General features: G+C 62.1%; 56 protein-coding genes and 1 pseudogene (2 of these 57 cut by a window edge). 31 read left to right on the top strand and 26 right to left on the bottom strand.

Annotation, left to right across the window (positions count from 1 at the left end; all coding sequences use genetic code 11):
• The 4 genes in view from ACTAQJ_RS20775 to ACTAQJ_RS20760 are tightly spaced (at most 16 nt apart) and all read left to right on the top strand, a layout consistent with a single transcriptional unit that may run on beyond the window.
• Positions 1-1,400, top strand: partial view of an NAD-dependent malic enzyme gene (locus ACTAQJ_RS20775; RefSeq protein WP_498699037.1) — the 3' portion only. 1 nt of this gene lie to the left of the window's left edge; 1,400 of the gene's 1,401 nt are visible here — the last part of the coding sequence; its start codon straddles the left edge of the window (only 2 of its three bases are visible, at positions 1-2); the stop codon is at positions 1,398-1,400.
• 16 nt (positions 1,401-1,416) lie between these two features.
• A complete protein-coding gene (gene aceB / locus ACTAQJ_RS20770) occupies positions 1,417-3,030 on the top strand; it encodes a malate synthase A (protein ID WP_498699035.1) in 1,614 nt (537 codons plus the stop codon).
• A gap of 1 nt (position 3,031) precedes the next feature.
• The gene (locus ACTAQJ_RS20765; RefSeq protein WP_498699034.1) at positions 3,032-4,294 is read left to right on the top strand and encodes a DUF6986 family protein; all 1,263 of its coding nucleotides are present in this window, start codon (positions 3,032-3,034) and stop codon (positions 4,292-4,294) included.
• Positions 4,295-4,308: 14 nt separating this feature from the next.
• Positions 4,309-5,121: a bifunctional allantoicase/(S)-ureidoglycine aminohydrolase gene (locus tag ACTAQJ_RS20760; RefSeq protein ID WP_431116625.1), complete on the top strand. Its 813-nt coding sequence runs from the start codon at positions 4,309-4,311 to the stop codon at positions 5,119-5,121.
• Between the two features lie 73 nt (positions 5,122-5,194).
• Here the strand turns inward: ACTAQJ_RS20760 and ACTAQJ_RS20755 are convergent, their stop codons facing one another.
• Positions 5,195-5,491 carry a hypothetical protein gene (locus ACTAQJ_RS20755; protein WP_498699031.1) on the bottom strand — a complete coding sequence of 99 codons (297 nt, stop codon included), beginning with the start codon at positions 5,489-5,491 and terminating at the stop codon, positions 5,195-5,197.
• An 85-nt stretch (positions 5,492-5,576) separates the two neighbouring features.
• Positions 5,577-5,897, bottom strand: a complete 321-nt coding sequence (locus ACTAQJ_RS20750) for an MmcQ/YjbR family DNA-binding protein (RefSeq protein WP_498699029.1) — start codon at positions 5,895-5,897, stop codon at positions 5,577-5,579.
• Positions 5,898-5,967: 70 nt separating this feature from the next.
• Here ACTAQJ_RS20750 and ACTAQJ_RS20745 point away from each other — a divergent pair, with 70 nt between their 5' ends.
• The 9 genes and pseudogenes from ACTAQJ_RS20745 (at position 5,968) to ACTAQJ_RS20705 (ending at position 16,196) form a co-directional block, all read left to right on the top strand.
• Positions 5,968-6,327 (top strand): VOC family protein, encoded by a 360-nt coding sequence (locus ACTAQJ_RS20745; protein WP_498699026.1) that lies wholly within the window; start codon positions 5,968-5,970, stop codon positions 6,325-6,327.
• A gap of 144 nt (positions 6,328-6,471) precedes the next feature.
• Positions 6,472-7,056 carry a DinB family protein gene (locus tag ACTAQJ_RS20740; RefSeq protein ID WP_498699024.1) on the top strand — a complete coding sequence of 195 codons (585 nt, stop codon included), beginning with the start codon at positions 6,472-6,474 and terminating at the stop codon, positions 7,054-7,056.
• A 376-nt stretch (positions 7,057-7,432) separates the two neighbouring features.
• Positions 7,433-8,872, top strand: coding sequence for an MFS transporter (locus ACTAQJ_RS20735; protein ID WP_498699022.1), 1,440 nt, complete (start codon positions 7,433-7,435; stop codon positions 8,870-8,872).
• Between the two features lie 153 nt (positions 8,873-9,025).
• Positions 9,026-9,574 (top strand): aspartate/glutamate racemase family protein, encoded by a 549-nt coding sequence (locus ACTAQJ_RS20730; RefSeq protein ID WP_498699020.1) that lies wholly within the window; start codon positions 9,026-9,028, stop codon positions 9,572-9,574.
• A 226-nt stretch (positions 9,575-9,800) separates the two neighbouring features.
• A complete protein-coding gene (locus ACTAQJ_RS20725) occupies positions 9,801-10,274 on the top strand; it encodes a sensor histidine kinase (RefSeq protein ID WP_431116638.1) in 474 nt (157 codons plus the stop codon).
• Between the two features lie 105 nt (positions 10,275-10,379).
• Positions 10,380-12,559, top strand: a pseudogene (locus ACTAQJ_RS20720) (transglycosylase domain-containing protein).
• A gap of 8 nt (positions 12,560-12,567) precedes the next feature.
• The gene (locus ACTAQJ_RS20715) at positions 12,568-13,299 is read left to right on the top strand and encodes a glutamine amidotransferase (RefSeq protein WP_498699019.1); all 732 of its coding nucleotides are present in this window, start codon (positions 12,568-12,570) and stop codon (positions 13,297-13,299) included.
• Positions 13,300-13,467: 168 nt separating this feature from the next.
• Entirely contained in the window at positions 13,468-14,700 is a 1,233-nt protein-coding gene (locus ACTAQJ_RS20710; RefSeq protein WP_498702234.1) for an MFS transporter, read from the top strand.
• A 173-nt stretch (positions 14,701-14,873) separates the two neighbouring features.
• The gene (locus ACTAQJ_RS20705; RefSeq protein WP_498699017.1) at positions 14,874-16,196 is read left to right on the top strand and encodes an ammonium transporter; all 1,323 of its coding nucleotides are present in this window, start codon (positions 14,874-14,876) and stop codon (positions 16,194-16,196) included.
• A gap of 139 nt (positions 16,197-16,335) precedes the next feature.
• On the opposite strand, the gene ACTAQJ_RS20700 is transcribed toward ACTAQJ_RS20705, so the two are convergent.
• Together ACTAQJ_RS20700 and ACTAQJ_RS20695 are read right to left on the bottom strand one after the other, a co-directional pair.
• Positions 16,336-16,932 (bottom strand): DnaJ family domain-containing protein, encoded by a 597-nt coding sequence (locus ACTAQJ_RS20700; protein WP_498699015.1) that lies wholly within the window; start codon positions 16,930-16,932, stop codon positions 16,336-16,338.
• Positions 16,933-17,294: 362 nt separating this feature from the next.
• Positions 17,295-19,592 (bottom strand): SulP family inorganic anion transporter, encoded by a 2,298-nt coding sequence (locus ACTAQJ_RS20695; protein WP_498699014.1) that lies wholly within the window; start codon positions 19,590-19,592, stop codon positions 17,295-17,297.
• A gap of 186 nt (positions 19,593-19,778) precedes the next feature.
• Between ACTAQJ_RS20695 and ACTAQJ_RS20690 the strand changes: the two genes are divergently transcribed.
• The gene (locus ACTAQJ_RS20690; RefSeq protein WP_498699012.1) at positions 19,779-20,840 is read left to right on the top strand and encodes a glutathione S-transferase family protein; all 1,062 of its coding nucleotides are present in this window, start codon (positions 19,779-19,781) and stop codon (positions 20,838-20,840) included.
• A 52-nt stretch (positions 20,841-20,892) separates the two neighbouring features.
• On the opposite strand, the gene ACTAQJ_RS20685 is transcribed toward ACTAQJ_RS20690, so the two are convergent.
• On the bottom strand, positions 20,893-21,480 hold the full coding sequence (locus ACTAQJ_RS20685) for an adenylate kinase (RefSeq protein WP_498699011.1): 588 nt from the start codon (positions 21,478-21,480) through the stop codon (positions 20,893-20,895).
• Between ACTAQJ_RS20685 and ACTAQJ_RS20680 the strand changes: the two genes are divergently transcribed.
• Positions 21,461-21,799 carry a hypothetical protein gene (locus tag ACTAQJ_RS20680; RefSeq protein ID WP_498699009.1) on the top strand — a complete coding sequence of 113 codons (339 nt, stop codon included), beginning with the start codon at positions 21,461-21,463 and terminating at the stop codon, positions 21,797-21,799. The genes ACTAQJ_RS20685 and ACTAQJ_RS20680 overlap by 20 nt on opposite strands.
• Positions 21,800-21,811: 12 nt before the next feature.
• Complete coding sequence (locus ACTAQJ_RS20675; RefSeq protein ID WP_498699008.1) at positions 21,812-24,487, top strand: exo-rhamnogalacturonan lyase family protein; 2,676 nt, start codon at positions 21,812-21,814, stop codon at positions 24,485-24,487.
• 78 nt (positions 24,488-24,565) lie between these two features.
• Here the strand turns inward: ACTAQJ_RS20675 and ACTAQJ_RS20670 are convergent, their stop codons facing one another.
• Positions 24,566-25,444 (bottom strand): MurR/RpiR family transcriptional regulator, encoded by an 879-nt coding sequence (locus ACTAQJ_RS20670; RefSeq protein ID WP_477513815.1) that lies wholly within the window; start codon positions 25,442-25,444, stop codon positions 24,566-24,568.
• A gap of 108 nt (positions 25,445-25,552) precedes the next feature.
• Between ACTAQJ_RS20670 and ACTAQJ_RS20665 the strand changes: the two genes are divergently transcribed.
• From ACTAQJ_RS20665 to ACTAQJ_RS20630, 8 genes are all read left to right on the top strand, one after another.
• Positions 25,553-26,947: an MFS transporter gene (locus ACTAQJ_RS20665; protein ID WP_498699006.1), complete on the top strand. Its 1,395-nt coding sequence runs from the start codon at positions 25,553-25,555 to the stop codon at positions 26,945-26,947.
• Positions 26,944-27,447: a GAF domain-containing protein gene (locus ACTAQJ_RS20660; protein ID WP_498699002.1), complete on the top strand. Its 504-nt coding sequence runs from the start codon at positions 26,944-26,946 to the stop codon at positions 27,445-27,447. Before ACTAQJ_RS20665 ends, ACTAQJ_RS20660 begins: the two co-directional genes overlap by 4 nt.
• Entirely contained in the window at positions 27,448-28,701 is a 1,254-nt protein-coding gene (locus ACTAQJ_RS20655; RefSeq protein WP_498699001.1) for a metal-dependent hydrolase family protein, read from the top strand.
• Between the two features lie 96 nt (positions 28,702-28,797).
• Positions 28,798-29,532, top strand: coding sequence for an SRPBCC family protein (locus tag ACTAQJ_RS20650; protein WP_498699000.1), 735 nt, complete (start codon positions 28,798-28,800; stop codon positions 29,530-29,532).
• Positions 29,533-29,623: 91 nt separating this feature from the next.
• Positions 29,624-30,454, top strand: coding sequence for an oxidoreductase (locus tag ACTAQJ_RS20645; protein ID WP_498698999.1), 831 nt, complete (start codon positions 29,624-29,626; stop codon positions 30,452-30,454).
• A 179-nt stretch (positions 30,455-30,633) separates the two neighbouring features.
• Positions 30,634-30,804 carry a hypothetical protein gene (locus ACTAQJ_RS20640; RefSeq protein ID WP_216926503.1) on the top strand — a complete coding sequence of 57 codons (171 nt, stop codon included), beginning with the start codon at positions 30,634-30,636 and terminating at the stop codon, positions 30,802-30,804.
• Positions 30,805-31,409: 605 nt separating this feature from the next.
• Positions 31,410-32,564 carry a glycosyltransferase family 2 protein gene (locus ACTAQJ_RS20635; RefSeq protein ID WP_498698997.1) on the top strand — a complete coding sequence of 385 codons (1,155 nt, stop codon included), beginning with the start codon at positions 31,410-31,412 and terminating at the stop codon, positions 32,562-32,564.
• A gap of 7 nt (positions 32,565-32,571) precedes the next feature.
• Positions 32,572-32,748 (top strand): hypothetical protein, encoded by a 177-nt coding sequence (locus tag ACTAQJ_RS20630; RefSeq protein ID WP_431116652.1) that lies wholly within the window; start codon positions 32,572-32,574, stop codon positions 32,746-32,748.
• Positions 32,749-32,850: 102 nt separating this feature from the next.
• Here the strand turns inward: ACTAQJ_RS20630 and ACTAQJ_RS20625 are convergent, their stop codons facing one another.
• The gene (locus ACTAQJ_RS20625) at positions 32,851-34,095 is read right to left on the bottom strand and encodes a hypothetical protein (protein ID WP_498698996.1); all 1,245 of its coding nucleotides are present in this window, start codon (positions 34,093-34,095) and stop codon (positions 32,851-32,853) included.
• A 368-nt stretch (positions 34,096-34,463) separates the two neighbouring features.
• On the opposite strand from ACTAQJ_RS20625, the gene ACTAQJ_RS20620 reads away from it, so the two are divergent.
• Positions 34,464-34,943: an NUDIX hydrolase gene (locus tag ACTAQJ_RS20620; protein ID WP_498702233.1), complete on the top strand. Its 480-nt coding sequence runs from the start codon at positions 34,464-34,466 to the stop codon at positions 34,941-34,943.
• Positions 34,944-34,959: 16 nt separating this feature from the next.
• Here the strand turns inward: ACTAQJ_RS20620 and ACTAQJ_RS20615 are convergent, their stop codons facing one another.
• On the bottom strand, positions 34,960-35,739 hold the full coding sequence (locus ACTAQJ_RS20615; protein ID WP_498698994.1) for an alpha/beta fold hydrolase: 780 nt from the start codon (positions 35,737-35,739) through the stop codon (positions 34,960-34,962).
• A gap of 91 nt (positions 35,740-35,830) precedes the next feature.
• Between ACTAQJ_RS20615 and ACTAQJ_RS20610 the strand changes: the two genes are divergently transcribed.
• Positions 35,831-36,403, top strand: a complete 573-nt coding sequence (locus tag ACTAQJ_RS20610) for an MOSC domain-containing protein (RefSeq protein WP_498698992.1) — start codon at positions 35,831-35,833, stop codon at positions 36,401-36,403.
• A gap of 27 nt (positions 36,404-36,430) precedes the next feature.
• Here ACTAQJ_RS20610 and ACTAQJ_RS20605 read toward each other — a convergent pair whose 3' ends face one another.
• The 6 genes from ACTAQJ_RS20605 to ACTAQJ_RS20580 all read right to left on the bottom strand — a co-directional run bounded on the left by ACTAQJ_RS20605 (position 36,431) and on the right by ACTAQJ_RS20580 (position 42,626).
• Entirely contained in the window at positions 36,431-38,404 is a 1,974-nt protein-coding gene (locus ACTAQJ_RS20605) for an ABC transporter ATP-binding protein (RefSeq protein ID WP_498698990.1), read from the bottom strand.
• Positions 38,401-40,134 (bottom strand): ABC transporter ATP-binding protein, encoded by a 1,734-nt coding sequence (locus ACTAQJ_RS20600; RefSeq protein ID WP_498698988.1) that lies wholly within the window; start codon positions 40,132-40,134, stop codon positions 38,401-38,403. The genes ACTAQJ_RS20605 and ACTAQJ_RS20600 overlap by 4 nt, the downstream gene beginning before the upstream one ends.
• Before the next feature lie 72 nt (positions 40,135-40,206).
• Positions 40,207-41,109, bottom strand: coding sequence for a helix-turn-helix transcriptional regulator (locus tag ACTAQJ_RS20595; protein ID WP_498698986.1), 903 nt, complete (start codon positions 41,107-41,109; stop codon positions 40,207-40,209).
• Between the two features lie 124 nt (positions 41,110-41,233).
• Positions 41,234-41,509 (bottom strand): hypothetical protein, encoded by a 276-nt coding sequence (locus tag ACTAQJ_RS20590; protein ID WP_498698985.1) that lies wholly within the window; start codon positions 41,507-41,509, stop codon positions 41,234-41,236.
• Positions 41,475-41,939 carry a hypothetical protein gene (locus ACTAQJ_RS20585; RefSeq protein ID WP_498698984.1) on the bottom strand — a complete coding sequence of 155 codons (465 nt, stop codon included), beginning with the start codon at positions 41,937-41,939 and terminating at the stop codon, positions 41,475-41,477. The genes ACTAQJ_RS20590 and ACTAQJ_RS20585 overlap by 35 nt, the downstream gene beginning before the upstream one ends.
• A gap of 9 nt (positions 41,940-41,948) precedes the next feature.
• Entirely contained in the window at positions 41,949-42,626 is a 678-nt protein-coding gene (locus ACTAQJ_RS20580; RefSeq protein ID WP_477513829.1) for an FMN-dependent NADH-azoreductase, read from the bottom strand.
• Between the two features lie 166 nt (positions 42,627-42,792).
• Here ACTAQJ_RS20580 and ACTAQJ_RS20575 point away from each other — a divergent pair, with 166 nt between their 5' ends.
• The 3 genes from ACTAQJ_RS20575 to ACTAQJ_RS20565 all read left to right on the top strand — a co-directional run bounded on the left by ACTAQJ_RS20575 (position 42,793) and on the right by ACTAQJ_RS20565 (position 44,644).
• Positions 42,793-43,419, top strand: coding sequence for an HAD-IB family hydrolase (locus tag ACTAQJ_RS20575; RefSeq protein ID WP_498698982.1), 627 nt, complete (start codon positions 42,793-42,795; stop codon positions 43,417-43,419).
• Between the two features lie 84 nt (positions 43,420-43,503).
• Positions 43,504-43,911, top strand: a complete 408-nt coding sequence (locus tag ACTAQJ_RS20570) for a winged helix-turn-helix transcriptional regulator (RefSeq protein ID WP_442016146.1) — start codon at positions 43,504-43,506, stop codon at positions 43,909-43,911.
• A 16-nt stretch (positions 43,912-43,927) separates the two neighbouring features.
• The gene (locus ACTAQJ_RS20565) at positions 43,928-44,644 is read left to right on the top strand and encodes a thioesterase II family protein (RefSeq protein ID WP_498698978.1); all 717 of its coding nucleotides are present in this window, start codon (positions 43,928-43,930) and stop codon (positions 44,642-44,644) included.
• A gap of 110 nt (positions 44,645-44,754) precedes the next feature.
• Here ACTAQJ_RS20565 and ACTAQJ_RS20560 read toward each other — a convergent pair whose 3' ends face one another.
• The 4 genes from ACTAQJ_RS20560 to ACTAQJ_RS20545 all read right to left on the bottom strand — a co-directional run bounded on the left by ACTAQJ_RS20560 (position 44,755) and on the right by ACTAQJ_RS20545 (position 47,790).
• Complete coding sequence (locus ACTAQJ_RS20560) at positions 44,755-45,366, bottom strand: flavodoxin family protein (protein ID WP_498698976.1); 612 nt, start codon at positions 45,364-45,366, stop codon at positions 44,755-44,757.
• A gap of 65 nt (positions 45,367-45,431) precedes the next feature.
• Positions 45,432-45,677 carry an acyl carrier protein gene (locus ACTAQJ_RS20555; protein WP_431116664.1) on the bottom strand — a complete coding sequence of 82 codons (246 nt, stop codon included), beginning with the start codon at positions 45,675-45,677 and terminating at the stop codon, positions 45,432-45,434.
• Between the two features lie 89 nt (positions 45,678-45,766).
• On the bottom strand, positions 45,767-46,741 hold the full coding sequence (locus ACTAQJ_RS20550) for a beta-ketoacyl-ACP synthase III (protein ID WP_498698973.1): 975 nt from the start codon (positions 46,739-46,741) through the stop codon (positions 45,767-45,769).
• Positions 46,738-47,790 (bottom strand): AvrD family protein, encoded by a 1,053-nt coding sequence (locus ACTAQJ_RS20545; protein ID WP_498698970.1) that lies wholly within the window; start codon positions 47,788-47,790, stop codon positions 46,738-46,740. The genes ACTAQJ_RS20550 and ACTAQJ_RS20545 overlap by 4 nt, the downstream gene beginning before the upstream one ends.
• A 181-nt stretch (positions 47,791-47,971) precedes the next feature.
• On the opposite strand from ACTAQJ_RS20545, the gene ACTAQJ_RS20540 reads away from it, so the two are divergent.
• The gene (locus tag ACTAQJ_RS20540; protein ID WP_477513835.1) at positions 47,972-48,808 is read left to right on the top strand and encodes an alpha/beta fold hydrolase; all 837 of its coding nucleotides are present in this window, start codon (positions 47,972-47,974) and stop codon (positions 48,806-48,808) included.
• Positions 48,809-48,814: 6 nt separating this feature from the next.
• Here ACTAQJ_RS20540 and ACTAQJ_RS20535 read toward each other — a convergent pair whose 3' ends face one another.
• The 8 genes from ACTAQJ_RS20535 to ACTAQJ_RS20500 form a co-directional block, all read right to left on the bottom strand.
• Entirely contained in the window at positions 48,815-50,344 is a 1,530-nt protein-coding gene (locus ACTAQJ_RS20535; protein WP_498698966.1) for a CYTH and CHAD domain-containing protein, read from the bottom strand.
• A 96-nt stretch (positions 50,345-50,440) separates the two neighbouring features.
• On the bottom strand, positions 50,441-50,926 hold the full coding sequence (locus ACTAQJ_RS20530; protein WP_477513837.1) for an SRPBCC family protein: 486 nt from the start codon (positions 50,924-50,926) through the stop codon (positions 50,441-50,443).
• A gap of 176 nt (positions 50,927-51,102) precedes the next feature.
• Positions 51,103-51,552 carry a hypothetical protein gene (locus ACTAQJ_RS20525; RefSeq protein ID WP_498698961.1) on the bottom strand — a complete coding sequence of 150 codons (450 nt, stop codon included), beginning with the start codon at positions 51,550-51,552 and terminating at the stop codon, positions 51,103-51,105.
• A gap of 48 nt (positions 51,553-51,600) precedes the next feature.
• The gene (locus tag ACTAQJ_RS20520; RefSeq protein ID WP_431116671.1) at positions 51,601-51,936 is read right to left on the bottom strand and encodes a PRC-barrel domain-containing protein; all 336 of its coding nucleotides are present in this window, start codon (positions 51,934-51,936) and stop codon (positions 51,601-51,603) included.
• On the bottom strand, positions 51,923-52,351 hold the full coding sequence (locus ACTAQJ_RS20515; protein ID WP_498698959.1) for a hypothetical protein: 429 nt from the start codon (positions 52,349-52,351) through the stop codon (positions 51,923-51,925). The genes ACTAQJ_RS20520 and ACTAQJ_RS20515 overlap by 14 nt, the downstream gene beginning before the upstream one ends.
• Entirely contained in the window at positions 52,348-53,577 is a 1,230-nt protein-coding gene (locus ACTAQJ_RS20510) for an NRAMP family divalent metal transporter (protein ID WP_498698958.1), read from the bottom strand. The genes ACTAQJ_RS20515 and ACTAQJ_RS20510 overlap by 4 nt, the downstream gene beginning before the upstream one ends.
• The gene (locus ACTAQJ_RS20505) at positions 53,574-54,080 is read right to left on the bottom strand and encodes a hypothetical protein (RefSeq protein ID WP_477513838.1); all 507 of its coding nucleotides are present in this window, start codon (positions 54,078-54,080) and stop codon (positions 53,574-53,576) included. Before ACTAQJ_RS20505 ends, ACTAQJ_RS20510 begins: the two co-directional genes overlap by 4 nt.
• 934 nt (positions 54,081-55,014) lie before the next feature.
• A complete protein-coding gene (locus ACTAQJ_RS20500) occupies positions 55,015-55,779 on the bottom strand; it encodes an IclR family transcriptional regulator (protein WP_498698957.1) in 765 nt (254 codons plus the stop codon).
• Between the two features lie 112 nt (positions 55,780-55,891).
• On the opposite strand from ACTAQJ_RS20500, the gene ACTAQJ_RS20495 reads away from it, so the two are divergent.
• Positions 55,892-56,422: the start of an SLC13 family permease gene (locus ACTAQJ_RS20495; RefSeq protein WP_498698955.1), read on the top strand. Its footprint extends 849 nt past the window's final position; the window shows 531 of its 1,380 coding nt (coding positions 1-531); its start codon is at positions 55,892-55,894; its stop codon lies beyond the right edge, outside the window.

Here is a 56,422-nt window from a genome sequence, read left to right as displayed (position 1 = left end):
TGGCGAATCCGAGCCCCGGAAACTCGATCACCCTGCGCGTCGCCGCACCGTCCAGCTTCACCGCTACGAGCGAGCTGGCTGCTGCCGTCGGCGCAGCGGGTGCCGCAATCACCGCGCTGGACGTCACGGAATCCCACCACGAGACGCTCGTTGTGGACGTCACGTGCAACACCACGGATGACGATCATGCTGCCCGCGTGAAGGACGCCCTGAACGCCCTCGACGGGGTCACCGTCCAGCACGTTTCCGACCGCACTTTCCTGATGCACCTCGGTGGCAAGCTCGAAGTCGTCCCCAAAGTAGCCCTGCGCAACCGTGACGACCTGTCCCGCGCCTACACTCCCGGCGTCGCCCGCGTTTGCATGGCCATCGCAGAAGACCCGGCCGCTGCCCGCAACCTGACGGTCAAGCGCAACACCATCGCCGTGCTCACCGATGGTTCGGCCGTGCTGGGCCTGGGCAACATTGGCCCCGCAGCTGCACTGCCCGTCATGGAAGGCAAGGCCGCCCTCTTCAAGCAGTTCGCCAACGTTGACGCCTGGCCGGTCTGCCTGGACACGCAGGACACCGAAGAAATCATCATGATCGCCAAGGCCATGGCCCCCGTCTACGGCGGCATCAACCTCGAAGACATCGCCGCGCCGCGTTGCTTCGAGATCGAGAACCGCCTTCGCGAAGAACTGGACATCCCGGTCTTCCACGATGACCAGCACGGCACCGCGATCGTCACGCTCGCAGCCTTGGTCAACGCGCTCCGCGTCGTGGACAAGAAGCTCTCCGAGGTCAAGATCGTGGTCTCGGGAGTCGGCGCTGCCGGCTCCGCCATCATCCAGCTCCTCAAGGCCCAGGGCGCGCAGCACATCATCGCCGCCGGCCGCTCCGGCGCCATCCACTCCGGCGAGAAGTACGACGACGAGCACCGCAGCTGGATTGCCTCGAACACCAACGAAGAAGGCTTCTCCGGAACCCTGCATGACGCCCTCAAGGGAGCAGACGTCTTCATCGGCGTCTCCGCCCCGCACGTGATCGGCGAAGAGCAGGTTGCATCCATGGCCGAGAACGCGATCGTGTTCGCCATGGCCAACCCCACGCCGGAAATCGACCCTGTCATCGCATCCAAGCACGCGGCCGTTGTCGCCACGGGTCGCAGCGACTTCCCGAACCAGATCAACAACGTATTGGCCTTCCCCGGCTTCTTCCGGGGCCTGCTGGACGCCGGAGCATCGGACATCACGCCGAACATGCTGGTGGCCGCTGCTGAGGCAATTGCCAACCGGGTGGCTGACGATGAGCTCAACGCGAGTTACATTATCCCCAGCGTCTTCGATCCCCATGTTGCCGCCGATGTGGCCAGTGCCGTAGCAGCTGCTGCGCACGCCAACGCCGCCAGCGCACTCTAGAAAAGGACACCGCCAAATGGCTACCACAGTCACTGATCCCCGGCCGATCGATCGCGCCGAGGAGATCCTCACGCCCAAGGCACTGGGCTTCATCGAGGAACTGCACAAGCGCTTCGCCGGCACCCGTGCCGAGCTGCTGGAGGCACGCAAGGTCAAGCGCCAGCAGGTTGCCGACACCAGCCGCCTCGACTTCCTTCCTGAGACGCAGGAAATCCGCGACGGCGACTGGAAGGTCGCCGAGGCACCGGCAGCTTTGCAGGACCGCCGCGTTGAAATGACCGGCCCGGCGACCCCGGCCAAGATGGCCATCAACGCGCTCAATTCCGGCGCCAAGGTCTGGCTCGCCGACCTCGAAGACGCCAGCACTCCCACGTGGCCCAACGTCATTGACGCCATCCTCAACCTCCGCGACGCCGCCCAGGGCACCCTGAGCTACACCTCGCCGGAAGGCAAGGAGTACCGTCTGCGCAGGGATGCTCCTTTGGCTGTTGTTGTTGCCCGTCCGCGCGGCTGGCACATGGAAGAGAACCACCTGCTCATCGACGGCGAACCTGCGGTGGGCGCGCTGGTGGACTTTGGTTTGCACTTCTTCCACATCGCCAAGCAGCTGCTCCTGAATGGCCACGGCCCGTACTACTACCTGCCCAAGATGGAGAGCCACCTGGAGGCCCGCCTCTGGAACGACGTCTTCGTCTTCGCCCAGGACTTCCTCGGCATTCCACAGGGCAGCATCCGCGCCACCGTGCTCATCGAGACCATCCCGGCCGCGTTTGAAATGGACGAGATCCTTTACGAGCTGCGCGATCACGCCTCGGGCCTGAACGCCGGCCGTTGGGACTACCTGTTCAGCATCATCAAGTACTTCCGTGATGCCGGCGAAGAGTTCGTCCTGCCGGACCGTGCCACTGTTGCCATGACGGCTCCGTTCATGCGCGCCTACACCGAGCTCCTGGTCAAAACCTGCCACAAGCGCGGCGCCTTCGCCATGGGTGGCATGGCCGCCGTCATCCCCAATCGGAAGCAGCCCGACGTCACCGCTGCGGCCTTCGACAAGGTCCGTGCCGACAAGACGCGTGAGGCAAACGATGGCTTCGACGGCTCGTGGGTTGCGCACCCGGACCTCGTTTCCACGTGCCGCGAGGTGTTCGATTCGGTCCTCGGTGACCCCGCCAACGGTGGAAAGCCCAACCAGCTGGACAAGCAGCGCCCCGAGGTGAACGTCACAGCCGAGCAGCTGATCGACGTCGCCTCTGCCGGCGGCACCGTCACGGAAGCCGGACTGCGGCTGAACCTGTACGTCGCCGTCGCCTACACGGGTGTCTGGATTTCCGGCAGCGGCGCGGTGGCGATCCACAACCTCATGGAAGATGCCGCGACCGCGGAAATCTCCCGCTCGCAGGTGTGGCAGCAGATACGCAACAAGTCCGTCCTCGCGGACACGGGCAACACCGTGACCCGCGAACTCGTCACCCGCATCCTCGGCGAAGAGACCGAGCGCCTGCGGATCGAGTTCGGTGACGAGAACTTCAAGGCATACTACGAGCCGGCCTCCAAGCTGATCGAGGACATCTGCCTGTCCGACGATTACACCGACTTCCTGACAACACCCGCGTACGAACTGGTGGGCTGAGATGGGTTCATTCTCTTCATCTGATCTGGCTCACATCGAGTCCCAGCTTGAGGCGACGGACCAGCTCCTGGACCGCAACTACCCCGGCGACGACGGCTCACGCCAGCCCATCCACACCGTCTACGTCCCGGCGGACCGCTTCACACCGTCATTTGCGGCGGAGTGGGGCGCCCAGGCGCTCGCGACGGCGGAAGCTCACGGTGGCCTGGAAAAGCTCGGCCAGCTGTTGGGCCAGGAGCCTCAGCTGGCTGCCGCTGTTGCGGAGCGTGTGGCGGCGAAGCTCTCCTCCGAGCCGATCGAGGACCTCCGCTTGGACTTCGAAGACGGCTACGGGGACCGCGGCGATGAGGCTGAAGACGCCGACGCCGTTGCTGCCGCCAACGCTGTTGCTGCTGCGGTTGCAGCGGGAACCGCTCCTCCGTTCATCGGCATCCGCTTCAAGTGCTTCGAGGCAGCCACCCGTGCCCGCGGGCTGAAGACGCTGGACTTGTTTGTGTCCACACTGGCTTCGGCCGGTGAGCTCCCTGCAGGACTGATCCTGACCCTGCCTAAAGTCACCACTGTGGCCCAGGTGCAGGCCATGGACTTCGCAGTCTCTCGCCTCGAGGAAGTGCACGGCCTTCCCGCGGGGAGGCTCCGGTTCGAGGTGCAGGTGGAAACGCCGCAGCTCATTCTGGGCGCCGATGGAACGTCCCCCGTGGCGCAGCTCCCCCACGTTGTTCCGGGCCGCATCAGCGCTCTGCACTACGGCACGTACGACTACAGCGCTTCGCTGGGAATCTCCGCGGAATATCAGTCCATGGAGCATCCGGCTGCCGATTTCGCCAAGGAAGTCATGCAGCTCGCCGTCGCCGGAACGGGTATCCGCCTTTCTGACGGTTCCACCAACATCATTCCCGTGGGCGACGCCGTTGAAGACGCCTGGAAGCTTCACGGCCGGCTGGTCCGCCGCTCCCTGGAAAACGGCTACTACCAGGGATGGGACCTCCACGCGGCCCAGCTCCCCAGCCGTTTCTCGGCGTCGTACGCTTTCTACCGCGAGGGTCTGCCTGCCGCAGCCCTCCGCCTCCGGAACTACGTGGAGCGCACCGAAGGCGGCGTCATGGACGAGCCCGCCACCGCCCGCGCCCTCGCTGGTTTCGTCCTTCGCGGCGTCCAGTGCGGCGCAGTGGGGACCGACGAGGTCAAGGCGCTTGCCGGCGTCGAACTTTCACAGCTGACCGCACTGGCGCACCCGCGGCTCGCCCAACCAACGTCCCACTGATAAGGAGCATTCCCATGGGTAAGTACTACTACCCCCAGGGCGGCCTGCCGCCGCAGACCCACCTCACCACGGAACGGGCGATCGTCACGGAGGCCTACACCGTGATCCCCAAGGGCGTGATGACGGACATCGTCACCAGCAACCTGCCTGGATTTTCCAACACGCGCTCCTGGATCATCGCCCGTCCGATCTCCGGCTTCGCCACCACGTTTTCCCAGTTGATCGTTGAGATCGCTCCGGGCGGCGGGGCTCCTAAGGCCGAGTTTGAATCCGGTGTTGAAGGCGTCATCTTCGTCACCAAGGGCCGGGTCAACCTGACTCTCGACGGCGAACTGCACCACCTCGAGGAGGGCGGTTACGCCTACCTCGCGGCCGGTTCCGAGTGGGGCCTGGAGAACGTCTCGGACGACATCGTCTCCTTCCACTGGATCCGCAAGGCCTACGAGCGCCTTGAGGGCTTCGAGGCCAAGTCCTTCGTGACCAACGAGAAGGACGTGGAGCCCACCTCCATGCCGGACACCAACGACGTCTGGAAGACCACCCGCTTCACGGACTCCAGCGACCTCGCCCACGACATGCAGGTCAACATCGTCACCTTCCAACCCGGCGGCGTGATCCCCTTCCCGGAGACCCACGTCATGGAGCACGGCCTGTACGTCCTGGAGGGCAAGGCCATGTACCTGCTCAACAACGACTGGGTGGAAGTGGAAGCCGGCGACTTCATGTGGCTCCGCGCATTCTGCCCGCAAGCCTGCTACGCCGGAGGTCCGGGCGAGTTCCGCTACCTGCTGTACAAGGACATGAACCGCCAGGTGAAGCTCACCTGATTTGCGCCGAGATCGCCGGAAAGCTACCAGTTCGCTGGGAGCTTTCCGGCGATCTTGCGTTTCTCCGGCGAACTCAGCGACGCCGGCCGGTGGCGAAGCCCGACCAGAACGCAAGGACCAGCAGGCCGGTCACGGCGAGAGTGAGCCCATTTCGCACACCCGCGCCAACGTACGTCAGTCCGTCTCCAGCGAATGTTTGGTTACTCAAGGGCGCGTAAGCAAACCAGCCCGTGGTCTCGTTCAGGCCATTCCATGCCAGGACGCATCCCACGATCACCGCGATCAGGCCAAGCAAAGGCACGACGGCGGCAAGGACTCTGCGCGCAGGCTGCGGTGTGTTGCGTTCCCCAAGTTTGCTGTGTTCCCCCATGCGGGCGAGTCTAGCGTGAGCTCGCGCACCCAAGTAAGTCGCAGTTAAGCGCGTTTTGAGCTCTCAAAACGCGCGCTGCTGCGACCTAGTTGGGTTTTGGTTTGCCCGGGGTGCCGGCGATTCTGTACGACTCCTGGAGCAGTTCGTCGAGCTCCTCTGCGTCGATGTTCTCCAGCCGGACCAGCAGCAATTTCGGTGATCGTTCGTGATGAGGAGTCCAGAAGTAGGTGTCCGGCTCCATCGCTGCCAGGGCTTCGCGCTCATCCGTTTTGACCGTGACAACTCCGTCTTCCCAGATCCGGGCCATGAGGGTCTTGCCAAACCAGGCAGCCTGGCCCCAACTTGGGCGTTCGGTGACGCCGGGCATGGCAAGACAGATACGCCTGACGTCCTCTTCGGTGGCCATGGTTCACTGTGACACTGGCGTCAGGGCCGCGGCAAGGAAAGCGTGGACTCTGGCGGACTAGGCTAGGCACATGTTGACCATCGGCAGCACCGTTCTCGGCGTCAATGACATCGCCCGCGCCACTGCGTTTTGGCACGCTGCCCTCGACTATGTTCCACGTGAGCCTGGCGATGACACCTGGGTGATCCTCGTTCCGTCCGCCGGTCCAGGCCCCCAGCTCGCTTTGCAGCTGAGTGAAACGCCCGTACAGGAGCATCCACGTACGCATGTGGACCTCTATGCGGATGACCAAGCTGCCGAGGTAGAACGGCTGATCTCCCTCGGCGCTCAACGCGTCGACTGGGACCTGTATCCGGAGAATCCGGATTTCGTGGTCCTCGCGGACCCCGACGGCAACCGCTTCTGCGTTATCGACAAAAGTCCGCGGTAGCGCCGTCGTCGACTCCTTCGGTGGGTCTCAAGTCGCCGGAAACGTGCACGGTCGGCCGGAATGCTGCCAAGCCGCCGGAGGGCTCCGGCGATCCGGCACGCTTCCCACGAAGTCGCGGTCCCCGCCTTGGGTAGAGTGCCATGCATGGATGACAAAGCGACATTGCTCGGCTATTTGCGCCTTCGTCGGGCGGACCTGCTCGGGAAGCTTGATGGCTTGGGTGAATACGATGCCCGAAGGCCCATGACACCCACGGGCACCAATCTGTTGGGGCTCGTGAAGCATGTGGCGAGCGTGGAGCTGGGGTATTTCGGCGAGACCTTCGGGCGTCCGAGCGGGCGGGAATTGCCCTGGCTCGCTGATGATGCAGAACCGGATTCCGATATGTGGGTCCCGGCCTCGGAGAGCCGCGCGGAAATCCTGGAGTTGCACCACTTCTCGGCAGCGCACAGTGATGCCACCATCCAAGCCCTCCCGTTGGATGCTCCCGGCGTTGTGCCCTGGTGGTCCGAAGAGAAGCGGAATGTGACGCTCCATCAGATCCTGGTCCACATGTGTGTGGAAACCGCACGGCATGCCGGGCACGCGGACATCATCCGCGAACTGATTGACGGCTCGTCCGGGCAGAGACCTGGAGATCCCAACATGCCTGCCCGCAATTCCGAAGAATGGGCAGCACACCGGTTCCGCATCGAAGAAGCAGCATTGGAGGCAGATCTCCGGCACTGAAGACCCCAAGCACCGCTCAGCACGCCCCGATGGCATACTACCTAGCCGTCGGGGCGTGCTTTGTCGTTTCCGGGTTGGTGAGGTTGGTCGGGAGTTTGACCGTGGCTTCCTGACCTTCTTTGAAGGTGAATTTGCCAGAAAACAACCTTATTCAGTTGTAAGCATGGGCCTTGAGCGGCAAAGGTGGTCGCGAATCCACGCCCGCCCAGCCCCTCCATGAGCATCCGGTCACATTTTGTTTAGGGCAAACCATGGCCTTTTGGTATCCCAAAGCGTAATCTACATCACATTCCTTCATGTGATATTCGCATTCCGCATGATGGAACCATTCAACGTGGCAATGAATGAACCTTCAGAGCTCAGTAAGGAGCGCACTGTGGAAAAAGACCTTGCCCAGGAGGCTGCAACACCGCGGACCGGATCCCTGGCGAAACAAATTGAAGGCGCGTACCAGCGGATCGGAGTGACTGGCGCGCACCGCCAGATCGTCTTCATGATCCTGCTGGGAGTGTTCTTCGACGCCCTCGAGCAAAACGCCGTGGGTATCACCGGACCCATCCTGCGCCAGTCGTGGGGACTTGGGGCCACCGAAATCGGCCTGCTGAACACAATGACGTTTACGGCAACCGCGCTCGGACGGCTGGCGACGGGCCTGATCGTCGATAAATACGGCCGACGGCACATGCTGGTCATCAACCTCATCATCTTCGCTGGCGGTTCCTTGCTCTGCGCCGTTGCCCCCAACTACCCCATCCTGGCCGCTGGCCGGTTCGTGGTGGGCTTTGGCCTGGGCGGCGAAATCGCGGTGGCGGTGATCATGATGGCGGAGTTCTTCGCCGCGAAACACCGCGGGACCGCCGTCGGACTCATCAACGTCACGGCGGCGGGCCTGGGCAACATGCTTGCGCCGGCTTTCGGCATTCTTGTCTTCACTCTCTTCGATGGTCCGGACAAGTGGCGCTGGGTGTTCGGCTTGCTGTTCATCCCCGCCCTTTTGGTGATGTTCTTCCGACGCTTCGTCCCCGAAACGCCCCGTTTCCTGGCGTCCCAGGGCAAGATCGACGAAGCAAACATGGTGATCACCCGGCTGGCCCGCAACAAGCTCTCCGGACGTATCAACGATCCCGAAACGTACATCACCGCAGCGCCTGACCCAGTTGTGGCCACATCATCCGGGCATTGGAAGGACGCGGTGCGCGGCAAACTCCTCAAGCGGACTGTCCTGCTGTGCATCGCCGTCTGCATGTCCTACGCCGCCCAGATATCGATGCTGACGCTCATGCCCACCATTCTGGTTTCGCGCGGATATGCCGTGAACACCAGCCTCTGGTTCACCCTCATCATGCAGTCGGGCTCGTTGCTGGGGGCAGCCACGGCTGCATATCTGGCAAGCCGTTTGCCCCGCAAAAAAGTGCTCACGGCCGCTGCCATCCTCGGTTGCTTGTCGGGGCTATCCATGGCCTTCCTTGCCAACGACATCGTGCTGGTGGTGATCTTCGGTGTCCTCTTCAACTTCTCCGTCATCATCCTGAACACCACCATTTGGCTGTTCGCCCCGGAGCTCTACCCCACCCGCACCCGAGGCTTCGGAACGTCGATCATCCTCGCTGCGGGCTCGTTGTCCGGTGGCCTGTTCCCGCTCATCTCCGGAGCAGTCTTTGACTCAGCGGGTCTGCCAGGCATGTTCACCACACTGGCCGTGCTCTTCTGCATCCTCGCAATCGTGGTTCAATTCCCGCCCGAAACCTTCGGCAAGCCGCTTGAAGAAGATACAGAGCCCGGCAACGACGAGCAGGCGGCAATTTATGGGCACTGATACCCCACGCCCCGCAACCCGGATCGTCCTCCTGGTAAACCCGAACACCAGCAGCAGCACTACAGCCATGATGGTGGACCTCGCCAAGGAGACCCTGGAACCTCACGGCCTCCAGGTAGTCGGCATCACCGCACCAGCCGGGCCATCCATATTGTGGATCCCGTCTCGCTGGCTGAGTCGGAGGTACACGTCGCCGAGGCCGTGCACGGGTATCTTTCAGGGCCCGACGGCGGCAGGGTCGCCGGCGTAATTGTTGGCGCCATCGGTGATCCGGGCCGCGCGCAACTGGCCGGGGAACTGAACATCCCGGTGATCGGCATCGGTCAAGGCTCCGTGCACGCCGCGGCCCGCACCCAGGATGGCAAGCTGCGACCTTTTGGCATGGCGACCAGTACTCCATTGCTGGTGGATGCGCTGGACAAGCTCGTGGCGGCGCATGGACTTTCGGAGCACTTCGCAGGTGTTCGTTTGACGAAGTCCGAGCCGCTGACCCTCGCTGCCGATCCTGAAAGGCAATTCCAGGAGTTGGCCGAAGCAGTCAAGACTGCCACTGAGACCGATGGCGCCCAGGCGGTCATCATTGCGGGCGGACCACTGAGTGCCACTGCCCGGCGCCTTGCCGAAACGACCGCCGTCGAGATCATCCAACCGATCCCCAGCGCCTGCCGACTGCTGCTCGCGGAGCTCCCACAGGAAAGTTGAGACCCCACCAACAGGGCCCGACGGCGGTACGCAAGTGCCGCCGTCGGGCACCCCCGCATGAAGAGTGCCGCCTCCGCAAGGCCGCCCCGCAAACTTGATGCGAAATTGAGCCAAACAAACAGAGTCCTTGATTTTGGCGCGCCACGCTGGAAGCAGACGAAGCACCAGTCCAAACGGGTTTCGGCGACGAATAACCAGCAAGAATCACAATGATGTGGGGGAACCAATGGAACAGGCAGCAGCGCTAACCGAGGTGATCGCCGTCAAGGGCATCATCCAGGACCAACACCCCGTGGATTTCCACGCACTGGGTGTCGCAGGATGCATCGACAGGCTTGCTGCGCCGCTTCGACGCTCCGGCGTGACCGTCCACTGGAGCACACCCCATCACGGCATCGAAATCTCGTCCGCATCCGCCGCGCTGCTGTACCACGTAGCCCAGGAGACTTTCAGCAACACCCTGAACTACGCCGACGCCAGCGAACTGACCATCCGCCTCAACGCCGTTTACCACGGAATCCAACTGACGATCATGGACAACGGCAAGGGTTTCGTCATCCACGCCGCCCCCAGCGGTCGCCGGCATGGGTTCGGCCTGCTGCTGATGTCCATTGCAGTACACGACGCCGGTGGCACCGTTGAGATCGACTCCGGGCTTGGACAGGGCACCAGTGTGAGGGTCACACTGCCACTGGATTGAGTCCAATTTGGGACCCTTTTCGGCCCCCAAACCATGGATTGGCAGCGTCCCCAGACGTATTCTGTAGCTACTTTTCAGCCTGACATCTCGACGGAATGGCACGAAATGGCGCGGAACAAGGGTCCACGGTTAGGTCTTGGCAAGGTCCTTCTGAGGATCTTCGGGTTTTTCTTCGTGAGCGCCCTCTGCGGGGTGCTGATCTGCGGTTTCATGGTGCCAGTGGTTCAGTTCACCAGCACCACTGTGGGCGGTTCCATCGGTTTTTACGAAAGCCTGCCCAGCCAACTCGACGTTGATTCGCCGTCCCTTTCCAGCACCGTGCTTAGTGCGGACGGCCAGCACATCGCCACGTTTTATGCAGAGAACCGGGTGAAGGTACCCCTGGACCAGATGTCCCCCTTCATTCGCCAGGCGATCGTGGCCATCGAAGACAGCCGCTTTTACGAGCATCCCGGAGTAGATGCGCAGGGCATCATCCGTGCGTTGACGTCCAACGTGACCAAGGGGACCCGTCAGGGCGCGTCCACCCTGACCCAGCAATACGTCACCAACGTGCTGAACGAATCCCGCCTTTCGAAGGGCCGGCCCGAGGATGTGGTGCTCAGCGGGGATAAGACCATGGGTGACAAGCTCCGTGAGATCAAGCTGGCGCTGGAGCTTGAGAAACGCTTCAGCAAAGACCAGATCCTCGAGGGGTACCTGAACATCGTGTTCTTCAACCGGAACGCGTACGGCATCGAAGCAGCTTCACGCTACTTCTTCAGCACGTCGGCGAAGGACCTCACTTTGCCACAGGCCGCGCTCTTGGCGGGACTCGTGAACGGGCCAAGCGTCTATGACCCCACGACCGCGCCGGAATCAGCGTTCAGCCGACGAAACATGGTGCTGGACAGAATGCTGGAACAAGGAAAGATCGCGCAAGTAGACCATGACGCTGCAGTTGCCTCACCCGTCGAGCTGAAAATTACCCCGTCCCTTCAGGGCTGCGCGGGGGCCTCTATCGCCATCTACTTCTGCGATTACGTGTCCCACCTGATCCTGAACAATGAGGCCTACGGCGCAACTGTGGAGGACCGCGAACGGCTCCTCTACCGGGGCGGGCTCACCATCACCACCACGTTGGACAGCCGGTTGCAGGCAGCGGCCCAAGTACAAGTGGATGCCTCTGCCGGCGCCAATCCGGACAAATGGGGCGCCGCCATGACCACCGTGCAGCCGGGCACAGGCAAGATCCTGTCCATGGCCCAAAACACGGTGTTCGTTCCGCAGGACGGGAAGTTCGATACCCAGCTGAACTTCAGCGTGGATGCGAAGGACGAAAACGGCAATGACCTCAACGGTGCAGGCGGGTTCCAACCCGGTTCCACCATGAAGCCCTTCATCTTCGCGGAGTGGCTCAACGAGGGCAAGTCGCCTACTGCCGTGGTGGATGCTTCCCGGCGTGTCTACCCTGTTGGCTTCCCCTGGCGATCCAGTTGCGGCAAGGTGCTGGGTGGCTACAGCACGGCGCAGAAGGCGCAAAACCTCGGCGCGGATGATGACCTGCAGAACAACGACGAGGGCTACTACCGCCCCATGCCCATCAACTACGGCCTCTACAACTCGATCAACACCGCCACATTCGCTACGGCAGCTCAGTTGGATTTCTGCGGCATCCAGAAAATGGTGGACGCGGTTGGTTTGCATAGCGGCCTGGACAACGCCCAGATCAACATGCACCAGATCGGCAACCTCCTTGGCTCCATCGGCGTCGCTCCCGTGATCCTGGCGAGCGCCTTCGCAACGTTCGCCAACGATGGCACCTACTGCAAGCCCATCGCGATCACCGATATCAGCGACTCACAAGGCAGGAAATACCCAGCGCAAACCCCTGAATGCAAGGAGACTGTGAAACCGGCCGTGGCCCGTGGAGTCACAGCTGTGCTGCAGGATGTGCTCAAGCTCGGATCCGGCGTCTACATCGAACCCAAGGTCCAGAACCAGGTCCCGGTGGCCGCCAAGACCGGTACTTCGAACAACAACGGCGCAACCTGGGTGGCGGGCTACACCACCCGGCTCGCCACAGCCTCCTTCTTTGGGGATACGACGGCGGACAACAGCGTGCGGGACAAAACGTCACCATCAACGGCAAGTTCTACAAGTCATTGGACGGCTACATGATTGCCGGGCCGCAATGGGCCAACTACATGATGCAGGCTACGGCCCTCTACCCGAGCGGCGCCTTCAACCCGCCGCCTCCCCCGCCTTCACCTGGCCCCAGCACGTCGCCTGCAGCACCTCGCTGAGTTGTTCTGTGAAGCCATTCCTTTTGTTGGCCACCCGAGCTGAAGACGCAGCGGCGGATGACGAGTACCAGGCCTACCTCCGGTACTGCGGGCTCCGGGCTGAGGAATTGGTCCGCGTCAGGTTGGAGGCGGCACCACTGCCAGCAGTTGACTTGGCCGATTATTCCGGTGTGATTGTGGGCGGCAGTCCTTACACCTCCAGCGACCCTTTGGAGGAGAAAAGTCAGGCCCAGCTTCGCGTCGAAGCTGAACTCTCAGCACTTCTGGATCGCATCGTGGCCGAGGACTTCCCCTTCCTGGGTGCCTGCTACGGCGTTGGAACCCTGGGTGTTCATCAGGGAGCCATCATTGACCGTCGCTACGGCGAACCGGTCGGGGCAACGGAGATCAAACTGACCGCAGACGGGGAGCGCGATCCCCTGCTCAAAGGCCTGCCTCACACTTTCGAAGCATTCGTTGGACATAAGGAAGCCTGCAGCCAACTGCCGGAAAACGCCGTGTTGCTCGCGAGTTCCGCAGCCTGCCCTGTGCACATGTTCCGCATCAAGAAGAATCTCTACGCCACACAGTTCCACCCGGAACTGGATGTCGATGGTCTCATCACCAGGATTAATATCTACAGGAACGCAGGTTATTTTCCGCCGGACGCTGCCGACGAGCTCATCGAAACTGCCAAGCATGCCTCGGTGACGGAACCCATGCGGGTGCTGAGGAATTTCACGGAACTCTACGCTCGCTAGGGATCTTGCGGGGCCTGCGCGCGCCCCAAGAAAGGGGTTTCTGTCAGAGCCTCCCTCGCGCTGCATTGGCTGGGTAGCGTTGTGATTACTCACCCACATGCCCCCAAACATGATTCATCCATGAGGAGCAATCTTTTGAAGCAGGACCCTTTGGCGGTCGAAACCCAGATGAACGCGACACCAGAAGAAGCGAAGACCAAGCCAAGCCCAGGGAAAACCCGGGCAGCGAGCAAGATCCCTTGGGGTGGCCTTTTGGTACTCGCTGCCGCGGGCTTCACGGCTGTCACCACAGAGCTGCTTCCGTCCGGGCTGCTTCCCCAGATCAGCCGGGATCTTGGCGTGGAGGAATCGGCTGTAGGTTCCCTGACCGCAGCATATGCAGCAATCATCGTTTTCACGGCCCTTCCCTTGTCCCGGCTCCTGGGCGGGCGGGTCCCACGGAAGACACTGTTGATCGGGACGGTGCTCGCCTTTGCACTTAGCAACGTCTTGCTGGCCTTGAGCCCAAATCTCGAAGTGGCCATCGTCGCAAGGCTGTTGGGCGGAATTGCCCATGGCATGCTGTGGTCGAGCATGGCGCCGTACGTGGCGCGCATCGTTCCGGCCCACTCCGTTGGAAAGTCCATGGCCGTGGTCTTCAGTGGTACCAGCATCGCGTTGGCCGTCGGGGCCCCGATTGGCACACTCATGGGCACACTCATGACATGGCGGGTTTCTTTCGTGGTCCTGGCCGGGGTTGGCGTCCTTCTGGCGGTTTTGGCGTTCTGGCTCCTGCCTGCTGCGCATGATCCTGGCACCCACAAGACGCCGTCGATCCGGGCCGCGCTCAAGCTACCGGGCGTGATCGCCGTGGCCACCGCTTGGCCACTCTTGCTGCTGGCCCACTTCACACTCTTTACGTATGTTGCCCCTTTCCTGCTCGCCTCCGGATTGCCCGAAGCCCTTACTGGCATTTCCCTGTCCGTGGTGGGAATCTCGGGCTTGGTCGGGATCTGGATTGCTGGCCTGACTGCCGATTCCCATCCCCGGCGTTCGGTGATTACCGCCGTCGGGCTTCTTTTGCTTGCCTTCGCGCTGCTGCCGGTTCTGGGCAGCACGTGGGTGGGGGTTTTTACGCTGATGGCTGCCTGGGGCGTTTCCTTCGGAGCGATCGGCATCTACAACCAGGCGGCGATCCTTCGCGCCGGCGGGGAGCACAAGGACGCGGCCAACGGCCTCACGGTGGTGACCATCCAACTGGGGATCGCCGTCGGTGCCGGGTACGGTGCTTTGGCTCTGACCACTGTTGGGGCTCAGTTGGTGCCGCTGGCCGCGGCGCTGCCGACGGCAATTGCCTTGGTGATCATCATCTTCAGCAGGCGTGGCGGATACCCGGCAGGGCCACGCGAGAAGCTCCGGTAACATCCCTGAAACATGCCAGTCACGTGATCTTCACGAACGTGGGGTTTCTGTAACTTACCTGCAACTTAGCTCTTCTGAGTCGGAAACATAGCTCACCGAATATTGATCGGGGGGTAGTGAGGGCCGTGCAACACCGGGCCCGTTTCGGACAGGCTTGATCAGAAGGGAACGCAGTGGAGATCTCTGCGCAACACGTCTGGCTGATGTTGTCATCGGCAATGGTGCTTTTCATGACTCCGGGCCTTGGCCTGTTCTATGGCGGCATGACCCGCGCCAAAGCAGCGCTCAACATGATCATGATGAGCTTTATCTCTGCAGGCATTGTGGGCGTCGTATGGGTCCTGTGGGGTTACTCGATGACCACCGGCGATGGTTTCCTGGGCCTGTTCGGCAACCCTTTCGCGCACTTCGGCCTTCAGGACCTCATGGGTTCGCCCGACCTCCTCAAGGTGGTCTTCGCCGCTACCTTCGCCATCATCACCGTGGCACTCATCAGCGGCGCCATCGCCGACCGCGCCAAGTTCAGCGCCTGGGCACTCTTCGTCCCCATCTGGGTAACCGTGGTCTACTGCCCGCTGGCTTACATGATCTGGGGCGGGGGCTTGATGAGCGCAGGTGGAGCCGTCACGCAGATCTTCGGCCAGGTAATCGACTTCGCCGGCGGTGCCGTAGTTGAGGTCAGTTCAGGTACCGCCGCTTTCGTCCTCGCATTGATCGTGGGAAAGCGTCACGGATTCGCCAAGGACCCCAACCACCGCCCCCACAACGTCCCGTTCATCATGATCGGCGCAGCAATCCTCTGGTTCGGGTGGTTTGGCTTCAATGGCGGGGCCGCTACCACTGTTGAGCAGGCAGGCCTGATCTGGGTCAACACCCTGGTGGCTCCGGCTGCGGCGATGCTGAGCTGGTTGGTCACGGAGAAGATCCGCCACGGACACCCGACATCGTTGGGCGCAGCTTCCGGCGTCGTTGCCGGCCTGGTTGCCATCACACCTTCCTGCGCCAACATCACCCCGCTCGCGGCCCTTGGCCTGGGACTCGTTGCTGGTGCCGCCTGTGCCGTGTTTGTGGACCTGAAGTACAAGTTCGGTTTCGACGATTCCCTTGACGTCGTGGGCGTGCACTTCGGCGCCGGCGTGATCGGCACGCTTTCCCTTGGCTTCGTTGCCTTCCCCACGGAAGGCGTGGCCGGTGGCCTTCTTTACGGCGGCGGCATGCAGCAACTCGTAGCGCAGACAGTAGCCGTGCTGCTCACCATCGCCCTCTCCGGCCTGGGCACCCTTCTGATCGGCCGCGCTATTCACAAGACCATCGGCTTCCGAGTGGCCCACGAACACGAAGTCACCGGGGTGGACCTCACCCAGCATGCCGAATCGGCCTACGAGTTTGGCCTCACTGCCCATGGACACTTCCGCCAGCAGCAGGCGCACTTGTCGTCGCTGATCAAGGGCGGACGCAAGGAGTCGGAGCAGGCTAAGGAAGACAGCTTCGCCTAGCGGCCCCACATTCAGAACAGCAGCCGACGGCGGAACCCAGGTCCCGCCGTCGGCTGCTGTTTGTGCCGTCTTGCCCAAGTAGGTCTCAGTTGTGCGCGTTTTGGGCGCGCAAAACGCGCTCTGCTGCGACTTACTTGGGTCAGCCGGAGCCGTTCCAGAGCCGCTGCCACCACGTTCGTTTGATTGGTTCCTCCGGCTCCGGCTCAGGTGGAGCTGCCGCAGCCCGCCGCTCGCGCCAACGTTCCAGCTCGGCGTCAACATCCCGCAGCTTGGTGATCACTGGAGGCCCACCCTGAAGTTGGCGTCTGGCCTCAATGACGCGCTTGTTGAAGTCCTCAAGGATGTCGCGGGCTTGCTTCTCCGTGTACTGCTGATCCAGCTTCGCGTCGAGTTCAGCGTCCTCGATCCGTAGCAGAATGGCTGGCGGGCCGATCCCGCTGAGTCGCTCACGCTGGATCAGACCTTTGACCCACCAGTCCGGGTCATAGTGCTCCCCCAGACCCGGGATCGGCTTGCCAGCATATTTGAGGTTATCGAACTTGCCCTGATTCATGGCGTCCCGGATCAAATATTCAACCCGCGCGGCGTCGTCCACATTCCGGCGTTTCTCCCGCTCTTCCGCCTCGGCCGCCTCGAGCTCTGCGTCTTCCTCGGCATTACCGCCCCACGAGCGGACGGCCCGCAATTCCGCGCCCCGCTCGAGCTTCCGTCTGAAGGCGTTGTTCTCGGCGTTCACGTTTCGCCACCTCCTCGCACGGCAGTCCTCTCCTGCCGGAAATCGTGGTTCCGGCTCCAGTATTCCGTACTTTGCTGGGCCGCGGGGAGGGCTGAGCGCTACTCTCGATCCAAATATCTCCACAGTAAGGGCCGCGCGTGACTACTGTTTCCAATGCATTCGTTCCGGTCTCGGATCCGGGCCAGGCAGCCGAGTGGTATTCGGAACACCCGATGCTTCGGACGTCCACCAGCGCCGCAGCCTGTGGCTTCACGACCCCCTTTGAAAACCGGGCGGCCCCGACACGCCGTAGCTAGACGGCGCGTCGGGGCCAAGGTCAGCTCAAAGCAGGTGATGAAGCAACACAGGCAAAGCAAAGCAGGCTAGTGAACGGCCATACTCGGATCCAATTGCTCGATGCCCTCTGGAGTAACAAGGACCACCCGGGCCGTGCAGATGTCGTAGAACAAGCCCGTGGCCTGCACTTGCCCGGATGCCAAGGCCGGCCCGGTGACTGGGTGCTCTTGGAGTTTCTGGAGCTGGACGGCGACGTTCACCATGCTTAGCTGGTCGAGGCGGCTGTAGCCTTCAGCTTCGGCAGCAAGGGCGACAGGATGGCCGTCCAACAGGTAGCGGTAGCTGGGCCGGGCGTGCTCCAACCAGGCATCGAAGCCCCCACCCAAGGCTGCGGGCGCACCCTCAGCGTCGGCTATAACGGCCTTCATGGCGCCACAGTTGGAGTGACCGCAGATCACGATCGAGTCCACGGACAAGCCCTTCACCGCGAATGCCAGTGCTGAGTCGATCGAGGCATCCCGGCCGTCAGGGCACACTACGTTGCCAATATTCCGCAGTGTCAGAAGGTCGCCGGGGCCGCTGCTGGTGATGAGGTTCGGATTGACCCGGGAGTCGACGCAGGCAACAAACAGGGTGTCAGGGTTCTGCCCCTCGGTCAGATCTTGAACCAGCGGGCGAACCTTGTCCGCGTAGCGTCGATGGTATTTGTCGATGCCAAGGAGGATCGACCGCAGCGGAAGCTGCCCACCGTCGTCGTGAGCTTCCTGCTGGGCACCGTCCATAGGCGACGGCTGCCACGAAGTCCTGGGTGGCAGCGGGAATTCACGTGGATCCTGACGCTGGGGGGTGTTGTCCGCGGCGTCGGTGAAAGCGGTGGTTCCGTGTTCCTCCAGCACCACCGAGGCGCCGCTGGCGCGATGTTGCGTCTGCCAGGCGACCAGCGCCTCGCGGAAAGCGTGATCGAGGTAATCGGCGTTGAGTTCAACCACTGCGTCCTGGCCTTCGGGCACTGAGTGGAGGATGCGGTTCAGCCGGGGCAGGGCGAAGAAGCTGCAGGAGCCGGCGATCGTGACGCGCCACGGGAGCTGCTCCCCCGCTGGAGCATGGGCGTGGATCTGGGCACGGAGTACCCGCCACAAGACGCAGAGGGCCGCGAGTGCAAGGCCGATAATGACGCCTTCGAGCAGGTTGAGAACAACAACGCACGCCAGCGTGACTACGTAGATAAGGAGGTCGCCGGTGCGGAGGCTGGTTTTGATGTCGGCGACCTTGATGAGCTTGGCGCCTATGACGAGCAACAGGCCCGCGAGCACGGACAAGGGAATCAGCTGGATGAGACCCGCAAACAGCGCCGAAAACACCAGGACCCACACGCCGTGGAGGATGGCGGACGCCCGGCTCGCGGCGCCGGCCTCAACGTTGGTGGCGCTGCGGACGATCACGCCCGTCACCGGGAGGCCGCCGAGCATTCCCGAGACCATGTTGGCCGAGCCTTGTCCGACCAGTTCGCGGTTGAGGTTGGTGCGTGTGCCCGCATGCATCTTGTCCACCGCCACCGCGGACAGCAGCGATTCGATGCTTGCGATCAGCGCCACCGTAATGACTGCCATGGCGGCGGCACGCCAGTTACCGGCGGGCAGGCTCGGCAGGGCAACGGCGTCGAACAGCGAACCGCTGAAGCTGATGCGCTCGACGCTGGGCGCAACTGCTGCAGACAAAGCGGTGACAGCAACCACCGCCGCAAGCGGGCCGGGAATCTTCCGCACTGCGGTGGGCAGGTATTTCCAGGCAAGGAGGATGACCACGACTGCAAGGCCGAGAAGGGCGGAGTGCAGCTCGACATTGGTGATGGCCGCTGGAAGTGCGGTCAGGTTTTCGACGGCGGACCCAGCCGCTTGGCCGCCTAGAAGCACATGCAACTGCTGCAGAATGATCGTGATGCCGATGCCAGCCAGCATCGCCTTGACCACGACGGGCGAAACTGCCAGCGCGGCCCGGCCTACGCGGCTAATGCCCAGCAGTAACTGCACGACGCCGGCGGCCGCGGTAATTGCGCACGTCACCTGCCAGCCGAACTCGTCAACCAGGCCGGCCACGACGACGGTCAGTCCCGCGGCGGGGCCGCTCACCTGCAAAGGGGAGCCGCCCAGGCTGCCAGCGACGATTCCTCCGATGGCTGCTGCGATAAGTCCGGCCATGACGGGTGCTCCGGAGGCGGCGGCGATGCCGAGCGAGAGTGGAAGTGCAACGAGGAAGACGACGAGGGATGCAGGAAGGTCGGCTCCGAGGTTGCTGAGGAAGCTGGGTTTGGTTGCTTTGCCCCGGCTTCCGGGCGGGCTGTGGGAGTCGGTGGAGATAGAAGCGGAGTCGTTTGGTTGCGGCACTGGAATTTCCTAAGGTTTGGGAACACTGACTTCTCCAGCGTAGGAATGTTGTCACGTGCAATGACAAGATGATGTGATCCTTGTGACAATAGTTGTGAACAGGCAGCGTCATGTGGCGACCAATGGGAACTTCTGCAGGGAGTGGGATCGTTGAGGACTCCATGTGCGTGGACATAGTCTGAAGCAATGGATGAAGAAACCCGCACAGTGGACGAACACAGCACACGGGGCTCGTACGTCGCCGGCGACGAGTTCAATCGGGATACCAACTACATCGAGGACCGGATCACCCGCGACGGCACTCCCGGACCCAATGGCGAACCCGGCTGGCCGGTAGAGCCAGGTAGATACAGACTGATAGCAGCCCGGGCCTGTCCGTGGGCCAACCGTTCGGTCATCGTCCGCAGGCTTCTGGGTCTGGAGCACGTCATCAGCCTCGGACAGCCGGGCCCTACTCACGACGCCAGGTCCTGGACCTTTGACTTGGATCCTGACGGAAAAGATCCAGTACTGGGAATCGAGCGGCTACAGGAGGCGTACTTCCGCCGCTTTCCGGACTATCCCCGCGGCATCACGGTTCCGGCAATCGTGGACACCTCCAGCGGGGTCGTCGTAACCAACAATTACCCCCAAATCACGCTCGACTTCTCCACAGAATGGGTGGACTTCCACCGTCCGGGCGCACCGCAGCTATACCCGGAGCACTTGCGCGAGGAAATCGCCACGGTCAACAAGCGCGTCTTCACCGAGGTCAACAATGGCGTCTATAGGTGCGGCTTCGCAGGGTCACAGGAGGCCTACGAAGCCGCCTATGCCCGGCTATGGAGCGCCTTGGACTGGCTCGAGGAGCGGCTGGCAAACCAGAGATACCTCGTGGGTGACTCCATCACAGAGGCGGACGTCAGGTTGTTCACCACCCTGGCTCGCTTTGATGCGGTCTACCACGGGCACTTCAAATGCAATCGAAACAAGCTCAGCGAAATGCCGGTGCTGTGGGCCTACGCCAGGGATCTGTTCCAAACGCCGGGTTTCGGCGACACGATCGACTTCGTACAGATCAAGCAGCACTACTACATGGTGCACGAGGACATTAATCCCACACGCATCGTCCCTGTTGGCCCTGATCTCTCCGGTTGGCTGACCTCGCACGGAAGGGAATCGCTTGGCGGGAGCCCTTTCGGGGACGGAACTCCACCAGGGCCGGTCAAGGCCGGCGAGGAAGTGGCTGCTGGCCACGCGGCCGCCTAACCGGCGGCCGCCTTCTGCCCATCTGATCGGCGGCCAACCCCGGCTGAACCCGTCACCGACGAAGGCCCGCCAGCGCCGCCTCCACCGCAGCGATCGCAGCAGCCGTGATCGAATCCCGATCGCCGGAACCGTCCACCATCAACAGGATTCCGCGTTGCGTGTACGCAGTCACCACAGGCTGCGTCTCATCCCGGTAAAGCTCCAGCCGGCGCTGAATCACAGGTTCAGTGTCGTCGCTGCGGCCCTGTTCCTGGGCCCTTTGAAGCATGCGGGCAACGAGCTCGGCATCCTCCACTGTCAGCACAACAACCACTTCAAGCGTCTGTTGTTTTGCGGCCAGAATCTCATCAAGGGCGCCGATTTGGATGACAGTCCGCGGGTAGCCGTCCAGTAGAAACCCGTTACCTGTATCGGCGTCCTCCAGTCGCTGACGGAGCATAGCCGTGGTCACATGGTCCGGGACGAACTCACCCCGGTCCATGTACTCGCCGGCTTCGGCGCCGAGTTCCGTCTTGTCCCGAACATGTGCACGGAAAAGGTCTCCCGTAGAGATCGCGGGGATCGAGAAATGCCGTGCGATCACTTCCGCCTGCGTGCCTTTGCCGGAACCTGGAGGGCCCATGATGATCAATCGCGCCATGACACAAGTCCGTTTCAAGAGGCGGCCGGGACTTAAACGATACGCCGACGACGGCGCGACACTCCCGCCGTCGCCGGTTTTTCTTGATGGTCTATACCGGTGTCAGGCGTTGATGGGCTCCCGCGCGATCACGCTCCGGGAATTTGTGGGCGACACGCAAACACCTCGCCGCCGCATGGATCTCGGTGTCGTGTTGCCTTTTGGGTGGCGCCAGGGCAATGACGTGGCGAGACCAAAGCCCGGTCACCCCTTGCGGCTCACGACACCCGAAGGTAAGTTCTTTGAAACGTACCAAAGAAAGCGCTTTCCGAAACCTTAGGTGGAATCGAACATGACTCAGCACGCCCAGATCACGTGGCTCGACGACGAACCGCCCGCCACACTTAGCGGCGGCACAACGTGGGGGATGCCCTTTCCACGGGGTACCGTACAAGTCCCGGAAGAGCTGTCCGTTTTCGAGGCCACCGGCAAGGCCATCAACGCCCAAACCTGGCCGCTCGCCACTTGGCCGGACGGCTCGCTCAAGTGGGCGGGCGTTGCGATCGGCGCCACCGATCATCCGTCGGCGGCCTACCGCGTCAGCATCAACAGCGGTGCCGCGCACCCACCGGAAGAGCACGACGGCGGTCCGGCAGCCGCCGTCGAGCGCTCACCTGAGGTGACAGTCACCGAAACGGAAGTGTCCATAACGATCTCCACCGGGACCTTGGAAATGACGCTCCCCCGATCAGGCTCGACGCTGTTCGCCACGCTGACACGCGACGGTTCGGTGGTGGCGAAGGACGGCAGACTCGTGAGCCTGCTCCAGACCGGGCTGAGCGAGGGAGCCGGCAGCACAACCCGGGAAGGTTTCACTGGCCAGGTCACATCCGTAACAGTCGAGCAGCACGGCCCTGTTCGGGCAGTCGTGCGTCTGGATGGCCGCCATCGGGCTGACCTGGGCGAAAGAGAATGGCTTCCGTTCACCGTCCGCTTCTACTTCTATGCCGGCGCGCGGAGCATCCGGATGATGCATTCGTTCATTTGGGACGGCGAGGCTGACAAGGACTTCCTCGCCGGGCTGGGCGTCCAGTTCAGCGTCCCGCTCGAAAGCGATCTACACGATCGTCACGTCCGGATTGCCGGCGCGGACGGCGGATTCCTGGTGGAAGCGGTCCGCGGGTTGACGGGCCTGCGACGGGATCCGGGCGAGGCCGTGGGCCAAGCCCAGATTGCCGGCCAGCCCACCCCACCGCTCAACGAATGGAGCTCGCTGGTTTCCGAACGGCTCCGTCTCATCCCGTCGTGGAACGACTACACACTGACGCAGCTGAGCGCCGACGGTTTTGAGTTACGGAAACGTACCGCTCCCGGCCACGGCTGGGTAGGCATTTCCGGCGGAACCCGGTCCGCGGGCTTCTGCTCCCTGAGTGACCTGCGGGGCGGATTCGGGATTGGCGTGCGCGATTTCTGGCAGTCGCACCCGGGCCAGTTGGACATCCGCGGCGCCGCAGCGTCCGAGGCCACGATGACGGCTTGGCTCTACTCCCCTGAAGCCCAGCCCATGGACCTCCGCTTCTACCACGATGGCCTCGGCCAGGACACTTTTGAGGAACAACTAGAGGGCTTGGAGATTACCTACGAGGATTACGAACCCGGCTTCGGCAACCCCACCGGCATCGCCCGCACCCATGAACTGACGCTGTTCGCCTACGAAGCAACACCCTCTACCGAAAGCCTCGCCGCCGACGCCCTGTCGGCGTCCACTCCCCCGCTTCTGCAGCCGTCCCCCGACTACCTGCACGCCGCCGGCGTCTTCGGCGACTGGTCACCCGTGAACCGCAGCACTCCGGCCCGGGCAGAGCTGGAAGACAAGCTGGATTTCCTGTTCGACTTCTACCAGGGCCAAACGGAACAGCGCCGCTGGTACGGGTTCTGGAACTACGGAGACGTCATGCACACCTACGACACCGACCGCCACGTCTGGCGGTACGACGTCGGCGGTTACGCCTGGGACAACTCGGAGCTCTCGCCCGATCTCTGGCTCTGGTACATGTACCTCCGCTCGGGCCGCGCAGACGTTTTCCGCTTCGCTGAGGCCATGACCCGGCACACCGGTGAAGTGGACGTGTACCACCTTGGCCCCTGGCGCGGCCTGGGCTCGCGGCACAACGTGCAGCACTGGGGTTGCAGCGCCAAGCAGCTCCGAATCAGCACCCCGGCCTACCGACGCTTCTACTATTACCTGACCGCGGATGAGCGCACCGGCGATCTGCTCACGGAACTCGTGGACAGCGACCAAAACTTCCTGGGCCTGGACCCCGTCCGCAAAGTCCGTCCCGACGCCGATACCTACCGCCCCGACCGCGGCGCCTTGGGCGTCGGGCTCGGCACAGACTGGGGCTCGCTCGCGGCCACCTGGCTCACGGACTGGGAACGCACCGGAAACCCCCGCTCACGCGACCGCCTCTTGGGAACCATGGCCGATATCGGCGCCCTGAAGTACGGCTTCCTCACCGGCGAGGCACTCTACGACCTCGACAAGGGAAGGTTCGACGCCGGACGCGAAGTCATCAGCGTCTCGCACCTGAGTGCCGTGTTCGGTTTGGTGGAAATCTGCAGCGAACTGATCAGCCTGGTGCCGGATGCGTCCTTTGAGAAAGCATGGATGCAGTATTGCCGATTGTTCCTGGCTTCACCGGAGGAGCAAGCCGCCGAGGTCGGGCAGCCCCTTGCAGGCATCTACCTGACCCAAGCGCACAGCCGGCTCACGGCCTACGCCGCGGCTCGACTCGGGTCCCCGGATTTGGCAGAGCTGGCGTGGGAGAGCTTTGCCCAGGGCGGGGAGAACCTGAACCATGCCGAGGCCTTCACCTTGAAAAAGATCCTCCCGCCGCATGTGCTTCAACCAGTGGACGAAGCCCCCACTGTTTCCACCAATGACACCGCCCAGTTCGGCCTGGCCGTCATCCAAAACCTGGCCCTCATCGGAAGTGCGTTGCCCGGGGAGGAGGGCCCGGCGTCGTAAGTCCAGTGGTTTATGACCCGCGTTACCGCCGCAAGCGGGCGATGATCACCCCGCAAAGCCGGTCAGGAAGCCCCGCTTTTAGGAGCTCGACCGCGGATGCATGATCCGCATCTGGTCCCATGTGCGCTCCGAGGCAGCGATGTTCTGGTTCGAGCGTTCGCGGTCCAGGGAGGCAAGTTCGACGGCGATCGCCTGGACGGCGGCCACCGCACCTGTCAGGGACGGGAAGAAGCCGGCACCTTCGGTGGGCACGACGATCCGGTGCTGGGCGTGCACGGCCACAGGTGAGCCCGCGCTGTCGGTGATGGAAACGATCGGCGCCCCTATGTTGTGGGCAATATCGACGGCGCGAATGGTGCTGTCATAAACCCTCCAAAGGCTAATGGCGATGACGAGGTCCTCGGCGCCCAACCGCGCGATGGCATTTGTCAGGGCAGCGACGTCGGCATCGAGGAGTCGGACGTTGTAGCCGGCGATGATTGCGTTGTGCTCCAAGGCCTTGCCCGGGATGGCGTAGCTTCCTGCCGCCACAATGAAGGTTTGCCGCGCGCTGGCGATGGCCTTCGCAATCTGGTGGATTGCATCTGCGTCCAACGTCCGTTCAAAATGGACCAAATTCGCGCGATCAGTGGAGACCGCAGCCTGTGCAGGACTACTGATGTGCCCGTTGTGCTCAGCGGCAACTTCCACTGCGCTCAGCGATGCCAGGAAGCGTGACCTGAGCTCGAACTGGAAGTCTGCCCAGCCCTTGAACCCCAGTGTTTGAGCGGTTCTTGTCACCGTGGAGGCGTTCGAAGCGGCTGCTGCAGCAATGTCACTCACAGACCCGTAGGAGGCAAGGCGCGGCTGCGAGCGCAGGATTCCAACCACCTGCATCTGTCGTGCTGCAAGCTTCCGGCCCTGGACACGGCTATCGAGCCACTCGGTCAACGTTGACGAGTCGAAATCTTCTTCCACCTATTGACCTACCTCACACTTTCGCCGTACCTTCGATACATCGCTTCTGCACAGACTTGTGCATATTCCTAAAAATGTACAACTTGGCCCACTTTGGCAGGAATCACCATGTCTCTCACAGCACGCTTGGATCGTCTGGCTCTCAGTCGACCACACTACAAGCTTCTCCTCATCGGAGGCCTCGGCTACTCATTCGACGGCATGGACGGCGCCGTGGTCGCGTTCCTGCTCCCTCGAATCCAGGAATTGTGGGGCCTCAGCAATGCCAGCCTCGGCCTGGTAGGTTCGGCCGCCCCGTTGGGCTTCTTCTTCGGCGCGATCCTCTCCGGATGGATGGGCGATCGATTTGGCCGCAAGAAGGTCATGCTCTGGGCACTCGCCTTCTACTGCCTTATGTCAGTGGTTGCAGCCATGGCTCCCAGCTTCGAAGTCTTCCTGATTGCACGGATCTTTGCAGGATTGGGGGCAGGCGCAGAGAGCGTCATCATCGCTCCGTTCCTGTCAGAGTTCATTCCCCCGAAGCGTCGCGGTTGGTTCATTGGAACCCTTGCCGGCTTCTTCTCCTTCGGCTTCGTGGGCGCTGCGTTGATTGGCCGGTTCATCGTGCCAATGGGTGAGGACGGCTGGCGCTGGGCCCAGGTTGTCACGGCCATACCTATCCTTCTTCTGCTCTGGTGGCGCCGCAGCCTGCCTGAATCGCCGCGCTTCCTTATCAGCCGTGGCCGCGTAGCCGAAGCAACAGAGGTGGTGGAGCGCTTTGAACAGAGCGTCGTCAAGGCCACCGGCAAAGACCTCGCTTCCTTGCCTCCGGCCCAGGAGGAGATCGCCAAGCACGAGCAGAAGATCAGCATCTGGAACGCCCTGAAGTTCATGTGGTCAAAGGCCATGCGTCGGCGGACGGCCGTCATCTGGCTGATCTGGTTCGTGATCACCTTCTCCTATTACGGCTTCTTCTCGTGGATTCCCACGCTGCTGGTGGGCCGCGGCATCACTGTAACCAAGAGCTTTGAATACTCGATCATCATTTACCTGGCACAGATACCGGGCTACTTCTCGGCAGCATGGCTGTGCGACCGGATCGACCGCAAGAACACGATCGCCCTGTATTTGGCAGGATCAGCCCTCAGCGCGTTCTGGCTGAGCCAGTCCAATGATTCCGGCATGATCCTCGTGGCCGCCGCAACGTTGTCCTTCTTCCTGAACGGTACGTATGCCGGTGTCTACGCCTACACTCCGGAGCTCTTCCCCACCTGGATGCGTGCCACTGGTGTTGGCCTGGCCAGCGCCGTTGGTCGCATCGGCAGCATCCTCGCACCGTCCATCATCGGTATCTTCTCAGTGGCCCTCGGTTTCGGCGGGGTGTTCACCATGACCACGGTGGTGTTGACCATCGGAGTGCTGGGCGTGGTGATCTTTGGAGCCTCGACCGCGGGCAAGTCTTTGGAGGACATCAACGCGCGTGCTGAACATGATCCGGCTCCGGCAGGAAAGGGACAGCAATGAGTTTCCTGGCAACGGACGCAGTGTTTCGGCAAACATTCGACGCCATGCGCCAGGATCCGGGCGTCATTCTCTTCACCGCCCTCCAATGGGTCCCGCAGCGATCCGGCCTCCGGCGCCTTTTCACAAGCCATCCCGACGAGTATCCAGTGGGCGCCGAGAAAACTGTGGAGATCTCGCCAGGGTGGCTGGGAACGGTCATCGACGCCAAGAAGCCCTTCCTCGCCCCGGATCTTAAGGGCCTCCGAGAAGTTTTCACGGACTCCGGACTCATCCAACAACTCGGCTGTGGTGCGGTCATCAACGTTCCCGTCCTCGGCTCCGACGGCAACGTGGTGGGCGTCCTCGCCATGTTGGACGCAGAAGGCCGGTATACCCCGCAAAGTGTGGAAACCGCCGTCGAGGTCGTCAACCGTAAGCGTGCTGACCTCGTTGAGGCCTTTGCAGCCCACCCCACCGATGTCCCCGCAGCCACCGAAGTCCCCGGGAAGGACACCGTCTAAATGAGCACCACCCCAGAAACCGAAGCCACCGACCAGCAGGTGCCCGCCCTTGTCATTCGTAACGCAAGTGTCCTTGATGTCGAGGCAGGCACCTACTCAACAGCCGACGTCGTGAGTGTTGAGGGGAAGATCAGCAGCGTCGGCCCCGACGCCGAGACGCCCTCCGGAGCCCGCGTGATTGATGGAACTGGAAAGTTTGTCATCCCGGGGCTCATTGACGCGCACGTCCACGTGGTCGCGTCCAGCGCTGACTTCCGCTCACTGACCTGGACACCGGCATCGTATGTGTACGCACAGACGGCCCGGATCATGGGACAGATGCTGCGCCGCGGTTTCACCACCGTCCGAGACCTTTCCGGTGCCGATTTTGGCTTGGCGATGGCTCAGCAGGAAGGGCTGCTCGAGGGTCCGAAGATCCACTTCTGCGGCCACGCCCTGAGTCAGACCGGCGGACACGGCGACATGCGGCTTCCCGGTGAAGACCACGATCCCAATGGGCGCGGATGCTGCGGAATCGGTCGCGTAGCAGACGGCGTTGACGCAGTCCGGGCAGCCGCTCGCGACGAGATCCGCAAGGGCGCCCACCACATCAAGATCATGGCGTCCGGTGGAGTCTCCTCCCCCACGGACCGCATTGATTCCACCCAATACTCCATGGAAGAAATGCGTGCCGCGGTGGAAGAAGCCGTAGCGGCCAACCGCTACGTCGCCGCCCACGCCTACACGGCCCGCGCCATCAACCGCGCGCTCGAAGCCGGCGTCCGCTCGATCGAACACGGAAACCTCCTCGACGACGAGAGCCTCAAGCTCTTCATCGAGAAGGACGCCTTCCTGGTTCCCACGCTCGTCACCTACTGGGCGCTTAAGGAAGAGGGAAAGGAATTCGGGCTCACCGAGGAGATGTGGGCCAAGGTGGATTCAGTATTAACCAGCGGACTGGAAGCCATCTCCCGAGCACATGAAGCCGGCGTGAAAATGGCATTCGGCTCGGACCTCCTGGGCGGCATGCACCGCCATCAGAACGAGCAGTTCAGGTTGCTCGGCAAGGTCCAACCAGCCATCGATGCCATCCGCTCAGCAACCACGACGGCGGCCCTTCTGCTTAACCGCCAAGGTGAACTAGGCGTGATCGCGCCTGGCGCGGACGCGGACATGTTGGTGTTGGGCGCCGACCCCGTGGCGGACATCGCGGTACTGGCAGACATCTCGGAACATTTGGAGTTCCTGATCCAGAACGGTCGGGTGATCTCCTAGCACTCCGGCAGGTATCGGGAACCTCTGGTTACTACGCTTAAAGCTCGATATTGTAAGTATGCTGACAATATAGGTAGCGAGTCAGAGGAGGACATCGTGACCACGAAAGTCAACAAAACCATCATGGTCAACGTTCCGGTGAGTACGGCATACAGACAGTGGACGCAGTTCGAGGAATTCCCCCGCTTCATGGGCGGAGTGGAACGCGTGACGCGGCTGAGCGACGACCGCCTGGAATGGGTAGCCGAAATCGCTGGCGTCCATCGCCGCTGGGAAGCAAAGATCGTTCAGCAGGACGTGGACCGCGCTGTGGCATGGGCCGCCGTCGAAGGTGCCAAGAATGCCGGCTGGGTGGACTTCAAGGAAGCCGGACCGAGCCAAACATCCTTGCATCTCTCACTCGAATACGAGCCCCACGGCGTCCTTGAATTCCTCGGCGACAAACTGCATGTGGTTGAAAGGCAGGCGGAGTCGGACTTGAAAAAGTTCAAGGAGTACATCGAGAAGAAAGCACCCGAACGGGATGCTGATATGGGCACCACGGGGACTACGACGACAACGGGGGCCACAGGCACAGCGGCCAGCACCAGCGCGGCAACTGGGGCCGCAACAGGAACCGCAACCGGCGTCGGCACTGATACGCCCGGCGACGTCCCGATCGTAGATCCCATCACGCACGCCTTCGATCAGACCAATGGCCTGGCAGATCTGGACGGCGATTCCGACGAGACAGCGGACAGCGACACGCGCAGTGCCGAGGAACGGAAGGACGACAAAGGCTTCGGCCCGGGCTACATCCCTCCGATGGGCGGGCTGCCCGGTCAGCGTTAGCAGCCACCCGAAAGAAACAAACAACCAGTGCCGCCCGGATCACCACGATCCGGGCGGCACCCCTGAGTGGTCCACCCATGAAAGGAACATCATGACTACCTGGCTCATCACTGGCTGCTCCACCGGACTCGGTCGCGCGCTGGCCCAAGCCGTACTCGCACGGGGCGATAACGCCGTCGTCACCGCCCGCGACGTCTCCAAGCTGCAGGAGTTGACCGCTGAATTTCCGACGACGGCCCTGGCCGTAGCGCTCGATGTCACCGAGCAGTCGGAGGTGGAGGCCGCCGTGAAGCAGGCCGAACACCGCTTTGGCGCGGTAGACGTCCTGGTCAACAATGCAGGTTACGGTTACCGCGCAGCCATTGAAGAAGGCGACGACGGCGACGTCCGGGCGCTGTTCGACACCAACGTTTTTGGCCCGGTCGCCATGATCAAAGCTGTCCTGCCAGGCATGCGCTCCCGCCGATCGGGTGCGATCGTGAATATTTCCTCCATCGGCGCCCGGATCTGCCCGCCCGGTTCCGGCTACTACTCAGCGTCGAAGGCTGCACTGGAGGGCCTGTCCGGCTCGTTGCAGAAGGAACTGAAGCCTCTGGGGATCTCGGTGACAGTGGTGGAGCCCGGTGCGTTCCGGACCGACTTTGCGGGGCGTTCGCTCACCCAGTCGGCGCAGGCAATTGAGGACTACGCCGAGACAGCCGGTAAGCGTCGCAAGGAAAATGACACCATTCACGGCACCCAGCCCGGCGACCCGGACAAAGCAGCGGAGGTGATCATCGCCGCCGTCGAAGCAGCTGAGACGCCCGCCTTCCTGCTGCTGGGCGCCGATGCCGTTTACGCATACGGTGCGGTAGAGGAAGCCCAGCGCGCCGAGGTGGATCGTTGGCGCGAGCAGAGCATCAGCACGGGTTACACGGAGTAACGTCCAACGTGTAATCGGTCACACTTGGCCGGATCAGCTTGTCAATCGCGGTAGGCAGCATGAACCATGAATGAGGGAATTCGTTCCCATACAAGCTGAATCAGCAATCCTCACCGACGAGGATGCGGCCCCTGCGAAGAAGCTTGGGGCTGTTAACGGCCTGAGTGAAAGTACTGACAATGACGACACATACTGACTCCATCACGCTGAAAATCTGGGACAAGTCGGCAATCGACCACACCATCGACGCCGCCATCCGGGATCTTTCCCCCCGCGCCGCTGCAGAAAACTGCGGCATCGCAGTGACGCTCAGCGGACCGAAAACCTTCACCGTTAGCCTGAGCCGCTAAGCAGCTCAAACTCACCACAAGAGGACGACGCCGGGACCTCCCGGCGTCGTCCTCTTGCGTTTTCTGAACACCCTGCCCGGTGATCAAGCTCCAGTCTCCGGACGACGCCGGAAATGTCCGTCGACACGGCGACCAGCGGTAAGCCTCCGAAGGGAACCACGGAAATGGCAACTGCGGGATTCTGGTCCATGCCGGACTGGTGTGGCCCAGTTTCCGGCAGATGTAGGCCGTCGAACCGGCCAAGGCAGCAGTCCATTCCGCGCTCGATAAAGCTGGTTTTCGGTCCAGGAGCGGCCGGCCAACCACGAGCGACGCAGTGACGTACTCCGACAACTGTTTGAGCGAGAATTCGTAGTCCTCTTTTCGAAGCAGCTCCGCAAAACTGCCGGCATAGTCACGCGTTGAGGGGTTCAGGTTCTTGTCAGCCTGAACATGCAGGCACGACGGCTGTTCACTTGACTGGGCTACCACAACCCTCCCTTTGCTACTGCAGTAGTGCACGCTCGACGCCAGGGGTGACGCGCCATCACGAAACTCCTGATCAAACCTTGAGACTTCCTTGATGCTTTGCGGGCAGGTTTCTTGCGTTTGCGTTGGAACTCTAAGTGAAACACCACTTCAAGGTTCGAACGGAGGATCCCAGCATGCATCGGGGCGTCAATTCAGCGACAACTCCTGCACCGCGAGGATCCCACCGTGCCCCTGGTGGTGTGGTCACGGTCCTGGTCCCGGCACACAACGAATCCGCGGGGATTACCGAAACCCTTATCTCGCTGAACAACCAGACCCGCCGCCCTGATCGCGTGATCGTGGTGGCCGATAACTGCACTGACGATACTGAAGAACTCGCTTTGGCCCTAGGCGTCGAAGTCCTCCGCACTATTGGCAACATGGATAAGAAGGCCGGTGCATTGAACTTCGCCTTGGGGCAGTTTCTTCCCGGAGCCGACCCCGAAGACCTGGTTCTGGTGCAGGACGCCGATTCGCAGCTCGCCCCGGACTTCATCGAGAATGCCACCAACAACCTCCTCAAGGACGAACTGTTGGGCGCCGTGGGCGGAGTGTTCAGCGGTGGCCCCGGAGGCGGATTCGTAGGACACCTGCAGCGAAATGAATACGCCCGCTACGCCAGGGATGTAAAGCGCCTCCACGGCAGATGCCTTGTAGTCACCGGGACTGCGGCGCTATTCCGCATTAAGACCCTTGGGGACGTCGTCGCAGCACGGTTGAACGGTACGCTTCCTCCCGGAAACGGCGAGGGCGGCGTCTACGATACCTCGGTGCTGACCGAAGACAACGAACTGTCCTTCGCACTCCTCACCCTCGGATACCGCATAGCTTCACCATCAAACTGCACGCTGGTCACCGAAGTCATGCCGACGTGGCGGGAACTATGGTCGCAGCGGCTCCGCTGGAAGCGCGGAGCCGTGGAGAACTGCGTGCAGTACGGGTGGACCAAAGTGACCAGGGCCTACTGGGGACGGCAGTTCCTCTCCATGCTCGGCGTCCTGGTGACCCTGGCATATCTCGGATCCATCGTCTTTGCCCTGACCACTGGAATGGGACTGAATCTCCACCCATTCTGGCTCGCCGTCACCTGCATCTTCGTCCTGGAACGCATAATAACTCTGCGTTTCCGGGGCTGGAGGTACATGTTGCTTGCCGCAACCATGTACGAAACCGTCATCGACGTTTTCCTCCAGGCAGTCCATGCCAAGGCCTACCTGGACGCCGCACTCAACAGAAAGAAAGTTTGGTAAACGACTCATGTACAACAACCCAGCAGGATCCGCAGGCGCAGCAATTGCAGGAGGAGCCGGCTCCGGCACTCTTGCCATGACCGGCGCCGGGGACCTCTTCTGGTTCGCACTGGCCGCTTTCGCCATGCTGGCCCTTGGCCTGGCCATCAAGAGGATCGTCCCGGTCCGCGCGCAGAGAAACTAGCGCGTAAAGAGAAACCAGCAAGCCCAGCAAACCCGCAGTTGTGTCGGATCACGCCCCCAGCGCGACACAACCGCGGGTTTGTTGTTTAACCCCGGCCGTTCCTTAACTTACGAGTGCCGTGTTGGCGGAATACTTGGATACCGTGGTGTACCCGGCCTTCGTTCCTGTAACCCTCACTCGCATGGTGGCTCCTTGGTCGGCCCCCACAAGAACGTAGGTCTTGGCTGTTGCCCCTGTGATCGCCACACCGGAACGGTACCACTGGTACGTCAGTGTGGTTCCCGAGGTCCACGTTCCCGGGTTGGCCGTCAGCGTGGAGCCAACGGTGAGCGTCCCCGTGACCGTGGGAGTGGGTGCGAGCAGCGTACCGGCCACCACGGCAGCCGTGGGCGCCGATTCCTTGGTGGTAGTTGCGTAGCCCGCCTTCGTGCCTGTGACCCGGACGGTCAACGTGGCACCTTGATCCGCGGCTGCAAGGACACGGGTGGGCGCTGTTGCCCCAGCGATGGCCGTGCCGTTCTTGTACCACTGATAGGTCAACGCAGTTCCGGTGGTCCACGCGCCTGGATTGGCAGTCAGCGTTGACCCAACTGCCGCCGTTCCCGAGATAGTGGGTGTTGGGGCCGTCAACGGGATCCCTGGAACAAACGAGAAATCACGAATGGTCACGGATTCAGGCGCCACATGGGCAGCATCCCCGCCACCACCTCCGGTAACCCACAGGTTGAAGTGGATCTGTTCGTTGGCTGGAAGCGGAACGGTAGAGCCTTGCAGGACCGTTCGCTTCAGCAGCGTTCCCCCGTAGCCTTCGCCGGCAAACGTCTCAAAGGTGAGCTTGCCCGGTTCCCAGACCATCCTGTGGGTGAGGATCGGGGCATTGGTGACATCGAACGTGACTGTGTTGTTGCCCTGCCCAGGTGGCAGTGTGGCATCAAACCAATAGCCATGACCTTGGGTGACAGGCCAGTTCTGGCCATAGGCAGCTCCCCCTCCCCAAGCGGACGCCTCGCAGAGGTCGATCTCGGTGTAGCCAGGTTCGGCCGCGGGATCATAGGTGAAGAGGCAACCCCAGACCACCTCCTTCTGGAGCGCGCTCACGTCCTTTTCCACAGTGGTGCTATACGTTCCGTAGCCGAACCCCTCCCGTGTGGACTGGAACTCTGCACCCTTGGGAGCCGAGCCGGTTGGGTTGGTGATGGACAGTTTGACGTACCCGTTGGCGTCCGGGTTGCTCACGTTGTTGGCGTCCCAACTCGCGTTGTACATCGGGGCCCCACCCCAGAAACGCTTCTGCCAGTTCAAACCCTTCCAAGCGAAGCTGCCCACAGGGCCAGGATCCTCAGCCATGGGGGTTGTATCGGCCGCGTGTGATGGGCCTGTTCCAGCGAGCATTGATAAGCCCACCGCCAGCACGACGGCCAAACCTGCTGCTTTTATTCGCCCATGCGAAATGAGCCGTACTGACCATGCCATAGCCGTGTCCTCCATTGATGCGCCCAGACTCGTCGTCGGCAAAAACCGGCGACCGCAAAGACGTTCCACCCCCACGAGGAACGTGCAGTTCCTCGATTATCAAGTAGACGTGGGTCCTTAGGAAGGGAATTGAAGAACCAAAATGGGCGATATGCCATCAATTGGATAACGGCAGCGTGGCCGGGAGTAACCTTGGCTTTGTCCGTTCATTTCGTGTTCAAATCATGACGTCTGGAGGTCACATCACGATTCGCAGCGCTGGAATCCTGCTTTACCGGCAAGGTTCCTCTGGAGAGTTGGAACTTTGGATTGCCCACATGGGTGGACCTTTTTGGGCGCATAAGGACGAACACGCGTGGTCAATTCCCAAGGGTGAATTCCTTGAGGACGAAGATCCGCTGATTGCTGCCCGCCGCGAATTCACCGAGGAAATTGGGACTCCACCGCCACCAGGCGACTACGAGCCACTGGGGGTTTTCAAACAGCCCTCCGGCAAACTCATCACTGCCTTCGCAGCAGAAGCAGCCTCCTTCCAGCCCGATGAGATCGTCAGCAACACCTTTCCCATGGAATGGCCCAAGGGTTCCGGCTCCGTCAAGGAATTTCCGGAGATAGACGACGCCCGGTGGTTTGAACAAGCCACAGCCCGGAGCAAGCTCGTCAAAGGGCAACTGCCCATTGTGGACGCTTTGGTCCGGCACCTTGGCGGGAAAGCCCTTTAGAGCCAGCCAGCAGGAACTAGGCGCCCTTTTTGGTAACAAATTGCCGAATCCAGTCAATGGTCTCCGAGTGGTCCAGGTGCAGGCCATGTCCAGCGCCCGGAACCCTCACAAGCATGGAATGGCAGATGTGCTCGCGGAGGAGGACGGCGTTGGGTAATGGCGTAAGCGCATCCTCGGTGCCGTGAATTATCAGAGTCGGGGCCTTGATATCACCCAGCCGGCTCCATGCATGGTGCTCACGACTGGCCTTGAAATGACGTGCCTTGGCCCAGGCTGAAGCGTGGGAGGAGAAGAAGGTGTGAACGGCCTCCGGATTGTTGGACGCCCAGTCCTCATCAAAGAACAGCGGTACCAGGCGGTCCATATCCCCGCTGACCAGTGCCTGCATGGCAGCCTTGTCAGGGTCCATACCCTCGCCTGGCCACCTTCCTCCACTCGTGGCGGCCAAGACCAGCGTCCGGACTTTCTCCGGGTAGTCGATGGCCAACCACTGCGCTACCCGTCCGCCCATGGAGTGACCGTACACGTGTGCTAAATCAACGCCCGCAGCTTTGAGGACCTCGGCTGCATCTGCGGCCATCAGCCTCGTGGTGTAACGCCCGGCGTCACCCTTGCTGCTGCGGCCTATGCCCCGGTGATCGAAGCGGATGACGCGGTAAGAGCGGGACAGGAGCTCCGCCGTCGGGCCCCAACCGTCCATGGCGGTCGCTTGGCCGGCAATCAACAGCATTGGTTCGCCGTCGCCTTCGGACGTCCAGGCGAGCTCAGCGCCATCAGGGGCCACGGCAAAGTTCACCGTGCCACTGTATCTTCAGGGGCGGCTCTGGCGCTGTGGCGTACGGCATAGGGCGCTGCCGTTCCGAGCCTGCAGGCATTAGCGTTGAATGATGACCGCTGAATACAGGTACGACGTCGAGGTGCTGCATCTTTTGGTGTCGCCGGCGCACGCCTATTTTGGCCGCGCCCGCGAAGGCGCCGCGGATGTTCCGACGACGGACGCTGAGCAGGCCGAGCTTGTTGCCGGCAAGGGCATTGTTGGTGACAGGTTCTTCGGCAAAGCCGCGCACATGGATGCGGCGGTAACCTTGTTCGCGATGGAGGCGCTCGAGGCGATTGCCTCCGAACTGGACGCCGGGCCACTCGACCCATTGATGACCCGGCGAAACGTGGTGCTTCGCGGGGCCGAACTGGCTCCCTTGCTGGGGAATGAATTCACTCTGGAATCCGGCGGCGATTCCGTGCGGCTGAAGGCAGGGAGGCCAGCACACCCTTGCGCTTGGATGGACCAGATGCTGGCACCGGGGGCACACAAGGCGATGCGCGGCAGGGGTGGGGTTCGCTGCCAGGTGATCTCCGGAGGATTACTCCACAGAGGTCCGGCTGTCTTGGTGAGTCCTGTGCCGTTGGACCCTTCCCGGGCAGGAGAGGCAACGGTGCTCCGGCCCTCCCGGCTTCCCTAATTTCCACGGCTTCCCAAAACCGAAGACTCACACCTCTTCAGCCGCTGGCGCCGCAAACTGCGCCTCATAGAGCCGTGAGTACGCCCCGCCCGTAGCAAGCAACTCAGAATGGGTCCCCTGTTCCACGATCTGCCCGGATTCCATCACCAGGATGAGATCGGCGTCGCGGATGGTGGAGAGCCGGTGCGCGATGACAAAGCTGGTCCGGTCCGAGCGCAGCGCGTTCATGGCTTTCTGCACCAGAACCTCGGTACGGGTATCCACCGAGCTGGTGGCTTCATCGAGGATCAGGACCGATGGACGGGACAAGAAGGCGCGGGCGATCGTGAGGAGCTGCTTCTCGCCGGCGGAGACGTTGCCGCCTTCGTCGTCGAGCACTGTGTCGTAGCCCTCGGGAAGGGAACGGACGAACCGATCCACGTACGTGGCCTGGGCAGCTTCAAGGATCTCGGGTTCGGACGCTGTGGGCCGGCCATAGGCGATGTTGTCGCGGATAGTCCCGCCGAAGAGCCACGTATCCTGCAGGACCATGCCCATCCGGGAGCGCAGTTCCTGCCGGGACATGGAGGCGATGTCCACGCCGTCGAGGGTTATGCGCCCTGCGTCCAGTTCGTAGAAGCGCATCATGAGGTTCACCAGGGTGGTCTTGCCGGCACCGGTTGGTCCAACGATGGCAATGCTTTGGCCGGGCTCGGCCACGAGGCTGAGGTCCGTGATGAGTGGCTTGTCGGGCAGGTAGCGGAAGGACACATTCTCGAACACGAGCCGCCCACGCGACGGACCGGACTGCGGAATGGGAGCAGGTTCCGGGGATTCTTCTTCCTCGTCCAGCAGGTCGAACACCCGCTCGGCCGAGGCAACGCCGGACTGCAACATATTGGCCATGGATCCCAATTGCGCCAAGGGCATGGTGAACTGCCGCGAGTATTGGATGAAGGCCTGCACGTCACCCAACTGCATTGCGCCCGAGGCCACTTGCAGACCGCCCACCACGGCAATACCCACGTACACCAGGTTTCCGATGAACGTCATGGCCGGCATGATCAGGCCGCTCACGAATTGCGCCCCGAAGCTTGCCTGGTACACCTCGCCGTTCTTGGCCCGGAATTTCTCTTGGACTTCGTTTTGCCGGCCGAAGACCTTCACGAGTGCGTGACCGGTGTACGTTTCTTCAATCTGCCCGTTGAGCTCGCCGGTGTTTTTCCATTGTGCGACGAAGAGTTTCTGCGAGCGCTTGGCAATCACCACCGTGGTCCCCAAGGTGAGCGGGATGGTCACCAACGCGATGACGGCCAGCAGCGGCGAGAGCAGGAACATCATCACCAGCACGCCCAGCACGGTCAGCAGTGAGGACACCACCTGGCTGATGGATTGCTGCAGGCTTTGGGAGATATTGTCGACGTCGTTCGTCACCCGGCTGAGCAGCTCACCACGCTGGATGGAGTCGAAATACCGCAAGGGAAGCCGATGGATTTTCGCTTCGATCCGCTCGCGGAGCCGGTACACAGTCCGCTGGACGACGCCGTTGAGCACGTACGCCTGCATCCAACCGAACGCTGAGGCCAGGACATATAGCGCCAGCACCCAGAGCAGCACGGAGGACAGTGCACCGAAGTCGATTCCGACGCCGGGTGTCAGGTTCATGGCGCTCAGCATGTCGGCCTTGTTGTTCTCGCCGGAGGCGCGCAGGCCGGCGATGACTTGGGCTTTGGTAACCCCTGCGGGTAGCTGTTTGGACACGACGCCGGCAAAGATGAGGTTTGTTCCTTCGCCGAGCAGCCTGGGCCCAATCACGGACAAAGTAACGCTGACCACCGCGAAAACCAGGACAAGCGTCAGCCAGAACCGCTCAGGCCGCAAGGTGCCCAGTAGCCGCCGGGCCGAGGCACCAAAGTTGGAGGCTTTCTCCGCCGGAATGCTCATTCCAGCGAACGGACCGCCACGTCCGGGGCCCATGGGCGGCCGCTGTGGCCCGCGTTGACCAGCTGTTATGGCGCTCATGCCGCCTCCTCCGCCGCCAGCTGGGAGGACACGATTTCCCTGTACGTTTCGGAAATCTCCAACAGCTCATCATGCGTTCCCTGCCCAACGATCCTGCCGTCGTCGAGCACTAATATCTGGTCCGCGTCCGCGATGCTGGAGACGCGCTGGGCGATGATCACCAGCGTGGCGCCGTTGGTGTGGTGTTTAAGGGCCTGCCGCAGGCGGGCGTCGGTAGCGGTGTCCAGGGAGGAGAACGAATCGTCGAAAATGTACAGCTCCGGCTGTTTCACGAGTGCCCGCGCAATGGCCAGGCGTTGCCGTTGCCCGCCGGAAACGTTGGTGCCGCCCTGGGATATGGGTGCGTCCAGTCCCCCTTCCATCTCTTCGACAAAGTCGCGCGCCTGGGCCACTGAAAGGGCCTGCCACAGTTCGTCGTCGCTGGCATCGGGTTTCCCGTATTGAAGGTTGCTGCGGACGGTGCCTGAGAAGAGATACGGCCGTTGCGGCACCAGGCCGATGTGCCCCCACAACAGGTCCGGATGCAGATCACGGATGTCTACGCCGTCCATCCGGACCGCTCCAGCGGTGGCGTCAAACAGCCGCGGCATGAGGTTCACCAACGTGGTCTTTCCGGCGCCCGTGCTGCCGATGATTGCCGTGGTCTGGCCGGCCAGGGCGGTGAAGGTGACGCCGCTGAGCACGGGCTGCTCGGCACCCGGGTACGCGAAACCGACGTCGCGCATTTCCAGTTCGCCACGGCGGATGCCGCCGGTAACAGGATTCGACGGCGGCTGGACACTTGAGGCGGTCTCCAGCACCTCCCCGATCCTGTCGGCGGAAACGGAGGCGCGCGGGATCATCACGGCCATGAACGTGGCCATCATGACGGACATGAGGATCTGCATGAGGTAGCTGAGGAAAGCAATCAGCGTGCCCACCTGCATGGACCCGTCCTCGATCCGGAACGAGCCGAACCAGATGACCGCCACGCTGGAAATGTTCATCACCAACATGACCACAGGGAACATGAGGGCCATCAAACGGCCGGCCCGCAGCGCGACGTCCGTGACGTCGTCGTTCGCTTTGCCGAACCGGGAGCTCTCCATGTCTTCACGCACGAACGCGCGGACCACGCGGATGCCGGTGAGTTGCTCGCGCAGGACACGGTTGACGGCGTCGATCCGGACCTGCATTTTGCGGAACAGCGGCACCATCCGGATCACGATCAACCCGACGGCCACCAGCAATACCGGTACGCAGACCGCAATCAGCCAGGACAGTTGGGCGTCCTGCCGCACTGCCATGATTACGCCGCCGATGCTCAGCATGGGCGCCGCAACCATCAGCGTGCAGGACATGAGGACCAGTTGCTGCACCTGCTGGACATCGTTGGTGGACCGTGTAATCAAGGACGGCGCCCCGAACTTGGTGACTTCCTGCTCCGAGAACTCCCCCACCCTGGCAAAAATCGCGTCCCGTAGGTCACGCCCCATTCCCATGGCTGCCTTCGCGCCGAAGTACACCGCCACCACCGCACACGCAATCTGCAACAGCGTGATCAGCAGCATGAGGCCACCCATGCGCAGGATGTAATCGGTATCGCCGGTAGCAACGCCGTTATCGATGATGTCGGCGTTGAGTGTAGGCAGGTAAAGAGACGCGATGGACTGCGCCAATTGAAAAACGACGACGGCAATCAGCAACCGCTGGTGCGGCTTCAGGAACCGAACAAGAACCTTCCAAAGCATGGGGACTCCGAACCAACGTAGTGAACCGAAGGCCAGTTTACGTCTGGTTGCTGTGGGCAACTAGAGGGAATCTCAGCCCACTGCTTTCCTGTTCAAACCCTGCAGGGCAGCCTGCGTTCCGGTACCGCTTTTGGGGAGGTAAGTGAAAAGACGGAGGGCAGGAAACTGCGGGACACCCAGCACCATGGGAGCGAAGCTGAGGCGGCCCACCGCTGGGTGGTCGTACACAACATCCACGTGGTACGAATCGCCAACCACTTGCCGCTGCCATAATTCCCGGAAGGCTTCCGAGACCTGGCATAGGCCGCGTGCCATGGCATCGAAACGGTGATCGTCCGGGAAGTTGGCTGACTGCGCACGGAACTGCGCCACCATGGAGCGGGCCATCATCTCCTTGTGCACGTGGGGCCGGGCGAGCTCCGGATCCGTGAAAAAGCGTTGGAGGCAGCTTTCACCCACACGAGTATCGAAGGTTTCTGCAGCCGCGGAATTCATGGCCACGACGCTCCAAAAAGGGTCAGCGACGTAGCTGGGATTCGCCATGGCATCCACCAACTGCTGCAGCAGAGCGAGCTGGGCGTCGTCTACGTCGAAATTGTGACTGGCGGCCTGCCCCAAAGCCGGACCGCCGGCCGCGCTGTCCGTGTTTCCGGATAGTCGCGAACGACGCCCGGACGCAAGCCGCCGGACATAGGTTCGGTCCTCAGGGCTAAGCCGCAGTGCGTTCGAAATGGCATCGAGGATTTCCTCCGAGGCGCCAATGGCCCGCCCCTGCTCCAGCCACGTGTACCAGGAGACGCCAACATTGGCCAGGACGGCCACCTCTTCGCGCCTGAGTCCGGGAGTCCGGCGTCGTGGGCTTACTGGTAACCCGACATCCTCCGGACGGGTCTGCTCGCGGCGAGTGCGGAAGAACTCGCCAAGGCGGGCATGGTTGGAGCGGGCTTGATGGGCAAGGGGCTGGTCGGTAGGCAATGGGGTCTCCAGTAAAAAGACGAGCGTCCGGCCACCCGCTGGGCAGCTACGGCACAGCGGATGGCCGGACGAACCGGTGAGCAGGATCCAAACGGATGTTTCCTTGTTACTGCAGGACCCGCTGTTACTGCAGGACCCGCTCCCGTTCGGAGCGCACGTCCAGCTGCGCGTATTCCTCGGCTGCCAGGCGTGTGGCGTCCTGGGGACTCATGCGCGGCTCAAGGTTGAACAGGGAAGCAATCCGGACAAGACGCTCCTCCACAGAACCGGACACAACATGGAAGGGGATGCCCAACTCGTCCATGGTGTGCTGCAGGATCTCATCGGACATGTTCCGGAACTGATCGTTGACCGGGCGGTGTCCATCAGCAGAGAGCGGAAGCTCGTTCTTCAGGTGCACGAACACATCGAAGGAGTTCTTGACGTGCCTCTTGAAGCTGTTGCCCAGGCTGGTCATCACCTCTTCGAAGAATGCGAGTTCCGGAGTCTTCTCCACGCTCTCCCCCGACCGCGAGGTGTGCTGAGGCACTGGGGTTCAGCCCGAGGGAAACCCGCACGGACCCGTAGATCCATTCCTGCAGCGATGAACCGTCGGAGATGAAACCATCCGAGAGCTTGTCCTCGTAGACGGCACGCTCCACATGACGGGTCACGATCATCTGGATGAGCTCCGCCGCAGTGCATTCCTCGAGGGTCTTGCCAGGGGCGGCCTCGGGCAGGATTTCGCGCATGGTCCTGGCCTTGGTGCGGGGCAACCCGGTGTAGTGGGACAAGGCCATGGACGTAAACGTCTTGCCCGAGGAGTAGGTACCCGAAATGCCGATGCGCACAGGGAGCTCCTAGTCGTTGACGAGCTGGAGGGTACCCGCGGCGCTGAGCTTGCCGGCGAACTCGATTGCGGCGTCGCTCAGGTCCGCTTCTGCAACCTTGCGGGTGCCATCGACGTCGCCGTTCAGGACGGTGGGAGCGAAACGGACGTGGGTTGCGTCCTCGATGCCCACAAAGTTCAGCCAGTCAGCGAAGAACGTGCTGCTGAAGTCGGAGCCGAAAGCGGCCGGAACACCCGGGGCGTAGACCCCGCTGGTGTGGATCGCAAGGGCCTGCTTGCCTTCCATGAGGCCGCGGTAGCCCTGCTCCGGGTCGAAGCCGAAGCTCCAGCCGGGCTGGGTGATGATGTCGATCCACTGCTTCAGCACGTAGGGGACTCCCGAGTTCCACATGGGGATGTTGAAGACATACGCGTCGGCTGCAGCGAACTGATCGAACACAGCGCGGGCGGATTCCCAAGCGGCAACCTGCTCCGGCGTCTGGTCCTGTCCGGTGAAGACAGCCATCTTGGCGGCAGCCGCGATCCGACCGAAAACAGGCAACGCACCGTCGTCGAACAAGTTCAGGGTCTCCAGCTCAAAGCTCTCCGGACCGGCAGCCTGGACGGAGTCGATGAAGTGCCGGGCCAACCGCAGGGAGTCGCTGTTGGCGTAGCGCGGAGAGGCGTTGATGTGGAGGATGGTAGGCATTGGCTTCCTTTCGAGGCTTTGCTGCGGGGACGTTTTGTGCCCCGTATTCGATCCTCACGGACATCACATCAGCGCGTAAGAACGCACTTTTTTGTGCCTAGGGCACCTCAAAGTGCCCTCCCCTGCAAGGCTTCCATGTGCCGGAGCGGTCCCTAGGATTCTTCCTGTGGAAGAATCCGGAAACCCCTTGCAGGCCGCCTACACCGATATCGACGGCACCGTCACCGCCTACAACACCATCTTCGAGTTCCTCCGCTTCGACGCCGGCAACTCCCGCAAAGCCGAGGCGGAGGACTTCCTTGAGGGCCTGCGGGCCGCAGCCAGGAACGGCGTACCAAGATCCGTGACGAACGCCCGGTACTTCAGCTGGTGGCGGGGCCGCAGCGTGGGCGAAGTCCAGGAACTCGGCGAGCGCTGGGCAGATTTCCAGGCCAGCTCACCGGACGGTTGGTCCTTCCTGGAACCCGTGACCTCCCTCCTGGACAAACACACCGCGGAGGGACGGCGCATTGTGGCGGTCACGGCGTCGTTCGAGCCTGCTTTGGTACGTGTTCGACGGCGGTGGCCCCAGCTCGAGCTGCTGTGCACGTTCCCTGCTGCCGCGAATGGCATCTATACCGGCGACATCGAGGAAGCCTTGGTAGCCGACGCCAAGGCGCGAGCCGTGGCAGCGCACGCCGCCGAATTCTCGGTGGACCTGTCAGTCAGCTTCGCCTATGGGGACCACAGCTCGGATCTTCCTTTCATGGCATTGGCCGGAGAATCGATGCTGGTCACCCCGGCGGCAGTTTAGGGTTGAGTCGCCGTTTCCCCACCTGTAACAACCCCCAAGTAAACTGTGGCGAGCAGTCCATTTGATGAGGAAAGTATTGGGGAAATGACTCTCACGGCTGAACAGAAACGCATGAAGGCCCAGAAGCACTACAACGCTTCCCTGGATCTTTGCCCGGCACGCCAACTGCTTGAGGCCATCAGCAGCAAGTGGGTCACCTTGGTGATGCTGGCACTGGAGGACGGGCAGCAGCGGCACAGCGACCTCCGCAAACGGATACCCGGCGCAAGCCAGAAAATGTTGACCTCCACGCTCCGCTCGCTTGAACGGGATGGGCTGGTCCTAAGGCATGTGACCGTCTCCGTCCCCGTGCGAACTGACTACGAGCTCACTCCCCGCGGACATTCCCTCCTGCGGATCATCTTCGAGATGAAGGAGTGGGCCGAGGAACACATGGACGACGTCGCCGCGTCCCGCATGGAGCACGACCGCCACCGGCTCGCTTTCAACTAGCCCCAGGGACGCCGGCATGCACCTGTTTTGCCTGCACCACGCCGGCGGAACCACAGCCAGTTTTGCCGGCTGGCGTTTCGACGGCGTGCACGTCACCAAGCTCGCATACCGCGGCAGGAATTTCCGTTCCGTTGGCGGTGCCGCAGCCGCTATGGCCGAACGAATCGCAAGCTCGCAGTCCGGGCAGGTGGCGCTCTATGGCCACAGCCTGGGCGCCGTGCTCGCCTTCGAGGCCGCCCTTCGGCTTCAGGAAACCGGGCGGGTGGTGCACGTGTTCCTCGCAGCCGCGCGGCCGCCGTCGGGAATGTACGACGCCGGTGCTGCCGCGGCAGCTGATTCCAGCGCCCGGTCCGGCACGGCACAGTCCGTGGCGGCCCTGTCCGGTACTTCGCTGTCCGTGGCCGCCTTGTCCGAGCACGTGCTCAGCACGACCGCCCTGTCCGAGCGGGCCCGGGAGGTACTGGTTGAGGATCTGGCATTGTTGGAGAGCTATCCCGGCAGGCTGCCCGCCCGCCAGTTGGAGGTGCCGGCCACAGTCCTCTACAGCTCTGATGATCCTGTGGTTACGGCTTCAGAGTCACTGCGCTGGGCGGACTGGTGCGCGCAGAGGCCACGATTGATCGAGGTCGTGGGCGGGGGCCATCTGTTCCATGTCGGCAACCCGAAGGTCCAGGCGATCGTGGCAGCCACCCTTTCCGCCGAGGCGACTCATGACACGCATGCCCCGGTGTGACACGCAAACTGGTTGTGACACTGAAACTGATCGGCGCCACGGAAAAAGCCTGGCGACGCGCGGATATGGGCGTCGCCAGGCTTTTTCCGTGGCCCTGAAACGAGAAAGCCCTAGGCTCCCGCGCTCACGAGCTCGCGGTCAAGAGCGGTCTTGCCGGCGGCGAAGATAGCGGCCATCTCAGCAACCCGCCGCCCCAAGTGCCCTGCAGTAGCGATGTCTGCAGGGTGTACGCCTTCCACACCGACGTCCGAGAATGTCTGGGCGGCGGCACCGTTGAAGTAGCCAAAGCGGTTGAGATCGTTTTCGCTGCCTTTGGTGCTCTTCCATCCCGGGAGCAGGCCCAGGTTGATCCAGTTCATGCCGTGCTGGGCAGCGAAAGTGGAGAAGTAGTCCAGAGTGGAATTCTTGTCACCGCCCTTGCAGGCGGCATTGGTAAAGCCGGCACCCAGCTTGTTGTGCCATTTCTGCACGGCCCAACGGCCTGCGGTCTTCTCGGCGAACGCATGAAAGGCCGCAGGCGCGGTGCCCATGTAGGTGGGGGCGCCGAAAATGATGGCATCCGCTTGATCGATGAAATCCCAGGATTCCTGGGTGAGCTCATCCACGCGCAGGAGAGCCGTTGTGGCTCCGGTGGCGGCGGCAGCGGAAACCACTGCGTCTGCCAGGACCTTGGTGTGGCCCGAACCTGAATAATAAACAACTGCAATCGCCGGAGTGGCCATGGGTGTCCTTACTGTTTGTACTGTCTGGTCCTGTTGTACTGCGTGGTCTTCTTGTGATGGTGTGACTAGATGGCGGGCTGCAGGGCCAGCTTTTCCGTGACCATCGTGGCTGCGGCGCGGGCGCTGCCTGCCTCGGTGAGTTCGAATTCGTCCACGCGAACACCGAATTTGTTGCTAAGGATCACGGCGGCTTCAACGAGTGACAGTGAATCGATGTCAAGGTCAGCGAACGAGTCGTCCGGTCCCATGTGGCCGAGCTCGTCCATGGTGGACCCGATCGCCCCTACGACGTCCATAGCTGTAATTTCCATTTGTTTCCCCCTTTTACAGGTGGCCCGGGTTAGCCGGCGCCACAGTGGTCCTGCACGGCACCCCGGCCTGCAGGAATCGGTGTCCGGCCCTAGTGCGGGTCGACAACCGAGATCGATGGCCAGGTCATGGCAATGGCTCCCCAGGTGGTTCCTCCGCCAAAGGCCGTCAGGACCACCTTGTCTCCGGGGCTCCTGTGGCCTCTGGTTCCGGCGTCGGTCATGGCCAACGGGATGGATGCGGCTGAGGTATTGCCCACCCTGTCCAGGTGGACCTCGGCCCTGGATCCTGGAATGCCGGTCACCGAAGCAACGGTGTTCAGGATCCGGAGGTTCGCCTGGTGTGCAATCAAGGAATCCACGTCGTCGGCAGCCCAGCCAGCGCTTGCGAGCACTGTTTCCACGGAACCGGACATCGCCGCGACTGCCTGCGTGAACACCTCCTTGCCCTGCATCTCAAAAAATGAACCAGGACCTTCCGGCACGTGGATGAGCGTTTCGCCCTCGCCATCGGAGTGCAGCGTTGACGCCTTGATGGCCCCTGGTTCGTCTGCTGTTCCGGCCGACAGGTAAGCCGCGCCCGCTCCGTCCCCGAAAATCACCGAAGTGGTCCGGTCCGCCGGATCGAGCAGGCGGGTGAAGGTGTCCGCGCCGATTACGAGTGCCGAGTCCACGGATCCTGATCGGATGGCCCACGTGGCGGTAGTCAAGGCATAGACAAATCCGGAGCAGACAGCGGACACATCGAATGCAGCAATGCCCCTCAGCCTCAGGTTCGCTGCCACCTTGGGTGCCGTGGCAGGGCAGACCTTGTCCGGCGTCGAGGTCGCCACAATCAAGAGCCCAGCTGAATCGACGCCGGCACTGGCCAAGGCGCGCCGCCCCGCCGTGGTGGCCAGGACGCTGGTGCTTTCCGTTTCGTCAGAGTGGCGGCGTTCGGCGATGCCTGTCCTGCGCCTGATCCATTCGTCGGAGGTGTCCATGACAGCAGACAGGTCTTCGTTGGTGACCACCTTTCTGGGCAGGGCGCCGCCCAATCCCCGGACTACGGCGGATGCGGCACTCATTTCTTATCCCCCACGGAAGCACTTGCTGCCGCAACATGGGACGGCAGTTGGTGGGCAACGCTGCATACTACTTCGCCGCCGTCGAACGTTCCTACGACGTCAGCGCAGCGCCACCATCCGCCGTCCTTTTGGATCAACCGGCTCTTCTGCAGCCGCACTGCAAGGCCGGTCCCCTGCCCGCCCCCATTCTTCGGGCAGGAGCCGTTGAGTGTGATGCGGGTTTTGCGCATCCACAAGGTGTTGCTGTCCGCGCGGTTCATGGAATCGAGCCGGTACAGGAGAACCTGTCCCAGCTGCAGCGAGGCAACAAAGTACTCGACGGCGGATAGCGCCTGCGGGTAAGAGGCCTCCAGCCCGCGGCGGTCATCCAAGCATCGGGACAGTGAGGGCTGCTGGCGGAATGAGAGCTGCGCGCGGGCCATTCCTTCGCCGGCGTCTCCTTCACTCGGGTCCAGGACGACGTCCAGCAGCGAAACCTGCCGTTCTGCCCACAGCCCACCATAGAGTCGCGTGCTGGCGTCCCCCACCAAAGCTTCCTCGGACGGCGATTGCACTGACGCGAGCCCGAGCTCGGCGTGCTCATGGGCAACTTCCAGTACTGCGGTCATGGACGCAACAGAACAGCGAAGGACCGAAGCGTGTCCCAGGTCCTGCAGCGTCGCCCGGCATTCGAGATCGCCCAGCGTACCTTCCACCGGCTCACTGCCACCCGAGATGGTCACCGACGCCAGGTAGGCAGCAGGCAACAGTTCGGGTGAATAGCGGCTGGCCAGCAAGGCCTCTGCCATCCTGGCAGCCAGAACAAGGACATCCGTGGTGCCAAGGTGCGGTGTTTGCTCGGAGTTCCCCTTGATGGACCACGTACCTTCAACGCCAAGAGCGGCGCGGGCCGTGAGCGTGGATTCGGAGACCGTATGGTTCACGCGGAGTTCCCGCAGCCTTGGGTTGGTGGTCTTGTAGCCGTGGCTGAAGAACCGACGGCGACCGTCGCCCAGGAGTTCGTCGATGGAGGTGTAACTCCGGGTGCTGGAGCGTAGGGCAAGTGGCATGGGTATTCCTAGGATCGTCATCGGCGGTGATCCTAGAATCCATCGCGCAGGCGCCGGCAACCAGTGTCCGTGGATGGTGGTGGTGGGAACACCACGCTCTGCGCTGACGAGCGTGTCTCTGGGTGCCTGGACAGTAGGCTGGAGCTGTTCCACCCAGAACCGCTACGAAGGGACTTGAGTTTTGGCTTACATCACTGTCGGAAACGAAAACAGCACCGAGATTGAGCTCTATTACGAGGACCACGGGACGGGCCAGCCAGTAGTCCTTATCCATGGGTATCCGCTGGACGGTTCATCGTGGGAGAAGCAAACTGCTGCCCTCCTGGATGCCGGCTACCGCGTCATTACCTACGACCGCCGTGGCTTCGGCAAATCCAGCAAGCCTACAGTGGGCTTTGACTACGACACCTTCGCCGCAGATCTCAAGACGCTTCTGGAAACCCTGGACCTCAACGATGCCGTGCTGGTGGGCTTCTCCATGGGCACCGGCGAGGTTGCACGCTACATCAGCACTTACGGTTCCGCCCGCGTGGCGAAGGCCGTCTTCCTTGGTTCCTTGGAGCCGTTCATGCTGAAGACCGACGACAACCCGGACGGCGTCCCGCAGGATGTCTTCGATGGGCTGTATGAGGCTGCCACGGCAGACCGCTACGCCTTCTTTACCGATTTCTTCAAGAACTTCTACAACAGCGACACCTTCCTAGGGACAGAACGCCTCAGCCAGGAATCCGTGGACGCCAGCTGGAACCTTGCAAGCCAAGCGGGCGCCTTCGCGTCCGTGGCCGCACAGCCCACATGGCTGACGGACTTCCGCGCGGACATCCCCAAGATCGATGTTCCCGCTTTGATCGTTCACGGCACCGCGGACAACATCCTCCCCATCGACGTCACAGGGCGGCGCTTCAAGAATGCACTGCCCAGCGCCGAGTACCAGGAGATCGAGGGCGCACCCCACGGTCTGTTGTGGACGCACGCGGCCGAGATCAATGAAGCGTTGCTGACCTTCCTCAAGAAGTAGCATCCCCTACTTTTTGAGCCGGAGCTTCCGTGCTTTCTTGCCGCCACGCAGATACTCCTGTTGCGCGGCGTCGGCCTTTGCGCGTTCGGCGGCATGAAGCAGGCCGTACGTGAAGGCACTGTTACCGGCACCGGACGCAGACCCCAGCTTCAAAAGCTCGGCGCGGGCCATGGCGCTGTCCTGATGTTCACCCAAAATGGTCTGGACATCATGGACAGCGTCAGCGAGCTTTGCGGCGCGCTTCCCGTGGACACTTTCAGCGGTGGCCGCGGCGAAGCGCAGCTTCTTGGCAGTCTTGCGGACATTGTGAAACGCCGTGTCACGTGAAGGCCCGACGGCGGCACCCACCGCGGCGTCGTGGCGTTTGGTGAGGCGTTTGGAAGCTTTGTTGACGAGTTTCGCTGTGGTCTTGCGTGCGGGCCCGGTTCCTTGCGGCGCAATTCCAGGAGAGTCCAGGAAGGCTTCGAGCCCATCCAGAAGCCGGAAATAGCGGGGGCTGTTGAGCCGGGTCCTGATTGCTGCCATCGCCGTGTCCGCCCGAACCTTCATCCGCTCATCCAGCTCAGCGTGAAGCGGACCCAAAACCAGCTTCATTGGCAGTTCGTCCACATCCTTTCGGAGCCGCTCATGAAGGACCTCTACATCCCGGTAGCGTCCAAGAGTCGTGGCCAACGATTTCAGTTCGAGCTCAAGTTCCTGGACCGGGGAACCCTTGAAAAGCTTGCGGTAACTGTGGAGCACCGAGCGGATCCGCCGGGTCAGTGACCGCATCTTATGGACGGAATCGTCACGGTTCATTCGCACGTGCGCGTCCTGCAGGAGCAACTTGGCCACCTGGGCGTCGAGGTAGTTCAGTACGGGTACAACGGCCGGACCCTTGCGGCTGGGAACCTCGCGACCGGCACCCTTTGCACGCGGCCAGGAATCTCCGAGCGCTGTTGCCAGTTTGGAAGTGCGTTCGCTGGGGCTCGCCCCGGCCTCAATAAGCTGGGCTGCGACGGCGTCCAGAATGTCATCCCCCTTGTCCGCGTGCCCGCTACCGTTGAGTTCCACTTCCCATTCGCGCCACTGCTGTTCAGTGGAATCCGCCACCGAAACAAGGGCCCGCACGTGGTCATCCACGAACTCCGCCACCCGCCCGCCGTCGTCCTGGTAGAGCGGGTAGCTGGTGCGTTCGGTGTTAAGCGTGGCGACTGCAATGACCGCGTGTCCGCGCGTGTAGGCAAGGATCCGATCCATCAGTTCCACCGGCACGGTATCGGCCTGGCCCAGGGGCGCGTGGATTTCGGTGCGACGTCCTGGGCTGTGGGGAAGCTTGAGGTGCCATCCGGCGTCGGGACCACCTGTCCGCCGTCGCAGAGTTATTCCGCGGGCGGCAAGCGCGAGATCGCTGGTGTCAAAATAGACCGCTTCGAGGCTATGGGTGACTGGCTCGCCCACGCGGGCAACGCCGTCGATCTTTTCAAGCGTGGGAAGCGGCGTGGAAGGATCGACGTCGAACTTCCGTTCTGCCTCTACGTTGCTGGACGTTGCCATCACTTCTCCTTACTGGAGCTTATTCTTCGTGGCACCCGGGGAGGCCGGCCCGTTCGCTGGCCGACCTCCGCGGGTAAGAGGCTTACACGAAAACCTTTAAACCAATGCTCCTCCGCCTTCGTCAACATCGCCACCGGATACGGTGCCACGCCAGGCGCCGGTCTCATGTCCCTGGGCCTCGATGAACTTCTTGAACTTGTCCAGGTCTGCGCCCACGCGCAAACTGTCGGCTCCGACTGCCGAGCCGGCCTTTTCGGCGAGGGTGTCCGGCTCCCAGTCGATCTCTACATTGACGCGGGTGTGCACGGCGTCCAACGGTTCAAAGGTCACTGTTCCTGCATTGCGCGGGCCGTCCACGCTCGCCCAGCTGACCAGGGAATCGGGCACCTGTTCGATGATCTGGGCGTTGTATTCGCGCTTCACGCCGCCCACGTTCGTCGCGAAGTGGAGGGCCGTATCATCGATCTGCTGCACGGACTCCACCCCGTTCATAAACTCGGGAAAAGTCTCGAACTGCGTCCACTGGTTGTAGGCAACGGACACGGGGACATCTACTTCAATTGATTTATTGACGGTAGCCAAAGGTATCGCTCCTTCAATGTTCTCGTCTTGTAGTGCGTTTATATGTACTGCGATTTATATGTCCTGCGCTTTAATGTGCCGGACTCTTTTGAGTCCGGTAATGCCGGCGGCGCGCCAGCCGGCTGGCTGCATAACCGTCTGGCGCGCCTGTCTTATGGGCGCGCCCGGGTTACGGCCTAACCTGCGTCGAAATCCTCTTCGTCGTCGTCCTTGGGTGACTCGTCCCGGGGCAGATCAGTGCCGCTGCCATCGGCCAGGGAGTCGGCAGGCTGGTTCAGATTCTGCTCGGCCTGGGACTGTTCGTCGATACCGCCAAAGCGGCCTGCCCCTGGTTCGCCTGCGCTGTCCGAGTCCTCGGGATCGAGGTGGCTGAGATTGGGTGCGCCGGTTGCATATGTTTCGCCATCAGGGCTGTCCTCGCTCAGACCGGCTTCGCTGAGGTCCTCTTCCACGCGGGGCTGCGCCTGCGATCCGCCCGCTTCCTGCTCTGCGGTAGGGGTGCCGTAGCCCCCCGCTTCCTCTTCAGGCGTGGCGTTCTGCTTGTCCAAGTGACCTGTCCTTTCCATGCGGTGGAACGTGTTAATGGAACACTTCGAACCTATAAGGACGGTTGGCGACGTGTCCATGCTTTGAAGAAATTAGTCAGCAAACTTAGCAATTTCATGCTTGAGGCACTATCGTGGCAGCCCCGATTCATAGGCCACGTAGTCCGGACGAAGCACCACCTCCTGTGAACCCATCATCGCGATGTCCTCCCACAGCACCAGGAACGATCCCCGATGCCACCAACGCAACAACTGCGCCACCGGCCATGGCTGCGTCATCCCTTGCCTCTCATACCCCAGGAAAGACGACGCCGTCCGCGGACTCACAATGATGCCCACCAAGCGGGCTTGGCTCAGGAGCTGGGTTGGTGCCGAGTCCAGGGCGAAGCGGGCGTCCGAAACCTCCCCCAGCCGTTCACCCTTGCTATCCACAACGTCACTACCGAGCAGGTCAGTCAGGATCATGGCTACCTCCCGGGATCCGGCCGATGACGTGGTTCCGAAGCCACCGCTCCACCCACGATGCTTCGAGCGAGTCCGAGCGCACACCTACAGTGATAACGGTGTCCACGCCCGATACGACGTCCCAAGGAATACGGATCAACCTGTTCGACGGCGGCCTGCCGCCGAAGATCCGCGTGCCCAGTACCGGACCTGTCAGCAAGGCCGTTATGCTCGGCGGTGCAGCACCTTCCGGGATGGGCTCATCAGGCGCGGGACCACTCAACTCGAGGTCGTCGACGGTGGTGACGGGCACGCCGTCGACGTCCAACACCTGCCGATCCAACAAGTGGAGCTGGGCGTCCAGGACCAAGCCTGCCGGGCGTGGCGCAGGCCTGATCTCACTGGGCTCGATCTTTCTGCGTTTGGGCGTACTCATGCGCCTGCTCCGGTAACGATCATGAGTGGAATGGCAGCCAAGGACGCTGCCAGGATGATCACCAAATACACCAGCCCGGCGATGTTCACGGCCCTGTTATTGACGTGCTCGCCCATATATTGGGGATCGTTCGCGACAATCAGGATTGGCAGATAGGTTAGGGGCAGAGCGATCGCGGAGAACACCACCGAATACTCGGTCACAAGGATGGGATCCACCCCAGTGGCGAGGACAGCGGCACCCGCCAGAAGGACCACGATCATGGACATGTGGAACCTGGCTGCCTGGGCCGGCCGCCGGAACTTTCCCCACGACCAGCCAAAGAACTGCGCCAACGTGTAGCCGCTTGAAAGCGTCGTCTCCAGAGCTGCCCCGAATGTAGCGGCCACAACGCCCAGAATCAGCACGGCCAAGGCCAGCTGTCCTCCCGCCTGGGCAACGGGCAGCGCCACTTGCGACAGCGTGGTGACGCTGATCCCCGCAGGCAGGAGGACGACGGCGGCGCAGGCGGCGATCGCCACGGAAAGGAACCCACCCAGCGGGAAACCGAGCAGAACGTTCATTCGGGCCTGCAGCAGATCCTTGACCTTCCACTTTTCCTCCACAGCGCCCGAGGAGAAGAAGAACACCTCGTAGGGGGTCATGGCAGCTCCGAACAGTGCGATGGCAAAGTACCAATACACGCCGGGGCCTTCCTCCTGCGACACGGACGGCGCGAATGCCTGGCTGGCCAGGACACCCCAATCGGGCTTGAGCAGGAAAAGCGCCACGGCAAAAACGATCAAGGAAAGTCCCAGGAGCCCGGTGACGTTTTCCATGATCTTGAACTTCACCCGCCAAATAACCAGCCACACGGCCAGCAACGCAACGGGGACCCAGAGCAGATAAGCCACACCGCTGGCCAACTGCAGGGCAAGGGCGATGCCGCCGATCTCGGCGGTGACCGTCATCAGGTTGATCAGGAAGGAAGCAGCGAGGTTGGCTAGCCCGGCACGCGGCCCCATTCGCTCACGAATCACCTCGAAGGTTGCCCGGCCTGAGACGGCCGCCACCCGTCCTGACATATTGGCAAAGAGGCAGATTCCGACGACGCCGACCACCACCACCCACGCCAGAGAAAGCCCAAAGCGTGAACCTACTACGGCGTTGGTCACCAAATCCCCGATGTCAACAAAGCCCCCGATCGCCGTCAGGATGCCCAGTGCAACACCGAGGAGCCGCTTCACTGGATGCCGGCCTTGGTCATGAGGGCTTTGAGCTGATCGGTGGCATTGCGCAACTCACCCAGGACTTCGGGCAGGCCGTGTGCGCCTGATCCCGGTTGCCCCTGTTCAGGGCCGCCGCTCGGGGCAGTCAACGCATCACGGGCATGGAGCATCGCGCGCGAGATGGTGGCGAAGGAGGTCAGCATGTCATCCCGCAGCGACTTTTCCTCCTCGGTGGGAGCGGTGAAACCTTCAACTTCATCGGTAGCGGACTCGACCTCCCCCAACATGTCATCTGCCGCAGTGGACCCGGCAGCCGCCGTCGTGCTGTTTTTGATCCTGAGGTCTACAGCCAAGGTGGCAGCTTGGACGGCGGAGAAGACGTCTTTCGCCGGTCCCTTAAGCGCCTCGGGGGAAGGACGCTGTGAGCATGCGGTCAATGCTCCGGCGAGTACCGCCAGAGCCAGAAGAATCGTCGCCAGGCGCCTGCCGTATTGGCTCACGATGGCTGCGGAATCTGGCAACCGGCTTGTGGATCCATCCCTGTGTAATTAAGGGGCCCGGCCAGAATATTCAGGGCGATGGTCGCAAACTGCGAACACTGCGCGGGTGGGGCGTTGTAATAGCCGCGTTGGCCAGCCGCTATTGCTCCAATGACGAGCCACACAACTACGAACAGCCCAATAATTGAACCGATTCGCATTTCTTCCCCAATCAATAAAACGGAAACCCAGCTATTACTACTTACTGGGCGGCCAAGGGCGCGGTCGGGGCAGGGATTCCTGTCCTGCCCTCGACCGCAAAACCCATGTCAATCCGAAGGATTGGTTTCGGTAGTCAAACCGCGATCATCTGCGGTCCGCTCATCCTTTTCTTCTGCCGGCCCGGGTGGATTCGCTGATTCATTCCCCCCGGCATCGGCGGCATCTTCCGAACCTTCCCCGGATGCGTCGCCAACAGGTACCTGATCATTGGAGGCGTGTGCCCCAAGATCACGTGGGATCGGATGACCTGGTGTCGTGATCCCATCGTGCACCTGGCTGAAGCCGGCAACTTCGGTTGGATCAGTTGTCATACGCGTGACCGGCCCCGGCCGAGAACCCAGCCGATGAGCGCCAGGACCAGCAGGATAATTCCTACCCACAGCAGGAAACTCAGGGCTTGGTTAAACCGCCAACAAGCAGCAGCACGATCGCAATGACGCCGGCAATCACCAATAGTGTGTTCATCTAAGCTACGCATCCCTTCAAACAAATTTGTCCAGTTAGGAAGGCGTCCGCTGGGACTCCAATTGGAGCTCCACCCCAAAGCAACGGGCACCGAACGGAGAAATGATCTCCTTATTCCGTACTTACCCCAAATGACAACAGTTCAAACAGAACCGCTGCCCTCCGAAGCACGTGCACAGCATCATGATAGGCGCGCATTCTGTTCCGGCGAAGTATTTCGACAGGAAACTTAGTACCTCTTCCCCGAAAAGGCTCCGAGTGCCTGGCTGATCTCCCGCGCAGTACCCGCAGCGGCCTCTCCGTGTTCCTGATACTTGGCAGGCACGATCCTGCTCGACGGCCCGGAGATGGAGATTGATCCTGCCGCCACACCGCCCGGCCCCAACAAAGGAACCCCGATTGAGGTAATTCCCGTACTGAGGCCCTGTTCATTTATGGAGTATCCGCGGGCGCGGGTTTCCCCGATCATGGCCCGGAGTTGCGCCGGGTCAACGACGGTTTGCGGCGTGAGGGCTTCAAGGGGTGTGGCCAGATAGTCATCCACGATGGCGTCGTCAGCAGCGGACAAATAGGCAATCCCGGTGGAGGAGGCATGCATCGGCAGTCGAGACCCCAGGGGAAGGAAAGCCCTGAGGACGTGGGGCGTGTCGAGGCGTTCGATGATGAGCATGTACCCGCGGTCCGGGACCGCGAGGTGGACAGTCTCCGTTGTGTCCAGCTGCAATGCGTTCAGGGGGCCCATGGCGGCGTCGCGGATAACGGAGCCGCTGCTGCCCCGGCTTGCGACGGCAAAAGCATGGTTGGTCAGGACCCACTTGCCCGCCTGCGCTTCAGACTGCGCCACCCATCCCAATTCCGCCAGGGTCCTTAGCATGCGAAGGACCGTAGCCTTGGGGACGTCCACCTCACGGCTCAGCTCCGATAGGCCCGCCGGCTGGTTGTCCGACACGGCTTCAAGAACCCGGATGGCCGTGACCACACTCTGCGTACTCATTCACACTCCCCCTTGACCGCTCGCTTTCTTATGACCTACGGTACAGGCGATTTCCCAGAATGAACCATTGGTTCATCCAGTGAACCGACGATGTTTGATTGGAGAACGGGTCTTGGAACAACAAATAGCTGCCCTCGCCATCTTCGTGGGCGTCTTTGTCCTGGCAACCCTGCGCAAAGTGCACATTGGCGTGCTCATGTTCGCAGCGGCTGCCGGCGTTGGCGTTTGGATGGCAGGGATGACCATCGACAAAGTGGTGGCGGGCTTCCCCATCGGGATCCTCGTCCTGCTGGTAGGTGTCACGTACTTCTTCTCGATCGCCCAGGCCAACGGAACGATCGACCGCATCATCGAGATGGCCATCACCAAGGTAGGTGACTGCGCCTTCTTTCTGCCCATCGCATTTTTCGCGCTTACCATCGGCATCTCAGCCATGGGCTCCCCCTTGGCAGGCTTGGTCATGGCCCCCATCGGCATGCCACTTGCCAAACGCTATGGCATCGACCGCATGCTGATGGGCATTGCCATTGGGTCCGGCCTAAGCGCGGGTGGCTTCGCGCCAACCAGCCTGTTCGGCATTGTCACGTACGGCACAGCCCGAGCGGCAGGGATTGACCTTGATCCCCTGGTCCTCTTCAGCGTC

This window comes from Arthrobacter sp. alpha11c (assembly GCF_054149985.1).
The sequence above is the reverse complement of the archived record's forward strand: the minus strand, read 5'-3'. Positions and strand labels throughout refer to the sequence as shown.

What these genes read in the sequence shown, in the direction of transcription:
- ACTAQJ_RS20750 (WP_498699029.1), bottom strand. Translation starts at nt 5,897, where the DNA reads ATGGCCACCGAAGAGGACGTCAGGCGTATCTGTCTTGCCATGCCCGGC.
- ACTAQJ_RS20545 (WP_498698970.1), bottom strand. Translation starts at nt 47,790, where the DNA reads ATGCCACTTGCCCTACGCTCCAGCACCCGGAGTTACACCTCCATCGAC.
- ACTAQJ_RS20570 (WP_442016146.1), top strand. Translation starts at nt 43,504, where the DNA reads ATGACTCTCACGGCTGAACAGAAACGCATGAAGGCCCAGAAGCACTAC.
- ACTAQJ_RS20740 (WP_498699024.1), top strand. Translation starts at nt 6,472, where the DNA reads ATGGATGACAAAGCGACATTGCTCGGCTATTTGCGCCTTCGTCGGGCG.
- ACTAQJ_RS20675 (WP_498699008.1), top strand. Translation starts at nt 21,812, where the DNA reads ATGACTCAGCACGCCCAGATCACGTGGCTCGACGACGAACCGCCCGCC.
- ACTAQJ_RS20560 (WP_498698976.1), bottom strand. Translation starts at nt 45,366, where the DNA reads ATGGCCACTCCGGCGATTGCAGTTGTTTATTATTCAGGTTCGGGCCAC.
- ACTAQJ_RS20500 (WP_498698957.1), bottom strand. Translation starts at nt 55,779, where the DNA reads ATGAGTACGCAGAGTGTGGTCACGGCCATCCGGGTTCTTGAAGCCGTG.
- ACTAQJ_RS20640 (WP_216926503.1), top strand. Translation starts at nt 30,634, where the DNA reads ATGACGACACATACTGACTCCATCACGCTGAAAATCTGGGACAAGTCG.
- ACTAQJ_RS20535 (WP_498698966.1), bottom strand. Translation starts at nt 50,344, where the DNA reads ATGGCAACGTCCAGCAACGTAGAGGCAGAACGGAAGTTCGACGTCGAT.
- ACTAQJ_RS20625 (WP_498698996.1), bottom strand. Translation starts at nt 34,095, where the DNA reads ATGGCTGAGGATCCTGGCCCTGTGGGCAGCTTCGCTTGGAAGGGTTTG.
- aceB (WP_498699035.1), top strand. Translation starts at nt 1,417, where the DNA reads ATGGCTACCACAGTCACTGATCCCCGGCCGATCGATCGCGCCGAGGAG.
- ACTAQJ_RS20580 (WP_477513829.1), bottom strand. Translation starts at nt 42,626, where the DNA reads ATGCCTACCATCCTCCACATCAACGCCTCTCCGCGCTACGCCAACAGC.
- ACTAQJ_RS20610 (WP_498698992.1), top strand. Translation starts at nt 35,831, where the DNA reads ATGACCGCTGAATACAGGTACGACGTCGAGGTGCTGCATCTTTTGGTG.
- ACTAQJ_RS20745 (WP_498699026.1), top strand. Translation starts at nt 5,968, where the DNA reads ATGTTGACCATCGGCAGCACCGTTCTCGGCGTCAATGACATCGCCCGC.
- ACTAQJ_RS20685 (WP_498699011.1), bottom strand. Translation starts at nt 21,480, where the DNA reads ATGGCGCGATTGATCATCATGGGCCCTCCAGGTTCCGGCAAAGGCACG.
- ACTAQJ_RS20565 (WP_498698978.1), top strand. Translation starts at nt 43,928, where the DNA reads ATGCACCTGTTTTGCCTGCACCACGCCGGCGGAACCACAGCCAGTTTT.
- ACTAQJ_RS20690 (WP_498699012.1), top strand. Translation starts at nt 19,779, where the DNA reads ATGGATGAAGAAACCCGCACAGTGGACGAACACAGCACACGGGGCTCG.
- ACTAQJ_RS20525 (WP_498698961.1), bottom strand. Translation starts at nt 51,552, where the DNA reads ATGGACACGTCGCCAACCGTCCTTATAGGTTCGAAGTGTTCCATTAAC.
- ACTAQJ_RS20680 (WP_498699009.1), top strand. Translation starts at nt 21,461, where the DNA reads ATGATGATCAATCGCGCCATGACACAAGTCCGTTTCAAGAGGCGGCCG.
- ACTAQJ_RS20630 (WP_431116652.1), top strand. Translation starts at nt 32,572, where the DNA reads ATGTACAACAACCCAGCAGGATCCGCAGGCGCAGCAATTGCAGGAGGA.
- ACTAQJ_RS20520 (WP_431116671.1), bottom strand. Translation starts at nt 51,936, where the DNA reads ATGATCCTGACTGACCTGCTCGGTAGTGACGTTGTGGATAGCAAGGGT.
- ACTAQJ_RS20755 (WP_498699031.1), bottom strand. Translation starts at nt 5,491, where the DNA reads ATGGGGGAACACAGCAAACTTGGGGAACGCAACACACCGCAGCCTGCG.
- ACTAQJ_RS20660 (WP_498699002.1), top strand. Translation starts at nt 26,944, where the DNA reads ATGAGTTTCCTGGCAACGGACGCAGTGTTTCGGCAAACATTCGACGCC.
- ACTAQJ_RS20710 (WP_498702234.1), top strand. Translation starts at nt 13,468, where the DNA reads ATGAACGCGACACCAGAAGAAGCGAAGACCAAGCCAAGCCCAGGGAAA.
- ACTAQJ_RS20555 (WP_431116664.1), bottom strand. Translation starts at nt 45,677, where the DNA reads ATGGAAATTACAGCTATGGACGTCGTAGGGGCGATCGGGTCCACCATG.
- ACTAQJ_RS20725 (WP_431116638.1), top strand. Translation starts at nt 9,801, where the DNA reads ATGGAACAGGCAGCAGCGCTAACCGAGGTGATCGCCGTCAAGGGCATC.
- ACTAQJ_RS20765 (WP_498699034.1), top strand. Translation starts at nt 3,032, where the DNA reads ATGGGTTCATTCTCTTCATCTGATCTGGCTCACATCGAGTCCCAGCTT.
- ACTAQJ_RS20600 (WP_498698988.1), bottom strand. Translation starts at nt 40,134, where the DNA reads ATGCTTTGGAAGGTTCTTGTTCGGTTCCTGAAGCCGCACCAGCGGTTG.
- ACTAQJ_RS20515 (WP_498698959.1), bottom strand. Translation starts at nt 52,351, where the DNA reads ATGAGTACGCCCAAACGCAGAAAGATCGAGCCCAGTGAGATCAGGCCT.
- ACTAQJ_RS20655 (WP_498699001.1), top strand. Translation starts at nt 27,448, where the DNA reads ATGAGCACCACCCCAGAAACCGAAGCCACCGACCAGCAGGTGCCCGCC.
- ACTAQJ_RS20550 (WP_498698973.1), bottom strand. Translation starts at nt 46,741, where the DNA reads ATGAGTGCCGCATCCGCCGTAGTCCGGGGATTGGGCGGCGCCCTGCCC.
- ACTAQJ_RS20645 (WP_498698999.1), top strand. Translation starts at nt 29,624, where the DNA reads ATGACTACCTGGCTCATCACTGGCTGCTCCACCGGACTCGGTCGCGCG.
- ACTAQJ_RS20665 (WP_498699006.1), top strand. Translation starts at nt 25,553, where the DNA reads ATGTCTCTCACAGCACGCTTGGATCGTCTGGCTCTCAGTCGACCACAC.
- ACTAQJ_RS20760 (WP_431116625.1), top strand. Translation starts at nt 4,309, where the DNA reads ATGGGTAAGTACTACTACCCCCAGGGCGGCCTGCCGCCGCAGACCCAC.
- ACTAQJ_RS20605 (WP_498698990.1), bottom strand. Translation starts at nt 38,404, where the DNA reads ATGAGCGCCATAACAGCTGGTCAACGCGGGCCACAGCGGCCGCCCATG.